Genomic DNA, 45,194 nt, shown 5'->3' with positions numbered 1-45,194 from the left:
CCGAAAGCTCCTCCACCAGGGAACACCGCCCCGGGAGGTCGCCGACACCCTAGGAGTCTCCGTGCCCACCCTCTACCGATGGGTCCCGGCAACAGGCGCGACCGAGGCACCAAAGAAGTAGTTCCTGCAGGTTGGTGCGGACGACTTCTCAAAAATGACTGTTGGTGCAGAGGACTATTGAGCAGAATGCACTTCCGTGCAGGGCACTTCTGACATTTCAATGTCCATACTCGTCTGCACTACCCCGGGATTCCGCGGGCGCCTGTGCAGTCGACTCCTGAAAACGACACTTCAGGGCAGTCTCACGAACGACCGTTTTTGAAATGCCATCCTCCTGACCTTTCCAGCTGACAGCACGCGCCCATATTGCGGGCAAATGTCAATCAATCAGGAGCACGCGTCGGGCTCCGTCATGCCCTAGCCTGACAAACTGCCAGTTCCCCAGCGAGGGGGCGAAGGCCATAGTTGAAGGTACAGAGCGCTGCGATTTGAATCGGAGGCTGCCATGATCCAGGCCCTGCTGTGCAAGCTGAACATCCGGCACGATTGGCACATCGAACATGCCGAAGACGGCGGCGTGTATAAACGCTGTCGCCTATGTGGCAAGGATGACGATAGCGGCGGCGGAGGAACAGGAGGCAACTACAGTGCCTGGATAGGGCCGACGGCAGGAGGGTGAGTCCAGCCGCCCCCGCAAGTACATGAATGCCCCGGGCGGTTGAAGGTGACGGCGTGAAGTACTTCTACATCCAGGACGTGGCCGTGCTTCCTGACTACCAGGGCCAAGAAGTGGGTAAAGCGATCCTTGTACGGACACTGCGGCAACACGCCTGCCTCCGGGTGCACCCTCGGTTATGCAGTCGTTCGCGAACTGGTTACGAGCGCGCCGGTAGCAGTGCTTGGCCCTACTGATTCCCCCTTCTATTGCGGTGGTGTGAAGGCCATCATTGGAGTCATCGAGCGCTGCGGTTCAGATCGGAGTTGGCCATGATCCAGGCCCTGCTGTGCAAATTTGGTATCCACCACCATTGGCACATTGAACATACTGAAGATGGAGGCCTGTATAAGCGTTGCCTGCGCTGCGGTAAGGATGAGAGTGGTCGTGGCGCCACTAACGGCTGGGCGCTGAAGAAATGGTGGACGTGATCAATCCTCTTCAACTGAGGCGGACTTCCATCGATGAAGACCTCCGAGGGGCATCCGAAATGGTCCGCAACTACATCACCTTGCGAGGCGAACGCCTCGACGTCACGCAGGCTGAAGTCGATATGGGAGCACCATTCGGTGGTGCCGTCTCAACCATGTCCGACGTCAACACCTTTTTCGGGGCCCTCTTCCGCGGAGACCTGGTGTCCGACGCATCCGTAAACGAGATGAAGAAAATTGGCAGCAGCTTCCCCGATTACGGTCTCGGGATTCGCAGAGATGAGCGTAGTTAACGGGCTCATTCTCGCCTTGGCTGTATTCGCAGTGCGCTGGCTGTATCGCACGCGGAGGCGCGCCCCTATTGCCCTGGCGGCCGGAACGCTGTTTGGGCTGCTGGGTGCTGCAGTCACGCACGGCTGAGGACTGCGTTTACGGCGGTGCCGCCGTTGCCTTGACGCCACGGGAGGGGTTGACGAACATGGGCGGTATCGGCGCAGCCTGCCCGTCCGTGCTCCCTGCGCCTCCCGACCCACAAGGGACGTGCTGACATGTCGGAGCCCACGAGACCCCATTCACGGAAATTCCTCCCGCCGCTCCTGCGCTTCCTGGTTCCGGCTGCCATCATGGCTATAGTGCTGACCGGATGCACCGCGGCCCCGGAGGCGCCTGTGCAGACCACCCAGTCCGCCGAGAAGTACAGGGCCGGCCTTGAGGATTTCAGCAGGCGGATGCTGGACCTCGGGGCTCCGGCCGTCCTGATCGAGACGCGGATCAACGGCGACGTCTGGTCACATGCCGGTGGGGTCCGCAGTCTGGGCAGCCCGGCGCCGGCTGAAGCCTCGAATTCCACGCACATCGCCAGCGTCACCAAGTCCATGGTGGCCGTCTCGGTCCTCAAACTGGTGGAGGAAGGCCACGTTCAGCTGCAGGATCCGGTAACGAAGCACCTCCCCGAATTCGACAGCCTGGTGAATCCCCGGGGCGCCGTCACGGTGGCTCATCTCCTGCGGCACGAAAGTGGAATCCCCAGCTACGAGGAGGAACTGTTCAGCTCCCGGCCCATCCGCCAGGCGTTGACGCAGAAGTTGTCGCTGGGTGAGAGCCTGGCCTTGTCAAAAGCAATGCCATGGGTGCGGACGCCCGGCAGCGGCGCGGACTACTCAAACTCGAACTACCTCGTGCTCGGCCTCATGCTGGAGCGCCTTCACGGCCGGCCAGTGGCCGAGATCCTGCGAAACGATGTCTTTGACCCACTGGGAATGAAGGACACGCATCTGACAGGCACCGGTCCGCCTCCGTCGACCATGATCCACGGCCAAGTCGAGGTTGACGGCGAACGGCTGGACTCAGCCTATTTAGGTGCAATCGTAGGCAACCCCGCGGGCGGCGTAGTCTCGACTGTCGGCGACCTGAACACGTTCTTCGCCTCGCTCATGGAGGGGCGGCTCCTGAAACCGGCCACCATCCAGCAGATGCAGCTGGCTCCTTTCGGCTTCTACGGAATGGGCCTGCTGCGATGGAAGGACGTCTGCGGTGGCTTTTACTATGGGCACGACGGCGACTGGGCCGGGTACCGGACCACGGTGGTCACCAGCGCGGACGGCAAGCGGCAGGTGGCCATTGCCATCACGTACCCGCCGGAATCGTGGGACCCCTCGGCATACAATCCCGATAATCCTCTCGGACCGGACGCGCTGTACAGGGCCGCGCGGACGGCACTCGACCTCAGCTGCTAATGCGGTGACGCAGGCATTAGCTATGGGCTGATACGGCGGATGAACGGCCCTCGGCAATGCCCGCAATCGTGAGTACGGTTGCGTAATGCAAGAGATGTCGATTGAGGCTTTGGCCCGTCAGCAGATCGCTGCCGCTGTTGTGGCACCCAGCGGGCGGGCAGCCGATACGGCTTTCGGCGGGCATGAGAAGAAGCTGCGCCAGACTGTTATGGCTTTCCGTGCCGGCACGGAGCTCAGCGAGCACCAGAACCCGGGCGAGGCCGGGGATCTCCTGATCGTGCCGGACGGGCTGCACAGCCTGGAAGCGGAAGAGGACTCGACGGCGCTGTTCACGGTGGTCAAGACCGACCGCTAAAGATCGCGGCGCCAGACGTCGCAATTACAATCACTCAGCCGACTCGTGGACTGGCCTTAAGGTGCTTAGCCAAGGACAGGCCTGCCAAAGGCAATCCGTACGCCGGCCCTGGAGAGATCCTTCTGTTTCGCCTAAGCCCCAGCTTGACTGTTTCCTGTAGAAGGTTCGGCTAACGGGCGGCCGGGGTGACATTTATCGCAGCGAAAACGCCGCCATTTATCGCTGCGATTCACAGATAACACCCTCAAAACCCGGTTTTGAGGGTGTTATCTGCTCGTCCGCGCGTCTCTCTGGCGCGGTAAGTTGTGCACAATTGAATTGTGGACTACCGTCTTAGGTATGACTGAAGCCCCCCGCCTCGACCGCCAGGTGTGTTTTGCGCTGTACTCCGCGTCCCGCGCGGCAACAGCGGTTTACCGCCCCGTCTTGGAAGACCTCGGCCTGACGTACCCGCAGTATCTGGTGATGCTGGTCCTCTGGGAATCGGAGCCGAAGGGCGTCAAGGAGCTCGGCGAGGAACTGGGCCTTGACTCCGGCACGCTGTCGCCGCTGCTCAAGCGGCTTGAGGCTATGGGGCTCGTGGAGCGCCGCCGGTCCGGGGAAGATGAGCGCCGTGTTGCAGTCCACCTGACGCCGGCCGGACGCTCGCTCAGCAGCAAGGCCAGCGGGATTCCACGGCACCTTGCGGACGCGGCCGGGTTGTCAGCCGATGAGCTGGAACAGCTTCGCACCACCCTTGAAAGGCTCACAGAAGCCCTTCACCGCGCGCACTGAGCGCCCAAGATTTCCGTTATCCACATCCAACAGGACGGACCACATATGAAGACTCTCTACACTGCCGAGGCCCTGGCTTCCGGCGAAGGCCGCGACGGCAACGCACGCACCAATGACGGCAAGCTGGATGTCAGCCTTGCCAGCCCCGTGGAGCTGGGCGGTGACGGCCAGGGAACCAACCCGGAGCAGCTTTTTGCCGTCGGTTACGCGGCATGCTTCCACTCGGCGCTCCGCCTCGTGGGGCGCAAGGAGCGCGCAGACCTGACCGATTCAGCCGTGGCGGCCAAGATCCACTTTGGCGCACTGAACGACGGCGTGGGCTACGGTCTCGCTGCTGAACTGGAGATCGCGGTTCCGGCCCTGGATCTCGCCACGGCCGAGTCCCTGGTAGCCAAAGCCCACCAGATCTGCCCCTATTCCAACGCCACCCGCGGAAACATGACCGTGGACATCAAGATCCTGGAGTTCGCAGCATGAGCACACTAACGGCACTGCCCACGTCCACCCGTGAAATCCGCCTGGCGTCGCGCCCCACGGGACGCCCCGTCCCGGAAAACTTCCGGCTGGCCGAATCACCGCTGCCGGAGCTTCAGGACGGCCAGATCCTGGTCCGCAACCTCTTTGTCTCCGTGGACCCCTACATGCGCGGCCGGATGAACGACGTCAAGTCCTACTCAGCGCCCTTCGCGCTGGATGCAGCGCTCGACGGCGGGGCCGTGGGTGAGGTTATCGCGTCCAGGGCCGAGGGACGCACGGTGGGGGACGCCGTCGTACATCAACTTGGGTGGCGGGAATACGCTGTGCTGGACGCATCGGCGACCTCGGTTGCCCGCACGGACCTCGCGCCGGCGTCGGCGTTCCTTGGAGTCCTGGGCATGACCGGTCTCACCGCATACGCCGGCCTGCTGAAAGTGGCCGAATTCAAACCCGGCGACGCCGTATTTGTGTCCGGCGCGGCGGGCGCGGTTGGTTCGCTCGTGGGCCAGATCGCCAAGGCGATGGGCGCCTCCCGGGTCATCGGGAGCGCGGGCACGCCCGATAAGGTCGCACGGCTCCTGGAACTGGGCTTCGACGCCGCCTTCAACTACAACGACGGGCCCGTTCGCGAGCAGCTTGCCACCGCCGCAGGACCTGCCGGCATTGACGTCTACTTTGACAATGTGGGCGGCGAGCACCTGGAAGCAGCCCTGGCGGTCCTCAACGTGGGAGGCCGCGTGGCCATGTGCGGCGCCATCGCCCAATACAACTCCACCGAGCCCACCCCGGCGCCGCGGAACCTCATGCTGGCCATTGGCAAGCGGCTCACCCTGCGCGGGTTCCTGGTGGGCAGCTACTGGCACCTCATGGGCGAATTTGCCGAAAAGGCCGCAGGCTGGCTCGCTGACGGAAGCCTCCAGTATGACGAAACGGTGGTTGACGGCCTGGAGAACGCCCCGCGGGCATTTATGGACCTGCTCGACGGCGCCAACACCGGCAAGATGCTGGTCCGCCTCTAAGCGGACCCCCAAAAATAGACAGCGCGAACGAACACTTGAGGCCCTTTTTCGCCGGGCCCCAAGTGTTCGTTCGCGCTTAACCCGCGGGCTTGGGGCCGCTGGGACACTGCTCCCTACTGCTTGGTAACAAAATCTCAACAATCTTCAGAATCGGGCCGGAATGTGCTAACCGATGTGGCGCAGGACACTAAAGTGGCTTGTATCAGAGCGCTTCGGCGCAGTGCTGCGGACCGTCAGTGAAAACAGAATTTCAGGGTTGAAACAGACACTCATTGAATTCACGTCGTAGCGCCTCTCTCTTCATCCTGGAGGAATCTTGAAGACATCACTGCGTGCACACCTCAAGCGCGGTTCAGTTGCAGGCGTGGCCACCATGGGTGCTACCGCACTCCTGCTGGCCGGTTGCGGTGCACCGCCCGAAGCCGGCAGCCCGAGCGCGACGGCCAGTGACTACACCGGCTGCATCGTCTCGGACTCCGGCGGATTCGACGACCAGTCGTTCAACCAGTCATCGTACGAGGGCCTGAAGAAAGCAGAGGCCGACCTGGGAATCAAAGTCAACCAGGTCGAGTCCAAGACGAATAATGACTTCGAGCCGAACCTGCGGGCCATGGTTGCCGCCAACTGCGACCTCACCCTGACGGTCGGCTTCCTGCTCGGTGACGCCACCAAGGCTCAGGCCGCGGCCAACCCGAACAGCCACTTCGCCATCATCGACTTCGGCTACGACCCGCCCATCAGCAACGTCAAGCCGATCATCTACGACACCGCCCAGGCCGCGTTCCTGTCCGGATACCTGGCGGCAGGCACCACCAAGACCGGAAGCGTGGCCACGTTCGGCGGCAGGAAAATCCCCACCGTGACCATCTTCATGGACGGCTTTGCCGACGGCGTCAAGTACTACAACGAAAAGAAAGGCACGGACGTCAAGGTCCTTGGCTGGGACAAAGCCACCCAGGACGGCAGCTTCACCAACGATTTCGAAAAGCAGGACAAAGGCAAGCAGCTGACGCAGAACTTCCTCGACCAGGGAGCGGACATCGTGTTGCCCGTCGCCGGCCCGGTGGGCAAGGGCGCCGGCGCAGCCCTCATGGAGGCGAAGGCTGCGGGCAAGGACGTCAAGCTCATCTGGGTTGACTCCGACGGCTTCCTGACCGCACCGGAGTACAAGGACATCATGCTTTCCTCGGTGATGAAGCTGATGGGCGAAGCTGTTGAAACCGTGGTTAAGGATGACAAAGACGGCAAGTTCACCAACACGCCCTACGTCGGCACGCTGGCGAACGACGGCGTCCAGTTGGCACCGTTCCACAATTTCGAAGCCGATGTCCCGGCCGGGCTGAAGTCCGAGCTGGAGCAGCTCAAAAAGGACATCATCGACGGCAAGCTGAAGGTCGAGTCTGCGGCGAGCCCCAAGGCTTAGTCATCCCCACAAAAGCGCCACCCCCGGATGGTCATCGACTGGCCGGGCGGTGGCGTTTTTTGTTGGAGTTCGCCCATCGGCGAGACCGCCCATGCAGGACTGCACGCACTAGGCTGGTGCTGCAGCCACATATCCCGTCCGGTGGGATTCACCGGACGCTTCGAGATTGGTCAGAGTTTTGAAACTTGAACTCAGAGGGATCACCAAACGCTTCGGCTCCCTGCTCGCCAACGATCACATCGACGTGGTGGTTGAACCCGGACAGATCCACTGTCTGCTGGGCGAGAACGGGGCCGGCAAGTCCACCCTGATGAATGTGCTGTACGGGCTATACGAGCCCACCGAGGGTGAGATCCTCATTGACGATAAACCAGTCTCCTTCCGGGGCCCCGGCGACGCCATGGCTGCCGGGATCGGCATGGTGCACCAGCACTTTATGCTCGTTCCTGTTTTCACGGTTGCCGAGAATGTGGCCCTTGGAGCCGAGTCCACAAAAACCGGCGGCTTCCTGAACCTGGATGACACCCGGCGCAAGATCAAGGAGATTTCGGACCGCTACGGGTTCGATGTCGACCCCGACGCCCTGGTGGAGGACCTCCCGGTGGGCGTACAGCAGCGGGTGGAAATCATCAAGGCGCTGGTCCGCGACGCCCGGGTCCTGATCCTTGATGAGCCGACGGCGGTGCTGACGCCCCAGGACACCGATGAGCTGCTGGACATCATGCGCCAGCTGAAAAGCAGCGGAACGTCCATCGTCTTCATCTCTCACAAACTCCGTGAGGTCAAAGCGGTGTCCGACACCATCACGGTGATCCGGCGCGGCAAGGTGGTAGGCAGCGCCGACCCTGCGGCGTCCACGGCGGAACTCGCATCCATGATGGTGGGCCGCGCCGTCAGCCTCACCCTGGACAAGGCTCCTGCCAAGCCGCGGGAGAGGACGTTCCAGGTCAAGGACCTCACCGTCATTGCCCCGAGCGGACAACACGTCGTGGACGGCATCAGCTTCGACATTGCGCGGGGCGAGATTCTGGCGCTTGCGGGAGTCCAGGGAAACGGGCAGACGGAACTGACCGAGGCCATCCTTGGCCTGCAGGAACGCGTACACGGCTCGATTATGCTCGACGGCGAAGAGCTCCTGGGCCGAAGCGTCAAGGACGTCCTCAACTCCGGTGTCGGGTTTGTTCCGGAAGACCGCTCAGTGGACGGTTTGATCGGCACGTTCTCCATCGCCGAGAACCTCATCCTGGACCGTTACGACCAGCCCCCTTTCGCCAAGGGGATCAGCATGAGCCCGGCGAAAGTCCTCGAGAACGCGAAAACGCGGATTGGCGAGTTCGACGTCCGCACCCAGTCAGGGTCCCTGGCTGCGGGGACGCTGTCCGGAGGCAACCAGCAGAAGGTGGTCATGGCCAGGGAACTGTCCCGGCCGTTACGGCTGTTCATCGCCTCCCAACCCACACGCGGTGTTGACGTTGGTTCCATCGAATTCCTGCACAAGCGGATCGTTGCTGAACGCGACCACGGAACGCCTGTCCTGATTGTGTCCACGGAACTGGACGAGGTCATGGAACTCGCCGACAGGATTGCTGTCGTTTATAAAGGCAAGCTGGTGGGCATCGTGCCGGCGGGTACCGGCCGGGACGTCCTGGGCCTGATGATGGCCGGGATATCGCCGGAGGACGCTGCACCAACGGACACGTCGCACGCCGACAAGCTGCCCGCAGAAAACGGGCACCCGGGAACGGACACTCCCGAGACCCCACGGACCTCCACTGCCAGCGCCGAAGGAGGCGACCATGTCTGACAAACATCCCCGCAAACACTCGGCTGGCCAGCATGCCAAACCCGTTGGGGCCAGTCCCGCTGCCGAGGAGACGGCCGCAGCGGTCGCCTTGGATACAGCCGGCGGAGCCATGGAACCGTCCGCGGTTCCGGCTACGGCCCAGAGCGGAAAGCTGCCCGGCGGTTCCGAAACGCTGGCCCGGAGGATCTTCACCGGCAGCGGCATGGTTTCCGTACTGGCCGTGCTGCTTGCCCTCATCATCGGAGGCCTGCTGATTGCCAGCACGGATGAGCGGGTCGGCGCCACCTCCACCTATTTGTTCGCCCGGCCCTCTGATTTCCTCTCCGCTGTTTGGACCGCCGCAACTGGCTCCTACGTCGCCCTGTTCCAGGGGGCGATCTTCAACCCGCTGGCTTCAAGCGTCGGGGTCCAGTTCGCCCCGCTGATGGAAACCCTGACGATCGCGACACCCCTGATCACGGCTGGCCTTGGCGTGGCCCTGGCATTCCGCGCCGGCCTCTTCAACATCGGCGCCCAGGGCCAGATCATCATGGCGGGCATCCTCGCCGCCTGGGTGGGCTTCGCACTGCACCTGCCCGTCGGACTGCACCTGCTGCTGGTCCTCGTAGCCGGCATCGTCGGCGGTGCACTCTGGGGCGGGCTGGTGGGGCTCCTGAAGGCGCGGACAGGCGCCCACGAGGTCATCCTGACCATCATGTTCAACTATGTGGCACTGTACTTCCTGGGGTATCTGCTAAACACGCCGGCCTTCCAGCGACCGGGCGAATCCAACCCGATTTCGCCCATCCTGGATCCCACGGCCGTCTACCCCCAGATCCTTGGCTCACAGTACCGGCTGCACCTGGGCTTCATTCTCGCCATCGCCGCAACCGTCCTGGTGTGGTGGCTCCTCAACAGGTCCACGGTCGGCTTTGAGTTCCGGGCCGTAGGTGCCAATCCCAAGGCGGCCCAGACGGCGGGCATCAACGTGTCCCGCTCCACCATCCTGGTGATGGCCATCGCCGGAGCCCTCGCCGGCATGTCAGGGGTGGCCCAGGTGGCGGGCACGGAAAAGGTCCTCACCGACGGCGTCGCAGCCACGTACGGCTTTGACGCCATCACCGTTGCGTTGCTGGGCCGTTCGACGCCGTGGGGCACTTTCGCCGCCGGCCTGCTGTTCGGCGCCTTCCGCGCCGGAGCCGTCCAGATGCAGATCCAGACCGGCACCCCCATCGACATCGTCCTGGTGGTCCAGTCCCTGATCGTCCTGTTCATCGCGGCTCCGCCGCTGGTGCGGGCGGTCTTCGGGCTGAATCCGCGGCGCAGGAAGCCGGCGAAAGCCGGTAGGTCCCAGAAGGCAGCAACCACAGGAGGCGCAGCATGAGCGCAACAGCAACGTCGCCCCTGCCCGGAAAGCGGGGGCCCGGAACCGCACAAGCCACAGACCAGTCAGTGGCAGTCTCGGCCAAGCCGGTGACGTGGAAGACCCCCGTCATGCTGGCGCTGCTGGCGCTCGTCGCCTTTGTCTTTTTTGGCCTGATGGGACCCAACCAGACCGCCGAGTTTGGCATTTCCACGGGCGGTGATTTCTTCCAGCTCCCGGCCGTTGAAGTGCCCGCCTTTCTCGGCGGCATCGTGCTTTCCGTGATCCTGCTGGGGCTCGCAGCGTATGCAGTCTTCCTCAAAACAAAGGGCCAGGCCGCCCCGGCTTGGCTGCCGATCACCTTCACCGTGTTGTTCGTGACGGCCTTCCTGATCTGGGTTGTAGGCGGAGCGCGTACGCCCAGCATTTCGCTCGCGGGCCTCATCGCCGGATCCGTCACGCTGGCCGTTCCGCTGGTCTTCGGTTCCTTGTCAGGCGTCCTGTGCGAGCGCGTCGGCGTCGTGAACATCGCCATCGAAGGACAGCTCCTGGGCGGTGCCTTCACCGCCGCCATGGTAGCGACCATGACCAGGAACCCGTTCCTGGGACTGCTGGCCGCGGCGGTGGCAGGCGCCGTCGTCTCCATGGTCCTGGCGGTCTTCAGCATCAAGTACCTGGTCAACCAGATCATCGTGGGAGTTGTCCTCAACGTCCTGGTGTCCGGCCTCACCGGCTTCCTGTTCAGTACCGTCATGCAGGCCAACAAGGCCCAGTTCAATTCGCCGGTGGGCCTGGACAACATCGAAATTCCGGTACTGTCGGGGATTCCGATCATCGGGCCCATCCTGTTCAAGCAGACCCTGGTGGGCTACCTGATGTACGTCGCCGTCATCGTGGTCTGGCTGGGCCTGTTCAAAACCAAATGGGGGCTCCGGGTACGTGCCGTGGGCGAACACCCGCAGGCCGCCGACACCCTGGGCATCAACGTGAACGCCACCCGCTTCTGGAACGTCACAATCGGCGGCGCCATCGCAGGGATCGGCGGATCGTTCTTTACCCTGGTGGCGATCGACAGCTTCACCAAGGAAATCTCCGGAGGCCGCGGATTCATTGCCCTCGCCGCGCTGATCTTCGGCCGGTGGAACCCCATTGGCGCTTTCTTTGCGGCCCTGCTTTTCGGCTTTGCAGACAACCTGCAGAGCATTGTGACCATCATCGGAACCCCGGTGCCGAGCCAGTTCATGGCTATGCTGCCCTACCTGGTGACCGTGCTGGCCGTGGCCGGGCTGGTGGGCAGGTCCCGGCCACCGGCAGCCAGCGGCATCCCGTACGTCAAGGGTTGACGGCCGTGGAACAGAACGCCGTCGACTGGCAGGCCCTGGAGGCGGCGGCCGTGGACGCCATGAAAAACGCCTACGCCCCGTATTCGAAGTTCCCGGTGGGGGCCGCGGCCTTCACCGAGGACGGGCGGCTGGTCAGCGGCTGCAACGTGGAGAACGCCAGCTACGGGCTCTCCCTCTGCGCCGAATGCGCCCTGGTGGGAAACCTGCACATGACCGGCGGCGGGTTGCTGCGCGCCTTCTACTGCGTGGACTCCGCGGGCAATGTGCTCATGCCGTGCGGCCGCTGCCGCCAGCTGCTCTACGAATTCCGCGCTCCCGGCATGGAGCTGATGACCACCCAAGGCATCAAGACAATGGACCAGGTGCTGCCCGACGCATTTGGTCCCCAAAACCTGGAGGATCCAAGGTGACACAGGCAACTGAGGCATTCGACGCCGTCGACATCATCCGCACCAAGCGGGACCGGGGCGCCCTGAGCCCGGAGCAGATCGACTGGACCATTGACGCGTACACCCGCGGGGTCATCGCCGACGAACAGATGGCCGCGTTGAACATGGCCATCCTGCTCAACGGCATGGACCGCGCCGAAATTTCGCGCTGGACGGCGGCGATGATCGCCTCGGGCGAACGGATGGACTTCGGCGGCCTCCGGCGGCCCGACGGCGGCGTGAAGGCTACCAGCGACAAGCATTCCACCGGGGGAGTGGGGGACAAGATCACGCTGCCGCTGGCACCGCTGGTGGCAGTGTTCGGCGTGGCGGTGCCGCAGCTATCCGGCCGCGGGCTGGGCCACACCGGCGGCACCCTGGACAAGCTGGAATCGATCCCCGGCTGGCGGGCGGCCCTGAGCAACGACGAAATGATGGCGCAGCTCCAGGACGTCGGCGCCGTGATCTGCGCTGCCGGGGCGGGGCTGGCGCCGGCGGACAAGAAGCTCTACGCACTGCGCGACGTCACCGGCACGGTCGAGGCGATCCCGCTGATCGCCTCCTCGATCATGAGCAAGAAGATCGCCGAAGGCACGGGGTCCCTGGTCCTGGACGTGAAGGTGGGCAGTGGAGCCTTTATGAAGGACGAGGCCCGGGCACGTGAACTGGCCGAAACCATGGTGGCCCTCGGCAAGGACGCGGGCGTCAACACTGTGGCGCTGCTGACCAACATGAGCACGCCGCTCGGCCTCACCGCTGGCAACGCGATCGAAGTGGAGGAATCCGTGGAGGTCCTGGCCGGCGGCGGCCCGGAGGACGTCGTTGAACTCACTGTCCGGCTGGCTGAAGAGATGCTGGCATGCGCGGGCGTCCACGACGCCGATCCCCGGGCCGCGCTGAAGGACGGCCGGGCCATGGACGTCTGGAACCGGATGATCGAAGCGCAGGGCGGAGATCCGCGCGCCAAGCTGCCGGTCGCCAAGGAATCCGAGGTCATTTACGCCCCGGCCGACGGTGTCCTGGTTGGGCTTGATGCCCTGGCGGTGGGCGTTGCGGCGTGGCGTCTCGGGGCGGGCCGTGCCCGCAAGGAAGACGCCGTCCAGGCAGGTGCCGGCATCCGCATGCACGCAAAGCCCGGTGCCTTGGTCCGTGCGGGGGAGCCGCTGATGACGCTGCTCACGGACACGCCGGAAAAGTTCGCGCGCGCCAAGGAATCCCTTGAACACGCCGTCACGGTTGCCCCGGAAGGGTCGCGCCCGGCCCAGCAGCTCATCATCGACCGAATAGCATAGGGACAATGCAGGCCATCAATGAATTCATCCTTGCCGCCGCCGGGCAGCCGTGGGTGCTCCTCCTTGTGCTGGCCTGCTGCCTGATCGACGGTTTTTTCCCGCCTATCCCCAGCGAATCCGTGGTGGTGGGCCTGTCCGCCGTTGCCGCCACCGCGGACGTCCCCAATCCTTGGCTTCTGATGGCTGTCGCGGGCCTGGGCGCTTTCTCAGGCGACAACATCGCGTACCTCATTGGACGCCGGGTGGGTACCCGGCGCTGGCACTGGATGCGCGGACCGCGGATGCAAAGTGCCTTCCGCTGGGCAGGAGACGAGCTGAGGAAGCGGCCGGCGTCCCTCATCCTGGTGGCGCGGTTCATCCCTATCGGAAGGGTCGCCGTCAACCTCACCGCGGGCGTGACCCACTATCCGCACTTGCGCTTCGTCGGCCTGACGGTCCTTTCCGCCACGCTCTGGGCCTCCTACTCGGTGGGTATCGGGCTGTTCTTCGGCCAGTGGTTCGAAAACAACCATCTGCTCGGCGCGGCCATCGCAATCGTCTGCGCAGTGGGCCTTGGAATCGTGGTGGATCTGATCATTAACCGCGTCCGGGGAAAGGTTCCTGTGGTGGAGCGGCTGAAGGATCCGGAAGCCTAAGGTTTGCGGCGTCCGCGCGTAGCGGGCAGGGTCCGGGGCGTGGGACACTGAATAGCGACTTACGTCACTTCCGGCTGCATCATTTCGTCTAGGAGCAAGACCCGCGTGGAGTTTATTAATGAGGCCGTGCTCCATGCAGCGGGCCAATGGTGGATCTACCCGGTCCTTCTCGTGTTCTTCTTCATCGACGGCTTTGCCATGGTGGTTCCCAGCGAGACGCTGATTGTGGCGTTGGCCGCGTTTTCCCGGCACAGCGGTGAACCGAATCTCTGGATCCTGGGCGCGACTGCCCTGGTCGGTGCCATCGCCGGTGACAACATGGCCTTTATGCTCGGCCGCAGGATCGGCCTCAACCGCTGGAAATGGATGCGGCGTCCCAAAGTGCAGAAGGCCTTCGGCTGGGCACGGTATGAACTCGAAAAACGCGGCGCCGTCCTGATCTTCACGGCGCGCTATATTCCCTGGGGCCGCGTGGCGGTCAACTATGTGGCCGGCAGTACCGGCTTCGCGCACCGCCGGTTCTTCCTGCTGGATGCCTTCGCCTGCATCACGTGGGTGGGGTACTCCATCGGCATCGGGATCCTGGCCAGCTCGTTCCCCTGGCTGCACCACAACCCGCTGCTCAGCGCAGGCATTGCCGTGGTGTTCGCGATCGTGCTGGGCATCCTGATCGACCACCTCCTGCGCTGGTGGCACAAGCACCTGGCCCGCAATGACGCCGAAACTGTGGATGAATGGCTCGACGGCGGCACTGAAGGTTCCGTGCCCGTGCATTCTGCGGCTTCGCCGCTGCTGGCGCCCTCCCCGGCTGAGGCGGAGCAGCGCGGAAAGTAGCGGCTGGCATAAGCCGCCTGCCGACCCTAAGGTTGGAAGGTGACTGAGCCTATTGTTGACGCTGCCCCTGCCATTGATTTCGACCTGAAGAGCCTGCCTAAGGTTTCGCTGCACGACCACCTGGACGGTGGTCTGCGTCCAGCCACCATCATCGAACTGGCCGCGGCCGTTGGCCACACGCTGCCCTCCACGGACCCGGTGGCCCTGGGCGAGTGGTTCCGCGAGTCCGCGGATTCCGGCTCACTGGTCCGCTACCTGGAGACGTTCGACCACACAGTCGCAGTTATGCAGACCAAGGAAGGCCTCATCCGTGTAGCCAAGGAATTCGTCGAGGACCTCGCGGACGACGGCGTGGTATACGGCGAAGTGCGCTGGGCGCCGGAGCAGCACCTCCAGAAGGGCCTGTCCCTGGACGAGGTTGTTGAAGCAGTCCAGGAAGGCCTCGAAGCCGGTGTAGACGCCGTGACCGAAAGCGGCCGCGAAATCCAGGTGGGTCAGCTGATCACCGCCATGCGGCACGCGGACCGCGGCCAGGAAATCGCGGAACTGGCTGTCCGCCACCGCAACAAGGGCGCTGTGGGCTTTGACATCGCCGGAGCAGAAGACGGCTTCCTCCCGTCCCGGTTCAAGGACGCCTTCACGTACCTCGCCCAGCACAACTTTCCCGCGACGGTGCACGCCGGCGAGGCCGCCGGACTCGAAAGCATCCAGTCCGCCCTCGTTGACGGCCGGGCACTGCGCCTGGGCCACGGCGTCCGGATCGCCGAGGACATTATGGTGGAGTTCGACGACGAAGACGACGACGCCGCGGGCGACGACGACAGCATCGGCCTGGTCACCCTGGGCGATCTGTCCAGCTGGGTCCGCGACCGGGGCATCGCCCTGGAGATCTGCCCGTCATCGAACCTCCAGACCGGAGCGATCGCCGGATTCGGCGAGGGCATCGAGAGCCACCCGCTGGACATGCTGTACCAGCTTGGCTTCAACGTGACCATCAACACCGACAACCGGCTGATGAGCGGCGTCACCCTGACGGACGAGTTCGAGCTCCTCGTGGAAACCTTCGACTACGACCTCGACGATCTGTTGGAGCTCACGCTGAACGCTGCCGAGGCCTCCTTCCTGCCGCTTGAAGAGAAGGAAGCGTTGGTGGAGTACATCAACGACGCCTACGACAACCTTGGCTGAGCAGGCTCCCATCGACAGGCTGGTCGCTGTCGTAGCCCAGCTGCGGGAGCACTGCCCGTGGATGGGCGCCCTCACCCATGCCTCGCTGGTGGAGTACCTCCTCGAGGAGGCCTTCGAGGTTGCCGAAACCATCGAGACCGGCGCGGATGACGCCGAGCTTCGCGGCGAACTGGGCGATGTGCTGCTTCAGGTAGTGCTGCACGCCCGGCTCGCCGAGGAGCGCGGCACGTTCACGTTCGACGACGTCGCCCGCGGGTTGAGCGCCAAAATGGTCCGCCGCAATCCCCATGTCTTCCGGCCCGACGGCACGCTGCAGGACACCTTCCCTGCCTCGGTGGCGGAGATTGTCCGTAAATGGGACGCCGTGAAGACTGCGGAACGTCCGGAGCGAACGGGGCCCTTTGAAGGCATCCCGGACGCACTGCCGGCCCTGGCGAAGGCGCAGAAGTTCCTTGACCGGGCCGAGCGAGCCGGGTCGGTCCCCAACCGCTCCCTAACCTCGCAAGCTCGGCCAGGGAACCCTGCGGTCGTGGGCCCAGGCTCCGAGGAGGAGCTCGGCGACCTGCTGCTCGCCGTCGTCGGCTCCGCACGTGCCAGCGGATTCGACGCCGAACGTGCCCTGCGGGGTGCCATCCGGCGGCAGTTCGCGGCACCATCATGACGTCCGGGTGATGGATAGGGTTCCGTAACCTGCACCACTCTCGACTAGGCTTGGTCCTGACGAGGACGTCCCAGATTTAACGCTTTTTTCCAGCTGTTCGTTCCCCCAAAATCGCCCATAAGGAGCACATCCATGGCGCTTATCGATGCCATCCACGCCCGCGAAATCCTCGATTCCCGCGGAAACCCGACCGTAGAAGTTGAAGTTCTGCTCTCCGACGGCCAGATCGGCCGCGCAGCAGTTCCCTCCGGTGCCTCCACCGGCGAGCACGAGGCTGTTGAGCTCCGTGACGGCGACAAGGGCCGTTACCTCGGCAAGGGTGTCCAGAAGGCCGTTGACGCCGTCATCGACCAGATCGCTCCGGCCCTGACCGGCTTCGACGCCACCGACCAGCGCAGCATCGACCAGGCCATGATCGACCTGGACGGCACCCCCAACAAAGCCAAGCTGGGCGCCAACGCCATCCTCGGCGTCTCCCTGGCCGTGGCCAACGCAGCCGCCGCTTCCGCTGACCTGCCGCTGTACAAGTACCTGGGCGGCCCCAACGCGCACGTCCTGCCGGTTCCGCTGATGAACATCCTCAACGGTGGCTCGCACGCCGACTCCGACGTGGACATCCAGGAGTTCATGATCGTCCCGATCGGCGCCGAGACCTTCTCCGAGGGCCTCCGCTGGGGCGTCGAGGTCTACCACAACCTCAAGTCCGTCCTGCAGGCCAAGGGCCTGTCCACCGGTCTGGGTGACGAAGGTGGCTTCGCGCCTAACCTGCCGTCCAACCGTGCTGCGCTGGACCTGATCCAGGAAGCCATCACGAACGCCGGCTACACCCCGGGCAAGGACATCGCCCTGGCGCTGGACGTCGCCTCCTCCGAGTTCTTCAAGGACGGCGCCTACCAGTTCGAGGGCAAGGCACTGTCCGCCACCGAGATGAGCGCCTACTACGCCGAGCTCGTGGCGGACTACCCGCTGGTTTCCATCGAGGATCCCCTGGATGAGAACGACTGGGACGGCTGGAAGACCCTCACCGACAGCATCGGTGACAAGGTCCAGCTCGTCGGCGATGACCTCTTCGTCACCAACCCGGCCATCCTGCAGCGCGGCATCGACACCAAGACCGCCAACTCGCTGCTGGTCAAGGTCAACCAGATCGGTTCACTGACCGAAACGCTGGACGCTGTCAGCCTGGCCCAGCGCGCCGGTTACACCACCATCACCTCGCACCGCTCCGGCGAGACCGAGGACACCACCATCGCCGACATCTCGGTGGCCACCAACGCCGGCCAGATCAAGACCGGTGCCCCGGCACGCTCGGAGCGCGTTGCCAAGTACAACCAGCTCCTGCGCATCGAAGAAGAACTCGACGACGCCGCACGCTACGCCGGACGCAGCGCTTTCCCGCGTTTCAAGGGCTAGTAGCCGCGTAAACCTCTGACCGGTGGCTATGGTTGAAAGACCATAGCCACCGGTTTTTGTTTAGCCGGCATTGATTGAGCCGGCATCAAGCGCAGAGTTGCGGCCAGAGGCAGGCCGCACGTTTCAGGAGTGTCATGGCCACCCGCCGTCCCAAAGTTCCCAAAGCCGCTTCGAGGCGTCAGGCCACCACGGACCCAGCCACTGAAGACGCCGGCGTCATCCGCGCCGATTTTGGCGGTACAGCCAGCAGCGCAAAGGGCGGGAACAAGGGCAAAACCGGCCCGGCGTTCAGCGCCGGAACATCCGCATCGGACACCAGGCTCCCGGCAAGCAAAGGGCAGGGAAGCGGCCACAGCGGTAACGCCGCGGGTAAGACACCGAAGCCTGACACCATGCAGGATGACAGTCAGCCGGTGCCCGCCAAGGCGTTCTCCGGCCGCATGCTGGCACTGGCGGTGGTCATGATTGCCATCACCATCATGCTGGCACCCACCGTGAAGGTCTTCTTCGACAAACGGGCCGAGCTCGCCGCCCTCAGCGCCGATATCGCCGCCCGCCAGGCCGAGCAGGACGGCCTGCGGCAGCAGATATCACGGTGGCAGGATCCGAACTACGTGAAACAGCAGGCCCGCGACCGCATTAACATGGTTATGCCGGGTGAATCCGGCTACTGGGTCTTCGGTGGCGATCTGCCGGCCGGAACAAGCAGTAGCCTGACCGCCACAGCAGCACAAGACCCCGCCGATCTGCCGTGGGTGGATTCCCTGTGGGAGTCCATCAGGCGTGCGGCCACAGACTGAACAGCTAGAGGAAGGATGGCCCGCGCCAGTGGAAGAAAACACGGCGACTGCGCCGGAGAAGTCCCGCCAGCCATCAGCACACGATCTTGAAGTACTCAGCAGGCAGTTGGGACGGCCGGTGCGCGATGTGGTGGAAATCCCGGCGCGCTGCGTCTGTGGCAACCCCCTCGTCGCCGCCACCGCACCGCGGCTGAGCAACGGGACGCCGTTTCCCACCACGTTTTATCTGACGCACCCCGTCATCACTTCGGCGGTTTCCCGGCTGGAAGCTGCCGGGCTGATGAACGACATGAATGAACGCCTGAGCGCTGATGAGCCCCTCGCGGCCGCCTACCGTGCGGCGCACGTGGACTATCTCGCAGCCCGCGCGGCCATCGGCGAGCGTTCCGGCATCGGCGCCGTCCCGGAGATTGACGGCATCTCCGCCGGTGGCATGCCCACCCGGGTCAAATGCCTCCACGTTCTGGTGGGCCATTCCCTCGCGGCAGGTCCGGGCGTGAACCCGCTGGGGGATGAGGCCATTGCCGGCATCAGTGAATGGTGGACAACGGACCGCTGCTACTGCGACGGCGCCTGGGACACCGCAGGGGAGGCCCCGTCAAAGGATCTCAGCCGCCACGGCCCCCAGGGCCTGCCGGAGATCGTGGGCCGGCCCGCTCCGGTCCGCAAGACAGCAAGCGCTGACGGGGCAGGGGCATGACCCGCGTCGCCGCCATCGACTGCGGCACGAACTCGCTCCGCCTGCTCATCGCCGACATCGACCGCAGCAACGGGGCAGCGAAGCTCACCGACGTTGTCCGCGAGATGCGGGTTGTCCGGCTGGGCCAGGGCGTGGATGCCACCGGCGAACTCGCCCCTGAGGCGCTGGAGCGCACCTTCGCGGCCACCGCCGATTACGCTGCAATGATCCGCGAGCACGGTGCGGAGTCCATCCGGTTTGTGGCAACGTCGGCCAGCCGGGACGCGCGCAACCGCCAGGTCTTTGTCGACGGGATCCGGGACCTCCTGGGCGTTGAGCCGGAGGTTATCTCGGGCGATGAAGAAGCTGCCCTGTCCTTCGCCGGGGCCAGCAGCGTCCTGCCCATCCTTGACGGGGAGCAGGTTCTGGTGGTTGACCTCGGCGGCGGAAGCACGGAGTTTGTCCTCGGTACCTCCGGCGGTGTCACGGCCGCCAAGTCCGTCGATGTCGGCTGCGTCCGGCTGACCGAACGGCACCTGCAGGACGATCCGCCCACTGCGGAGCAGATCGCCGCCGCGGAAGCCGACGTCGACGCCGCGATCACGCTGGCGGGGCTCGACGTTCCACTGGAACGCGCCACCGCCGTCGTCGGGGTGGCCGGCTCGATCACCACTATCACCGCCCATGCCCTGCGGCTTCCGGAGTATTCGCCGGCGGCGATCCACGGGACGGAATTGTCCGTCGGGACCATCACCGAAGCCGCTGCTGACCTCCTCCACATGACCAGGCGAGAACGTGCGGAACTCGCGTACATGCACCCCGGCCGCGTCGACGTAATAGGTGCCGGCGGGCTGGTGTGGCGGCGCATCCTGGAGCGGCTGAATGAACTCACCGCGGGCCGGATCGTCACGGCCACGGCCAGTGAACACGATATTCTTGACGGAATTGCCCTGAGCATCCACTAACCAGGCCTTCAGCCAACCAAGCATGGGAACCCACATGACCAGAGCAACAGCACGGTTCCGCCGGGCCGCGTCAGCTCTCCTGGCGATGACCCTTGCAGGCGTCAGCCTGGCCGCAGGACTGACCCTGGCGCCCGCTGCCATGGCCGACGCTGACCGGGACAAGCAGTACTGGCTTGGCGAATCCGGAATCACCAAGGCCTGGGAGGTTTCCAAGGGCGCCGGTGTCAGGATCGCGGTTATCGACAGCGGCGTGGATGCCCAGCACCCTGACCTGAAGGGCGCCGTCACCGGAGGCTTCGACGTGTCCGGGGCCGGCAGCCCCAACGGGCAGAAAAGCCTTGGCGTCAAACCGGAACACGGGACCCTGGTGGCCACCATACTCGCCGGTCGCGGACACCAGCCCGCCGGCGCCACCGCCTCGCCCAGTCCCGGCAAGGCTGCCACCGCCGGACCGGACGGCATGATTGGCGTGGCTCCTGAAGCTGAGATCCTGTCCGTGTCAACGTGGCTGGGATCGGCCAACCCCGCGGGCAAGAGCGATCAGGACCAGATCCCCGAAGCGGTCCGTTGGGCCGTGGACAACGGGGCCAAAGTCATTAACATTTCGCTGGGCAGCGCCACGCCGCAGTGGCCCCAGAGCTGGGACGCTGCCTTCCTCTATGCCGAGCAGAAGGACGTGGTGATCGTGGCCGCCGCCGGAAACCGGATAGGCGGCAACCTCCAGGTGGGAGCGCCCGCCACCATCCCCGGCGTCCTCACGGTCGCCGGCCTGGACCGCAAGGGCACAGCGAGCGTCGACTCGTCCTCCCAGGGGATCAGCATCGGTGTGGCGGCCCCGGCTGAAAACCTGCTGGGCGGGCTGCCGGGCGGCGGCTACGCAGAATGGGCGGGAACGTCCGGAGCTGCCCCGATCGTTGCCGGTGTGGCCGCACTCATCCGTTCCAAGTGGCCGGAGATGACCGCCAAGCAGGTCATCAACCGGATCGTCAGCACGGCCAAGGATGCCGGTCCTGCCGGAAAAGACCCGCTGTACGGCTTTGGCGTGCTTAACGCCGAGGCCGCCCTGAAGGACTCCGTCCCGGAAGCCGCCGCCAACCCCCTCGGCTCCATCTCGGACTGGATCCGCGTGCACCGCCGCGGCAACCTTGGTGCGCCGGCACCGGTGCCCACCGACGAAGTGGCCAGTGCCGTTCCCACCCTGCCCGAGCCCACTGTGCCCGCGGCGGAGGCGCCCTCACAGCGCGACAGTGCCTTTGGCGCCGCCGTCGTGATCGGTTCAGTGATCCTCTTTGTGGTGATCATCGGGGCAGCAGTCCTCCAGCTGCGGCGGGCTGCCCGAAACCCCGGAGCGGCGCGCGAGGAACCCGATACCGGCGCGTTCCAAACCGTTGATTCAGGCGGCAAAACGTAGTTAGTGAAGATTTTCACAAACTGTTGTATCCTTAAATCATGGCAACCACCCCAGAGCTCCAGGACCGTCCCAGGGTACTCGTCGTCGGCGGCGGGTACGTCGGCCTGTACGTAGCACTCAAACTGCAGAAGAAGATCGCGAATGCCGGTGGCATCGTCACCCTCGTGGATCCACTGCCCTACATGACTTACCAGCCCTTCCTGCCCGAAGTGGCCGGCGGCAACATCGAGGCCCGCCATGCAGTGGTCTCGCACCGCCAGCACCTGAAGCAGACTGAACTCATCCAGGGCAGCGTCACCTCGATCGACCACGCCAACCGCACCGCCGTCGTGGCGCCCGCGGACGGCGGAGAGCACATCGAGATCCCCTACTTCGACATCGTGGTGGCCGCAGGCGCCATCACCCGCACGTTCCCCATCAAGGGCCTGGCGGACAAGGGCATCGGCCTGAAGACCATCGAAGAGGCTGTGGCCCTTCGCAACAAGGTGCTGGAGCGCATCGAGGCCGCGTCCACCATCGCGGACCCCGCTGCCCGCGCCAAGGCACTGACATTCGTGGTTGTCGGTGGCGGCTTCGCCGGCATCGAGTGCATCACCGAAATGGAAGACCTGGCCCGCGCCGCGGTCAAGAACAACCCCCGCATCCGCCAGGAAGAAGTTCGCTTCGTCCTGGTTGAAGCCATGGGCCGCATTATGCCGGAGGTCACGGCACCGCAGGCCGAATGGGTTGTGGAGCACCTCCGCAGCCGCGGCATCGAGGTCCTGCTGAACACCTCCCTGGACAGCGCTGAGGGCTCCCTGAAGCTCATCAACCTCCCGGACAAGTCCCTCGCCCAGGAATTCGAAGCCGACACGCTCGTTTGGACTGCCGGCGTGCAGGCCAACCCGATGATCCGCTCCTCCGACTTCCCGCTGGAACCCCGCGGCCGCGTCCGCGTTCTGCCGGACCTCCGCATCGCCGGCGATGAAGGCATCATTGACAACGCCTGGGCCGCCGGCGACATCGCGGCCGTGCCGGACCTTACGGGCAGCGGCCTGCCGGACGGCACCTGCGTCCCGAACGCCCAGCACGCACTTCGCCAGGCCAAGCGCCTCGCCAAGAACCTGTGGGCTTCGCGCTGGGACAAGCCGCTGAAGGACTACAAGCACAAAAATCTGGGTGCTGTGGCCGGCTTCGGCGAGTGGAAGGGTGTTGCGAACATCAACCTCGTGGGCCGCATCGGCCTCAAGGGCCCCCTCGCGTGGCTGGCCCACCGCGGCTACCACGGCATGGCCATGCCTACCATGGAGCGCAAGGTCCGCGTCATCATGGGCTGGATCCTCGCATTCTTTATGGGCCGCGACACCACCCAGCTGATCGATCTCGATAACCCGCGTGGTGCCTTCGTGGCCGCTGCCACACCGGCTCCCAAGCCGGCTGCGGCTGCTCCTGCCCCGGTGCCCAGCGCGCCGGAGGCATCCGCCGGAGCGGCAAAGCCCGGCTCTGCGGAGGCCGCCAGCGTGGACCCCAAGCAGTCGGTCACCGCGGACGCCAAGTAACACCGGCATCCTGAAACAGCATTTGTAACGCCCGACGGCGGCTGTCCCCTTGAGGGATAGCCGCCGTTTTGGCGTTTCCCGCCTGGTGTCCCTTCTAGACTGGCAGCATGACTGGCGAAAAGAACCTCCAGACCCTGCTGGCAACACTGAAACCGGTACTGCGGGAGGGGGAGTACGTCTACGTCCTGTGGCCGCATGGCAGGCCGCTCGAGCCCGGCATCGAAGCTGCCGTCCGTGAGGCCGAGGGCCTGACGGTCGTCCTGCCGCGGGAAAGGGCAGACAGCCTGGGGCTGCACTACGACTTTGTGGCGGCCTGGATCACCCTGGAAGTGCACTCTGCGCTGGAGGCTGTTGGCCTGACCGCCGCCGTCGGGAAGGCCCTGACCGACGCCAGGATCAGCTGCAACGTGCTGGCTGGCTTCCACCACGACCACCTGCTGGTGCCGGTGGCTGACGCACCACGCGCCGTCGAAGCCCTAGCTGAGCTGTCGGCGGCCAGCCGGCACGTGCCGCGGCCCGAACTGCTGCTCAGGAACGAGACAGCTGCGGACAGGGACAAGATCCTCGCGTTGACGGGCGAGGCGTTCGCGGTCTCCCCGGTCACCGGCCTGCCGGTGGACGGGGAGCCCGAAGAGGTGGACGTGCTCCGCCGGCTCTTCGAGTGCGAGGACTACCTGCCCGAGTTCAGCGTGGTGGCGGTGCTCGACGACGAGATAGTCGGCCATGTGATCAGCACACGGGGCTGGGTGGGCGACTACGGGTTGCTGGGGCTCGGGCCCATCGGTGTGACACCAAGGCTGCAGCGCCATGGGATCGGCGCTGCCCTCATGAACGATACCATTGCCCGGGCCAACGCGGCGGGGGAGGGCGGGATTGCGTTGCTGGGCAGCACCGAATACTACCCGCGCTTCGGCTTTGTCCCTGCTGCGTCCTTCGGCGTCCTCCCTCCCGACGCGGCCTGGGGGGACCACTTCCAGCTGCTCCCGCTGGCGGTCTGGCCCGGCGGGGTCCACGGGACGTTCCGGTACGCCGGACCGCTTGCGGGCGAATGACGGGATAGCATATAGACCGGGCGCCCCAGTAGCCCAATTGGCAGAGGCAGCGGACTTAAAATCCGCGTGTTGTGGGTTCGAGTCCCACCTGGGGTACACATTCTCCCTAGGGAGCTCCTCCTGACGCGCCCTTCCGCGCCTCCTGCGTGACCTCAACAGACATCTCCCGGTCATAGATTTCGCATATGCAACGACTGTTATAAGGATGTGACCTCAGTCACTTATATCCGCCGAAGATATGCATTAGCTTGAAGTTAAATCAGGAACACCTGATCATCCGCGTCAAAGGCCGTTCGCACCTTTCGATCCAGGAGATTGTCAATGATTTCACTTTCCCCGGCGGCACCCCGTCTTGCTAAGCTCACAGCGCTTAGCGTCGGCGTCGCCTTTCTGGTTACAGCCTGTGGTGGTACCTCCACCCCGAGCTCGACAGAAACCACCACTTCAGCAACTGGGATCTCCTGCCCCGCTCCCGGCGCGGCTCCCGGAAGCACAGCAAAGGCAGGCGCTGGAGGCGCTGTTCCGCCTGCAACCACCGTCACGGAAACGCCGCTCAAGCTGGGTTCCCTGCTCCCCACCACCGGCTCCCTGGCCTTCCTCGGGCCGCCCGAAATCGCGGGTGTGAATCTTGGTATCAAGGAAGTTAATGATGCCGGGGGTGTCCTGGGCAAGCCTGTGGAAGTGATCCACCGTGACTCCGGCGACACTAAGACAGACATCGCCACGCAGTCCACCAGTGCGCTCCTCGGCCAGGGCGTCAGCGCCATCATCGGTGCCGCGTCTTCCGGTGTCTCCAAGACGGTCATCAACCAGATCACCGGTGCCGGTGTTATCCAGTTCTCGCCCGCCAATACCTCCCCGGATTTCACTACGTGGGATGACAAGGGCCTCTACTGGCGTACTGCGCCTTCAGATGTGCTGCAGGGTAAGGTCCTGGGCAACTACATGGCCACGTGTGGTGCACAGACCGTGGGCATGATCGTACTCAACGACGCCTACGGAACCGGCCTTGCCAGCAACGTCAAGTCCTCCTTCGAAGCAGCTGGTGGCAAAGTGGTTGCGGAAGAGCTGTTCAACGAGGGTGACTCCCAGTTCAGCAGCCAGGTGGACAAGGTCATAGCGGCCAAGCCTGACGCGATTGCCCTGATCACCTTTGACCAGGCCAAGAGTATCGTGCCGCTGATGACGGGCAAGGGTGTCAAGCCCACCCAGATGTTCCTCGTGGACGGCAACACCTCCGATTACAGCAAGGACTTCCAGGCCGGGACCCTGAAGGGCGCCCAGGGAACCATCCCTGGCACGTTCGCCAAGGAGGCGTTCAAGCAGAAGCTGCTCGCCATTGATCCGGCCCTGAAGGACTACAGTTACGCAGGTGAATCCTACGATGCTGTGAACCTGATCGCCCTTGCCACTGAAGCCGCCAAGAGCACCAGCGGCGTTGAGATTGCCAAGCAGCTCAAGGCAGTCTCGGAGTCGGGTGAGAAGTGCACCGACTTCGCCTCCTGCGTCACGCTGCTCCGCAACGGCAAGGACATCGACTACGACGGCCAGTCAGGTCCGGTGACGTTCTCTGACGCCGGCGACCCGACGGAAGCTTACATCGGCATCTACGAGTACCAGGACGATAACAAGTACGCACCGTCCAAGGAAGAATTCGGCAAGCTGTAAAGCCGCCTCAACCTAGACACGAAAGCCCCCGTCCAGCCGGACGGGGGCTTTCTGCTGCCTTGGCAGCGGGCTATGCCTCGGCTCCGGGCGCCTGCGGAGGCGTCCGGAGCGGGCACATGGCCCAGGCCGCCAACCAAAAGGGCCGCCACCAAACCGGTGACGGCCCTTCTGCAGCTCCTGGACGGGTGGGCTGGACGGAGGCGGCTTAGACCTCGTCCGCCAAGGTGCCGAGATACAGCTGGATCACCTTGGGGTCCTTCATCAGTTCCCGCCCGGTGCCCGTGTAAGCGTCCCTTCCTTGGTCCAGCACATAGGCGCGGTCGCAGATCTGCAGGCAACGGCGGGCGTTCTGCTCCACCATGATCACCGACACCCCGGCCCGGTTGATCTCGTGTACCCGCAGGAACGTCTCGTCCTGCTTAACGGGGGAGAGGCCTGCGGAGGGCTCATCAAGGAGCAGGACGTCCGGTTCCATCATCAGGGCGCGCCCCATGGCCACCATCTGACGTTCGCCGCCGGAGAGCGACCCGGCCCGCTGGGCCCGGCGCTTGCCGAGCTCGGGAAACAGGCTGGTGACAAAATCAAACCGCTCGGCGAAGTCCTTGGGGCGCTGGAACATGCCCATCTGCATGTTCTCTTCGATAGTCAACGCGGCGAACACATTGTTGTTCTGCGGGACGAATCCCACGCCCTTGGTCACCAACTTGTTGGCCTTCAACCCGGTGATGTCCTGGCCACGAACCACAACGGTGCCCGAATGGACTTTCACCAGACCGAACATGGCCTTGAGGAGCGTCGATTTGCCGGCGCCGTTAGGACCAATAATGCCGATCAGTTCACCCTTGCGGGCTTCGATGCTGCAGCCGTTCAGGATGTTTACGCCCGGAAGGTAGCCAGCGACGAGGTCCGTCACCTTCACCACGGAGTCCTGGGAGCCTGCGGTGCTTGCGGTCGGAGCCGCGCTTGTGGCACTCATTCGCTGTCCTTCCTCTTATGGCGGGCTTCGTCTGATTCGGAGGCGACGACATCGATGGCGATGATGCCCGCGTTCTCAGTACCGACAATCGATTCCTCGTCGGCCACCAGTTCGGCTGCAAGTTCCTTGATGCCCTCAGCGTCGCCAAGGTCCACGTCGTGATGGGCTCCCAGATAGGCATCGATGACTGCCGGATTTTTCATGACTTCGCCAGGAGGGCCCTCGGCAACGATCTTTCCTTCCGCCATCACCACCACCCAATCGGCAATATGGCGCACCATGTTCATGTCGTGCTCTACGAAAAGCACGGTCATGCCTTCAGCCTTGAGGTTCTTGATGTGGTCCAGGAGGGACTGGGTCAGCGCCGGGTTCACGCCTGCCATGGGCTCGTCCAGCATGACCAGCTTGGGCCTGACCATCAGCGAACGTGCCATTTCCAGGAGCTTCCGCTGGCCTCCGGAAAGCGAGGCAGCGTAGTCGTCCTTCTTGGCGTCCAGCTTGAACTTCTCAAGCAGGACGTTCGCCTGGGCCGTGATCTCCTTTTCCCGGCCGCCCCAGAGGCCCTTGAACAGGGCCTTGGAGAGGCGCTCACCGGGCTGTTCCGAGCCGCCGAGCCGCATGTTCTCCATGACGGTGAGCTTTCCCATGACCTTGGTCAGCTGGAAGGTCCTCACCATCCCCATTCGTGCCACTTTGTAGGGTGAAACCCCGGCAAGGCTGTTGCCTTCGAACTCCCATTTGCCGGAGTTCGGCATATCGAATCCGGTCAGCAAATTGAAGAGGGTAGTCTTACCTGCACCGTTCGGGCCGATCAGCGCTGTGATCTTGTGCCGCGGAATCTCCAGGTATTCGACGTCGACGGCGTTGATGCCGCCGAAGCTGCGGGTGACGTTTTCCGCCACCACGATCGGATCGCGCTTCTTGCAGCCGGGAGCAGTGTCCCCGGCGGCAATCGGACGCGTGTCCGTCATGTAGTCAATTTCCCCCGACGGACGGGGTTCTTCGCTATGCGTGCTCATGCGAACGCCAGCTCCTTCTTGTTACCGAAGACGCCCTGGGGCCTGAAGATCATCAGCAGCATCAGTGCGACACCCACAAGGATGTAACGCAGCTGGCCGGCCTGGACAGTGTTCAGCCAGGTGACGGCGCCGGATTCGATCAGGCCGTACAGGATGCCCTGTGTGAGGGACAGCACTACCCAGAAGATCATCGCACCGATGACGGGTCCTAGCACCGTGCCGAGCCCGCCGAGCAGCAGGCAGGTGTAGAGGAAGAACGTCAGTTCGGTGCCGTAGTTGGCCGGTTGGACCGCGCCGCGGGGGAGCGTAAAGATCATGCCCGCCAGGGCGCCGAGCACGCCACCGATGATGAGGGCCTGCATCTTGTAGGCGTACACGTTCTTGCCGAGGGACCGGACCGCGTTTTCGTCCTCGCGGATGCCCTTGAGCACGCGGCCCCACGGGCTCCTCATCAGCAACCACACCAGGGTGCAGCAGATGATGACGAGGCCCCAGCCGACGATCCGGATGAAGAAGTCCCGGTTATTCATGCCCATGTACGAACCCGCCGGGAACGGGTTCATTGCGTAGAACCCGCCTTCGAAGGCGGCCAGGCCGTTGGCCGAACCGGTCACGGCGGTCAGCTGGTTGGTGGTGACAATATAGCGGACGATTTCCGCGGCTGCGATCGTGACGATTGCCAGGTAGTCCGCGCGCAGCCGCAGGGTCGGTATGCCCAGGAGCATCGCGAAGATGGCCGAGCAGATCACGGCGATGACCAGTCCCACAAAGAAGGGCACGCCAAAGGTGAGTGTCGAGATGGCGAAGCCGTAGGCGCCCACCGCCATAAAGCCGGCCTGGCCAAAGTTCAGCAGGCCGGAGTAGCCGAAGTGGACTGCCAGTCCGAGGGCCGCAAGGGCATAGGCCGCGGTGGTCGGGCTGAAGAGTTCGCTGGCAGCGCTGGAGAAAATGAATCCGAAATCCATGGCTGTCTCCTAACCCACGCGCTCGCGACGGCCCAGGATGCCCTGGGGCCGGAACAAGAGGACAACAATCATGATGAACAGTGCTCCCACATACTTGAGGTCGGCAGCGAGGCCGAAAACGGTGGTCAGCTCTACGAAGATGCCGACGATGATGGACCCGATGAGGGCGCCGAAGACGGTGCCGAGGCCGCCCAGAGTCACGCCGGCGAAGATGAGCAGCAGGATCTGCGAACCCATATCGAAGGTCACTCCCGGCCGGTAATAGGCCCATAGGATTCCGCCGAGGGAGGCGAGCATGCCGCCGGTAACCCAGACGATCCGGATGACCGAGTCGACGTCGATGCCGGACGCGGCCGCCAACGCCGGGTTGTCGGCCACCGCGCGGGTGGCCTTGCCCAGTCGGGTCTTGAGCAGGATGATACCGATCAGCGCGATCACGATAGCGCTGATGATGAGCGACCAGAGGTTATTGGGAGAGATGGAGACGGGGCCGAGCTGGATTTCCGCACTCTGTGCATAGGGCAGTTGCTGCGTGGCGCCGCCAAAGTAGAACTGGATGACGTACCGGACGGCGAGGGCGAGTCCGATGCTGACGATCATCATGGGCACCAGGCCCGTTCCGCGGCGGCGAAGTGGCTTCCAGAGTCCGGCGTCCTGGAAGTAGCCGAAGAGGCCGCCGCCGAGGAGCGAAAGGATCAAGGCAAGCCAGAAGGGGAGGCCTATGGCGTTAAATGCGAAGACCAGTACAGCGCCCAGGGTGACCATTTCCCCATGGGCGAAGTTGGTCAGCCCCGTGGTTCCGAAGATCAGGGAAAGTCCCACGGAGGCCAGTGCCAGCAGGAGACCAAAGCTCAGCCCGGCAACGAGCCGGTTGAGGAGATTCTGGCCGAAGTCCTGCTGTTGCACCACGATGCCCTCACCGAAGGCGAAGATGACCGAGAGGTTGGAGGTCTGGCTGAACGTGACACTGCGGGGGTTTTCCTGACCGTCCGCTAACTTGATGCCCTCTGGCAGGGTCGATTCGTCCAGCTCAATCTCGTAGGTGCCCTGGACAGGGACGCCGATGCTCCAGGACCCGTTGGCCGCGGATTTGGCGGTCCCTTCGAAGTCCCCGCTCCTGGCGGTTATGGTCACATCCGGAATGGGGGCGCGCGCGTCATCCCGAAGGAAGCCGCTGATGTTGTTCTGGAAGGTCGTAATCGACGGGGATGGTGTCGGAGACGGCGAAGTGGCCTGTGATGCCGGGGCGACGACGAGCAGTATCGCCACGACAGAGGCAAAGACGGCCCCTATCACTTTCAGCAATCTGCCCGGCCGTCTGTGCGGCGAGCCTTTGGGTGTACTTCTCAAAATGAAAATCCTCCACTTGGGGGGTGGCCAGGGGTGCGCCATTGCAACCACTGCAAACGTCACGGGACGGATGATGATGCTCTCGCGCAGGTTGGGGGCCTGGTTGTGATATCCGTCACCGTGTGTGGCCTATGTTACAGCTCGTCAGGGTCAAATCTTAGGCTGCGGGGAGGCGCTCTGGTAGCGATCGCATAACAACTGCGCTGCAGCCACGGCGCATCGGCAAAGTGTTCGCAAAGAAACTTCTGTTGATCAGCGGTATTCCATTGGGGTCGGCGTGGCTCTCTTGCGGCCCTCGGCGGGGGCGGCCGGCCACTCGGATGCATCACGGTTGCGTTTCGGCGCCATGGGCGGGGAACTTTTTGGGGCGTGAGCGCGTAGATATTGGTAGCGTGGTTCGTAAGTCACGACTCAACCTTTACTTGGAGGACACCAGCAATGGCACTTGGCGGAAACCCGATCTTCAACGGAAAGAATTTCCGTGGAGCAACGCAGGCACCCCGTGTCCCGCAGGCGCCCTACGGACAGCCCCAGTACGGCCAGCAGCCTTACGGCCAGCGGGCTCCCGGCCAGGTCATGGATCCCCAGAACGGCTGGGGCCAACAGCAGAACATGACCGATGAGCAGTTGCGCCAGATGTACAACCAGCCGGCTGCAGGTCCCGCGGACACCGGCCGGATGACGTACGACGACGTCATCGTCAAGACTGCTGCCTGCCTCGGAGTTCTGCTGGCCGGTGCCGCGGTGACCCTGTTCGTCAGCATGGGGCTGGCCAGCATCCTGATGATCGTCGGTGCGCTGGGCGGATTCGTCCTGGCACTGGTCAACACGTTCAAGAAGCAGCCTTCGCCGGCCCTGATCCTGGCCTATGCCGGGCTCGAAGGCCTGTTCCTCGGCGGCCTCACCCGCGTGCTCGACCTCATGTACCCGGGCGTCGGGCTGCAGGCTGTCATCGGTACGCTGTCCGTGTTCACCGTGACGCTGCTGCTGTTCAAGAGCGGCAAGGTGCGTGCCTCGCCCAAGGCCATGAAGTTCTTCATGATCGCCCTGGTGGGTTACGGCCTGTTCTCCGTGATCAACCTGGTCATGATGATGACGGGTATGACGACGGAACCCTTCGGCCTGCGCAGCGGCATCATTGGTGTTGTCATCGGCATCCTGGCTATCGGCCTCGCCGCGTTCTCCCTGGTGATGGACTTCACCAGCATCGAAGCAGGCGTGCAGAGCGGCGCACCGCAGCGCTTCTCGTGGACCGCTGCCTTCGGCCTGACGGTCACGCTCGTCTGGCTCTACGTGGAGATCATCCGTGTCCTGGCGATCCTCCGCGGCGAGGACTGACGACAAAACCCGGCATCCGCCGTCGTAATCCCAAACGCATAAGAAGAGGGCCCCACCGATGCATTTCGCATCGGGTGGGGCCCTCTTTTTGCGGGTATCCGCGCTACGAAATGCGCATGGCTCCCGCTGCCGGGGTCACCGTGAAGATGTCAGGAGCCGCATAGCCGGCTTCTTCGAAGGCACGTACGACGGCGGCGCGCACCTGCTGCTCCGACGTCACTGGAGTGAGCGCGATGGCGGCCCCGCCGAAGCCGCCGCCGGTCATCCGGGCGCCGATGGCCCCGTTGGCACGGGAGGTGGCCACCGCCAGATCCAGCTCCGGGCAGGAGATTTCAAAGTCGTCCCGCATGGAAACGTGGCTGGCGTCCAGCAGGGCGCCGATGGAACCGGGGCCGGCACTGGCCAGCAGCTCCACGGTCTGCAGCACGCGGTCGTTTTCGGTCACGATATGGCGCACGCGCCGGTAGGTGACCTCGTCCAGGAGGCCAGCGGCTTCTTCCAGGTCCTCCAGCCGGACATCACGCAGGGCCTTGACGCCCAGGACCTCGGCGCCCAGTTCGCAGGACGCGCGGCGGGAAGCGTAGCCTCCGTCGGCATGGGAGTGGGAGACGTTGGTATCGATCACCAGCATCACCAGCCCTGCAGGTTCTGCCTCGAAGGGAACCAGCTGAACGCTCTGGTCGCGGCAGTCCAGGAAGACCGCGTGCCCCTTGGATCCGCGCAGCGACGCTGACTGGTCCATGATGCCGGTGGGGGCGCCGACAAAGACGTTCTCGGCGCGCTGGGTGGCGAGGACCATCTCCTCGGGTTCAAGCCCAGCTCCCGTCAGGTCATTCAGGGCTGAGATGACCGCGCATTCGATGGCGTGCGATGAGGAGAGGCCGGCGCCCAGGGGAACGTTCGAATCGAGCAGCAGGTCCACCCCCGGAACGGTGATGCCCTGCTGCTGCAACGCCCACATCACACCGAGCGGATACTTCGTCCAGCCCTTGGCGGAAGCCGCGTCCAAAGAGCCGAGGTCGGCGGTGACCATGCCGTGGTCACCATAAGTGGACAGGAGCCGGACCGTAGAGTCCGCACGGACTGCGACAGCCACCCGGGCGGTCTTATCGATCGCGAACGGGAGCACATAACCCTCGTTGTAGTCGGTGTGCTCGCCGATGAGGTTAACGCGTCCCGGTGCCTGCCAGACGCCGTCGGGAAGCCTGCCGAACTCCTGCCCAAAGCGGGCCGCCAGGTCCGCCGTGCCCGGCTGCGCTGTGTCCAGGGCCTCAGTGCCCGGTTCCGCCGGGTTGGTCAGAGGGGTCCGGGCAGTCAACGGGTCAGGGGAGGCGCTCACGCGTGTACTCCTTCAGGCAGGGCCCCCAGAGCAGCAGGGGCGGTTGCTGCAGGGACGGGGCTGGACTCCGGAACCACCACGGCCCGGAGCCGTTCCGCCACGCTCTCCGGAGTGGTGTCATTGATAAACGCGCCCATGGCGGCTTCGGAACCGGCCAGGAACTTGAGCTTGTCCGCTGCCCGGCGGGGCGACGTCAGCTGGAGGTGCAGGTAGCTGGCGGGGCGCAGGAGGTCGTCAAGAGGGGCCTGGTGCCAGGCGGAAATGTAGGGCGTCGGGGTCGGATACAGGGCATCGAGCCGTTTGAGCAGGTCAAGGTAGACATGGGCCAGTTCATCCTTTTCCTCACCGCTCAAGGCGGCCAGGTCGGCAACCTGCCGGTGCGGCACCAGGTGGATTTCCAGCGGCCAGCGGGCAGCGAACGGCACGTAGGCGCTGAAATTCTCGCCCTCCATCACCATTCGGCTCCCGTCCTCGCGTTCCGCCCGCAGCAGCGAGCCTGTGAGCGTCTGCCGCCCGTCGGACCCATCATAGAACTTGCGTGCGGCCGCTCCGATGACCCCTGCCCGGGGCGTGACGTAGGGGTACGCATAGATCTGGCCGTGCGGGTGGTGGAGGGTGACGCCGATGTCGGCCCCGCGGTTTTCGAACGGGAACACCTGCTTGATCCCCGGCAGTTTGCTGAGGACTTCGGTGCGGTGCGCCCACGCCTCAACTACAGTCCGGGCGCGGGCCTCACCCAGGCCACTGAACGATCCCGTGTGCTCGGGAGTGAACGCCACTACTTCGCAGCGTCCGTACGCGGGTCCGGTGGTGCCCCAGGCCGGAGTGGACGGCACTGGGCCCACAGCCGGGCCCAGTGACGGGAAGCGGTTTTCAAATACCACAACGTCGTAATCGGGTGCTGGGATCTCGGAGGGGTTGTTCGGTGTGGTGGGGCAGATGGGGCACTGGTCGGCAGGCGGGAGGTGGGTGCGGGACTGCCGGTGCGCCGCGACGGCCACCCATTCGTCGGTGAGGGCATCGAAGCGTACTTCGCCAGGCTCGCCGCGCTCGGGCAAGGGCCGGTGATCGGTGGTGGTGGCCCCCGTGCGGGGCTGGGCAGTGGCGCCGTCGTCGAAATAGATCAGCTCCCGGCCATCGGCGAGCGTGGTGGTGGTGATACCTGTCATGGCGGGGGTCCTTTGCGTGCTGGTGCCGGCAGGTGCCGGACGTCCGTTGCCTCGATCATCCCATATTTCGCTCAAAAAAGAATAGTTTCACACAAAAGAGAACATTTTGCGGTGATGGCAGGCTGTCCTTTCCCCCTGTTACGGTGGTGCTCATGACTTCGAGTGCAACCCCGGACGCGAGCATTCCCGCCGGATTCCAGACCTACGCCACCGGCCGGCAGTACGAACTCCGCAGGGGTGACGCGTTCGCAGTTGTGACTGAGCTGGCGGCCGGCCTGCGGCTCTACAGCCGTGCCGGTGTCCAGCTCACCGAGACCTATGGGGACGCCGAGATTTCCCCCGGCGCCGCCGGGATCACCCTCGCCCCCTGGGCAAACAGGGTGGAGGACGGGCTCTGGTATCTGGACGGCAAGAAGCAGCAACTGGACATCACGGAGGTTTCCCGGAACAACGCCAGTCATGGACTGCTCCGCAACTCCGCCTACAGCCTGGTTGATGAATCGCAATATTCGGTGACCCTCGAGGCGACGGTGTTCCCGCAGCATGGCTACCCCTTCCTGGTGCGCCACCGGGTCCAGTACCTTCTCGCTGAGGACCTTGGCCTGGAAGTCCGCCAGACGCTGATCAACGATTCCAGCGCGCCAGCGCCGTTCGTCCTGGGCGCCCACCCATACCTGCGGCTGGGCGACGCGGACGTGGACCAGCTCACCCTGACCGTCGCCGCCGGCACCCGCCTGGTGGCGGACCAGCGCCTGATCCCGCGGAGCTCGGAGCCCGTCAGCGGGGACAGTGACTTCCGCAGCGGCCAACGAGTGGGGGACCTTGAGATCGATGTAGCCCTCACTGACCTGACGTTCGACGGCGGTGCGGCCCGCCATGTGCTCAGCGCACCTGACGGCCGCAGTGTCACTTTGTGGCAGGACGAATCCTGCGGCTACGTCCACATCTTTGTGACAACTGAGCTGCCCGGCAGGCCCAGGGCGGTGGCCATCGAACCCATGACCGGTCCGGCCAACGCCTTCAACTCGGGTCACGGGCTGCGGTGGCTTTCGGCCGGGGAAACGTTCACGATGGCCTGGGGGATCGATGCTGTCCTGGGCGGGGCCGGGTAGCCGTTTCGCATAAGGGGCGGTGCTGAGGAAGTATTAGGCTATGACGCCAGCCGAGGACGCCACCCCATCCGATTCAAAGCCCACAGGCACGGCGCCGGATACGGTCCGGCCGGTGGAAACTGTCCGCCCGGCCCGGGTGCGCGCGGACCGGGAGCTTGAGCAGGACATTCCCTACGGTATCCGGATTGCAGCGTCGTGGGCCTGGCGGCTCGGTCTTATCCTTCTGGTGGGCGGCGCCCTGGTCTGGCTGCTCAGCCGGATCAGCTTCCTGATGATCCCCGTTATGGTGGCCGCGCTCCTGGCCGGACTGCTGAGCCCGGTGGTGCGCTGGCTGCGGAGCGGGCGCCTGCCAAACGGCGCCGCGGTGGCCATCACGGTGCTGGGATTCATCGGTGTGCTTGCTGGCGCCCTTGCCCTGGTGGGACGCCAGCTGGCTTCAGGTTTCGGCGAATTGTGGTCCCAGGCGCTGACGGGCGTGAAGCAGGTCCAGGACTGGCTGGCCGACGGACCCCTGCACCTCACTGCCGACCAGATCGACCAGTACCTCAAGGACGCATCCGCCGCACTCCAAAACAACAGCAGCAGCATCCTCAGCGGTGCGTTGTCCTTCGGCAGCACCGCGGGCCACTTCGCCGCGGGAATGGTGCTGGCCCTGTTCATCCTGATCTTCTTCCTGCTCGAAGGCGACAGGATCTGGGCCTTCCTGGTCCGCCTCCTCCCCAAGAAAGCGCGTGCGGCAACGTTCGGTGCCGGACGCAAGGGCTGGGCTTCCATGGTCAGCTACGCACGGATCCAGATGTTTGTTGCGTTTGTTGACGCGGTAGGCATCGGCGCCGGCGCGGCCATCATCGGGGTGCCGCTGGCCCTGCCCCTGAGCGTGCTCGTGTTCATCGGTTCCTTTATCCCGGTTGTCGGTGCCCTGGTGACCGGGGCCATCGCCGTACTCCTGGCCCTGGTGGCCAACGGGCCGGTCAACGCCCTGATCATGCTGGCTATCGTCCTGCTGGTCCAGCAGCTGGAGAGCCACATCCTGCAACCCCTCGTGATGGGCAAGGCCGTGGCCCTGCACCCGGTGGCGGTCATCCTCTCTGTGGCAGCGGGTTCGTACCTTGCGGGCATCCCCGGCGCGCTGTTCTCAGTCCCCATCCTCGCCGTAGCAAACTCCGCAATTCGCTACATCGCGGCCAGAACGTGGGAACATGAACAGGTGCTGGCAACCCCCGGAGGGCCGGTGACGCCAGGCCCGGACCATGATGACTCCATCAGGGATGTCCGGTTGCCAGGCTTCAAGCCCAAGCGCGGCAAGGACGCCGCAGCCAGCACAGAAGCAGCCAATCCGGACGCCCAGGCCTGAGCCAAGGCGCCGGAGCCGTACCCACCCAAGGAGAATAAGTCCGTGAACACCCTTGAAACCCTTCCCGTCACGCTGGACGATGTCCTGGAGGCGCAGAAGCTGCTCGAGGGGATTATTATGCGGACCCCGGTGGAATCGTCACGGGCCCTGGGCGGGATGGTGGGCGGCGACGTCTTCTTCAAGTGCGAAAACCTGCAGCGGGCCGGATCGTTCAAGGTCCGCGGCGCCTACGTCCGCATGGCCAAGCTCTCGGCCGAGGAGAAAAAACGCGGTGTTGTGGCCGCATCAGCCGGAAACCACGCCCAGGGCGTGGCCGTGGCAGCCAAAAGCCTGGGCATCAAAGCCCGCATCTACATGCCGCTGGGCGTAGCCCTTCCGAAACTGGCGGCCACCCGCAGCCATGGCGCAGAAGTCATCCTCCACGGCCACAACGTGGATGAGGCCCTCGCCGAGGCGCAGCGCTACGCTGACGAATCCGGCATGGTGTTTGTGCACCCCTTCGACAACGTGGACGTGGTGTCCGGCCAGGGAACTATCGGCCTGGAAATTCTCGAGCAGATCCCCAACGTGGACACCATCCTGATGGGAGTGGGCGGCGGCGGGCTGCTGGCCGGAGTAGCTGTGGCCGTCAAGGCCCGGGCCAGGGAACTTGGGCGGGAAATCCGCATCATCGGTGTCCAGGCCGAAAACGCTGCGGCTTATCCGCCGTCGCTCGCCGCCGACGCACTGGTTCCGCTGAAGAAAGTGTCCACCATGGCTGACGGCATCGCCGTGGGCCGGCCCGGACAGCTGCCCTTCAGCATCATCCGCGAGCTGGTGGATGATGTTGTCACGGTCAGCGAGGATTCCCTGGCGCGGGCCCTGATCTTCCTGCTGGAACGGGCCAAGATGGTGGTGGAACCCGCCGGGGCGGTTGGAGTTGCGGCCTTGATGGACGGCAAAATCGAAAACCCCGGGACCACCGCGGTGATCCTGTCCGGCGGCAACATCGATCCGATGCTGATGCTCAAAGTCATCCAGCGGGGCCTGTCCGCCGCCGGGCGCTACATGACCGTCCGGATGATGCTCGATGACCGGCCGGGCTCGCTGGCCACCATCGCCCGCATCATCGCCGAAAACGATGCGAACGTCACGGGCCTGGACCACACCCGTGTTGGCGGCTCCATCAGCATGGGCGACGTCTCCATCACCGTGAACCTCGAAACCAAGGGCCACGAACACTGCGAGCAGGTCCTCGGCGCCCTTCGTGCCGAGGGTTTCCAGCCCATTGTGGTGCATTAGGAGCAGCCATGCTTGACGCGACGGGCGACGGAAAGCCGCGGAACCGGGAAACCACAGCCTCGCGGGCGAAAGGCGGACTGTTGGTGGCCGGCGGCTTTGTGGCCGTGCTCATTGTGATCGAACTGATCAACATGCTGACCCTGCATGCCCTGAACCGGACTTTCGGGCTCCGGCCCCGGTCCGCGGACGGGCTTCTGGACATCCTGACGTTCCCGCTGCTGCACGCCAATCTGAACCACCTGATGTCCAATGCCCTGCCCCTGATCGTTTTCGGCTTCCTGGTGTTTCTCTCCGGCGTGAGGGTGTTCCTGACGGCCCTCGGGTTCAGCTGGCTGGGCTCCGGACTGACAGTGTGGCTGATTGGCGACGGCGGCATCACCGTTGGCGCCTCCGGCCTGGTTTTCGGATTGTTTGCCTTCCTCCTGGTGCGGGGTTTCTTCAACCACAGCTGGCGCCAGATTCTGCTCGCCGTGGTGCTGTTTATGGTCTACGGCGGCATCCTGCTGGGGGTGCTGCCCATCATGGGCAGCTACATCTCCTGGCAGGCGCACCTCGGCGGAGCGGCAGGCGGAGTTGTCGCTGCCCTGTTGCTGCGCCCCAAGCACGCAAGAACGCCGGCCCCCTGACGGGGACCGGCGTGGCCAGGCCTGGTTGGCCTGAAACGATCAGTGTGAAGCGTCAGCCTGCGTAAGGCTTGGCGGAGAGGATTTCCACCGTGATGTCCTTGCCGTTCGGAGCCGTGTAGCTGAGCTTCGCGCCCTCTTTGTGGCCGACGATTGCCGCGCCGAGGGGTGACTTCTCACTGAACACGTCCAGGTCTGAATCGCCGGCGATTTCGCGGGACCCCAGCAGGAATGTCTCTTCGTCGCCTGCGATCCGGGCAACAACGAGCATGCCGGGCTCCACAATGCCGTCGTCAGCGGGGGACTCGCCCACATGGGCATCGCGCAGAAGGGCCGTCAGCTGGCGGATCCGGGCTTCGATCTTGCCCTGCTCTTCTTTGGCCGCATGGTAGCCGCCGTTTTCCTTCAGGTCGCCCTCCTGCCGGGCAGCTTCAATCTTCTGGACAATCTCCGCACGGCCAGGGCCGGAAAGGTGGTCCAGCTCTGCCTTCAGGCGGTCAAAAGCTTCCTGGGTGAGCCAGGCTGCAGGCGCGCTGTTGGTGGTAGACACGGACTTCTCCTAATGGTCGTACATGCAAAAGACCCCGCAACAGTGGCCACTTATGGAACTCAGCAACCAGCTCAGCGGGGTAAAGGTATTGACCCATTGTAGTCAAAACTCTGGACATACCCAACCCGGGATGGGGCATAGATCACACGGCGCTACGTCCCGGCACCCGGAATCCAGCAGTCGTCCACCACGCCGGAAACGGACAGGGACTCCGTCCGGAGTGTCACCCGCTGCGAAACTGTCCTGCCGCCGTCGGCCGTTCCGTCAGCTTCCCCGGGCGGGATGTCCACTACTTTCCAGCCCACCACGGCGAACTTGGAGTCGAGGGCCTTGACGGCGCACTTGACGGCCGTCCCCGGTTCCCTGGTGACCTGGAAATCAACCTCGGCCGCCGTGGCATCGATGGTGCTGAAACCGATGTCCTTGAACGTCACGTCAGAGACGGCTGAGGACGTGGAGACCCAGGCCATAAACCCCACTCCGGCCGCCAGTGCCGCTACGGCAATGCCACGTTTGACCGCACGCGGGAGGGGCTGCTTTTTACTGCCATAACGATTGGCTAGGCTAGTGTCTGCAGGCGGGGACACGGCGGGCTGATCCTGGGTAGTCACCAGTCCAGTTTAGTTCGGTTCCAGGCGGTGGCCGTCCGGTCCGGATCAGCACCCCGGTGCAGCTATCCCGTCCGTCCAGTCATGCAGTCCCTTCAGTCCAGCGGCCGTCACAGCAGCCGCAGAATAATAAGGAGCCGTCCTCGATGACAGCGTCCACTAATACCCCGGCAACGCTGAGGCTGCTAGCCGTTCATGCACACCCGGACGACGAGTCCAGCAAGGGCGCCGCGACCATGGCCATGTACGCCGCCGCCGGAGTGGAAGTCATGGTGGCCACCTGCACCGACGGTTCCCGCGGAGACATCCAGAACCCTGCCGTGGAAGGCGAGCCGCATCCCAAGCGGGACATGGCCGGGGCGCGCCGGCTGGAAATGGACCAGGCGGCCAAGGTACTTGGCATCCAGCAGCGTTGGCTGGGATTCACGGACTCCGGGCTGCCCGAGGGCGATCCGCTGCCGCCGCTGCCGGCCGGATCCTTCGCCGTCCAGCCGCTGGAGCGCGCCGCGGCGCCGCTGGTGCGGCTGGTCCGGGACTTCAAACCGCAGGTGATCGTCAGCTATGACGAAAACGGGGGATACCCGCACCCGGACCACATCATGGCGCACCGTGTGGCGGTGGAGGCATTTGCGGCTGCGGGTGACCCCAGCAGGTATCCCGACGCCGGAGCGGCCTGGGAACCCAGCAAGCTCTATTACGACAGGGCCTTCAGCCCGGACCGGTTCCGCGCACTGCATTTTGCCCTGGAAGAAGCAGGCCTGCAGTCCCCGTACGCCCAGCGGCTGGCCGCGTGGCTGGAAACGGACGCAGAAGGCCACACCCCGCCGCAGGGTTCCCATGCCACCACCACGCAGATCGACTGCGGGGACTTTTTTGAAGCCCGCGACGACGCACTCCGCGCGCATCGCACGCAGGTGGATCCGCTGGGGTTCTTCTTTGCCGTATCAGCCGAGATGCAGCGCCGCGTGTGGCCGTGGGAAGACTACTCCCTGATCGAGTCCAGGGTCCCCGCGGAATTGCCCGAAAAGGACCTTTTTGCCGGGCTAAGATAGAGCGGCAGCATATTCTATGCCGTGTAGAAAAGCTGTGGGCTGGTCCGGGTCCCGCGGACCCCGCGTCAGGAATCCCCGGCCGGCTGCCCATCATTTTCCACAGAAGGTTTGAACCGTGCACCACTTGCTCCTCGCCCTGACCACCACCCCCTCACCGTTGCCGACGCCCGGCCTGCGTGAGGGCATCTCCGAGGACCAGATCACCCCGGGCCTGTGGGGCTTCATCATGACCGCTTTCTTTGTGCTGGCCACCACGCTGCTGATTGTGGACATGGTCCGCCGTATCCGCCGCGTCCGCTACCGGGCGCAGGTGGAAGAGGAACGCCAGGCAGCGGCCGAGGCCGCGGACATTGAAGCTGCGGACGGCCACGACGGCCTCGGTGTTGCCGACGACGCGGATGCGTCCGGCGACAAGGCAGGCCTCGAAGACAACGGTCACGGCCACGCCGCCGACCGGCCCCAGCCCCGCGACTGAAGCGGGCCGGACCCCCGCTTTCCTACCGGCCTCTACAGTTCAGCTGAGGACTGCGATGGCGATCGCCGTGAAATGTGCTGCGAAGGCCAGGACCGTCAGGGCATGGAAGAGTTCGTGGAAGCCAAAGTGTTCGTAGCTGAAGTTGGGTTTCTTCAGCGCGTAGAACACGGCGCCGGTGATGTAAAGTACGCCGCCCACACAGATGAGGACGGCGGCGGGGACGCTGGCCGCGAAGAACTCAGGCAGGTAGAACAGCGACCCGCAGCCCAGTGCGATGTAGATGGGCACGTATAGCCAGCGCGGCGCGTCCGTCCACAGCAGCCGGAACAGCACGCCGAGAATGGCCCCGGACCAGATGACCCAGAGCAGCAGGACCGCCTTGGGCTGTTCCAGCAGGGACCAGGCCAGGGGAGTATAGCTGCCGGCGATGACCAGCATGATGTTGGTGTGGTCCAGGCGCTTGAGGACAATCTTCACGCCCGGAGACCAGTTGCCGCGGTGGTAGATGGCACTGATGCCAAAAAGCAGGACGCCGGTGGCAGCGTAGATGGCCGAGGTGATCTTGCGGTCCGGAGTGGGGGCGAGGACCACGAGGACGAGGCCCGCCGCCAGGGCCAACGGAGCCGTGACGGTGTGGATCCAGCCGCGCCACTTGGGCTTGATCATCAGGAGCTCGGCCAGCCGGACGGCGGCGCCGTTCAAGGGGCTGTGGCCGTGGTCCGCCGAGGGCGCGCGGGGGCCGTCAGGAGTCTGGCTGTTCATGGCTTCAGAATATCCTCACTTTGGATAAGTTACTCATGGGTAACAATTATGGCAGGTCATCCGGGAACGTCCCGTCACGCCGGTCCCGGTCCCGGACGGTAGCCTAGGATGTGCAATGCCGTCGAACAGCAACGGAAGTCAGGTGAGTCTCCTCGTGGAATTGCGCGGGTTCCTTTATGGCTTCTACGAGAGGCGGCTGCTCAGCGAGTTGGCCGGCGGCCGCATTCCCAATCACATCGGCGTGATGGTGGATGGCAACCGCCGCTGGGCTAAACAGTTCAACGCACCCACCAGCCAGGGCCACCAGGCCGGCGCGGATAAGATCCATGAATTCCTCGGATGGTGCCAGGAGCTTGGGGTCAAGGTGGTCACGCTCTACATGCTGTCCACGGACAACATGAGCCGGTCCAGCGAGGAGCTGGACCTTCTGATGGGGATCATTGCCAACACCCTGGACCGCCTGGACGATGACGCCAACATCTCGGTCAACGCCATGGGCGCCCCCGAGCTCCTGCCCGACTACCTGGCGGAACGGCTCAACAAGCTCACTGCCCGCACTCCGGTACGCGAAAAGATCCATGTCAACGTTGCCGTGGGCTACGGCGGACGCCGCGAAATCGTTGACGCCGTGCGGGAGCTGCTTCACGACGCCGTCGCCAAGGGCTCTGACATTTCGGCGCTCGCTGACTCCCTGTCCGTGGACGATATTTCCCGTTTCCTCTACACGCGCGGCCAGCCGGATCCGGACCTGGTGATTAGAACCTCCGGGGAGCAGCGGCTGTCCGGGTTCCTGATGTGGCAGAGCGCGTACAGCGAGTTCTACTTCTGCGAGGCCTTGTGGCCCGCCTTCCGAAAAGTGGACTTCCTCCGCGCCCTTCGGGACTACGCCGGCAGGCAGCGGCGCTTCGGGACCTGATCCGGCCGGTCCGTTCATCCGGAATTCACAAGCCGGTAACAGGAATCGCCGACGGATGGCACCGGAAATTACTGGGCAGGGATTTACGTTATATCCATCAGCAGGCAAATACGCCGGCTGATCGGGGAGGCCAGTACATGGAGCGAATTTCGCACCGGTTGTATGGGAGGCCGGACCCGGCCTCCAGGCCGAGCCGCCTCACCAATAACAATTCCGGGCGTGCCCGGGGCTGGAGTCGATGTGGCTAATTCTGAACAACTGCCCGAAGCCGTTTTTGACCAGGGACAGAAAGCTACCTCTCGCGCCACGCGAGCCACCTCACAAGCCGGTGCAGCAGACGAAACATCTGCGGCCGGTTTTGCTGTCTCCGGAAGGGACGCCACCATTAGCACGTTCGTCATTGACACCTCCGTCCTGCTCTCGGATCCACGGGCGCTGCTGCGCTTCGCCGAGCACGAAGTCATTGTTCCGATCGTTGTCATCACGGAACTTGAGGGGAAACGGCACGACCCCGAACTGGGCTACTTTGCCCGCAAGGCGCTCCGGCTGCTCGATGATCTCCGGGTGAAACACGGTGGCTTGAGCAAACCCATCCCCATCGGAAACGAGGGCGGCACCCTCTTGGTGGAGCTGAACCACATTTCCGCCGAGGTGCTTCCCTTGGGTTTCCGCAGTGGCGACAACGACAGCCGCATCCTGGCTGTGGCCAAGAACCTGGCCAATGAAGGCCGGAACGTCACCGTGGTTTCGAAGGATCTCCCCATGCGGGTCAAGGCCTCCGCCATGGGACTCACTGCCGACGAATACCGCAACGAACTGGTCAAGGATTCGGGCTGGACCGGCGTCGCGGAGGTCGAGGCCAGTGAGGACGAAATTTCCACCCTGTACGGCCACGAGCCCGTCTTCATTCCCGCAGCCGCGGAAATGCCGGTCAACACCGGGCTGGTGATCCTCTCCAACCGGGGCTCAGCCCTGGGCCGGGTGGGCGCTGACAAGCAGGTGCGGCTGGTCAAGGGGGACCGGGACGTATTCGGGCTCCACGGACGATCGGCGGAACAGCGGCTCGCCATCGACATGCTGATGGACCCCGCCGTCGGAATCGTTTCGATCGGGGGGCGGGCCGGCACCGGCAAATCCGCGCTGGCACTGTGTGCAGGCCTGGAAGCCGTGCTGGAACGCCGCGAGCACCGCAAGGTGATCGTCTTCCGCCCGCTCTACGCCGTGGGGGGCCAGGAACTTGGCTACCTGCCCGGCTCCGAGTCGGAAAAGATGAACCCCTGGGCCCAGGCGGTCTTTGACACCCTCGGCGCCCTGGTCAGCCAGGAAGTCGTGGAAGAAGTCATGGACCGCGGCATGCTCGAGGTCATGCCGCTGACCCACATCCGCGGCCGCTCCCTGCACGACGCCTTCGTGATCGTCGACGAGGCCCAGTCACTCGAGAAGAACGTCCTCCTCACCGTGATGAGCCGCATCGGCCAGAACTCCAAGATCGTCCTCACCCACGACGTCGCCCAGCGTGACAACCTGCGCGTCGGCCGGCACGACGGAATCGCCGCCGTCGTCGAAACCCTGAAAGGACACCCGCTCTTCGGCCACATCACCCTGACCCGCTCGGAGCGCTCCCCGATCGCAGCCCTGGTAACAGAGCTCCTCGAAGGCGCCGAAATCTAAGGTTCCGTTAGGTGAGGGGCCGTGGTTCCGTTCGTCGGGCCACGGCCCTTCTCCGTCGCTTAGACACCTCCCGCCGCTTTGCTACGGTCGCTGGGCGACCTGCGCGCCGCTTTGGTCGGCGATGCGCTCCTACGAGAAGGCCCGTGGCCCTCCTTGAACGGCGGTTCTGGTGGCCAGCGCACACGTCTGGCTCCTCCCCTGGCTCACCTACGTTGCCCGGAGGTGACCGGCGCACTTGCGGAGCCGTGGTCCTTCTCAAAGGAGCGCATCGCGACGCAGCGGGCCTTGGAGGTCGCCCCGCGACCGAAGAGGCCCTTTTGCGTCGTGTCTAAGCGACGGAGAAGGGCCGGGGCGCCGCAAACCCAGACACGACTCAGCCGACGCCGAGGAACTTAGCCGCTGCTTTGTGGCCGTTGACTTGGAGCGTCCAGTCGGGGCGTTTGAAGGTTGCGGGGGTGAGGCGCACTTTTTGGACTTCGACGGCTTTGCCGCCCCAGGATTGCCTGTTGGTGCCGTTGAGTTCGTAGCCGAGGGAGCGGGACACGCCTAGGAGGCTGCTGAATTAATCGTGGGTTGGGCGCGTCGGCTGGACTCGTGGGCCTGGTGATTAAGACTGGTCTTATGCAGGGACGCGAGGACGCGCAACGCGGG

The 45,194-nt window shown here is 64.4% G+C and carries 45 protein-coding genes, 1 tRNA gene and 1 pseudogene; 37 read left to right on the top strand and 10 right to left on the bottom strand.

The annotated features are described in order from the left end of the window. From ASG77_RS22840 to ASG77_RS07875, 27 genes are all read left to right on the top strand, one after another. Nucleotides 1-121: helix-turn-helix domain-containing protein (locus ASG77_RS22840; protein ID WP_200950702.1), on the top strand; the 121-nt coding region annotated here is incomplete at its 5' end. 866 nt (nucleotides 122-987) lie between these two features. Next, nucleotides 988-1,146, top strand: coding sequence for a hypothetical protein (locus ASG77_RS22215; protein ID WP_200950700.1), 159 nt, complete (start codon nucleotides 988-990; stop codon nucleotides 1,144-1,146). A 59-nt stretch (nucleotides 1,147-1,205) separates the two neighbouring features. Next, nucleotides 1,206-1,439 carry a hypothetical protein gene (locus ASG77_RS07995; protein WP_156380227.1) on the top strand — a complete coding sequence of 78 codons (234 nt, stop codon included), beginning with the start codon at nucleotides 1,206-1,208 and terminating at the stop codon, nucleotides 1,437-1,439. Nucleotides 1,440-1,769: 330 nt separating this feature from the next. Then, nucleotides 1,770-2,882 (top strand): serine hydrolase domain-containing protein, encoded by a 1,113-nt coding sequence (locus ASG77_RS07990; RefSeq protein ID WP_162254923.1) that lies wholly within the window; start codon nucleotides 1,770-1,772, stop codon nucleotides 2,880-2,882. Between the two features lie 85 nt (nucleotides 2,883-2,967). Next, a complete protein-coding gene (locus ASG77_RS07985) occupies nucleotides 2,968-3,237 on the top strand; it encodes a hypothetical protein (protein ID WP_056343582.1) in 270 nt (89 codons plus the stop codon). A gap of 339 nt (nucleotides 3,238-3,576) precedes the next feature. Continuing rightward, nucleotides 3,577-4,011: a MarR family winged helix-turn-helix transcriptional regulator gene (locus ASG77_RS07980; RefSeq protein WP_056343580.1), complete on the top strand. Its 435-nt coding sequence runs from the start codon at nucleotides 3,577-3,579 to the stop codon at nucleotides 4,009-4,011. A 45-nt stretch (nucleotides 4,012-4,056) separates the two neighbouring features. Next, nucleotides 4,057-4,488: an organic hydroperoxide resistance protein gene (locus ASG77_RS07975; RefSeq protein ID WP_056343578.1), complete on the top strand. Its 432-nt coding sequence runs from the start codon at nucleotides 4,057-4,059 to the stop codon at nucleotides 4,486-4,488. Then, nucleotides 4,485-5,507 carry an NADP-dependent oxidoreductase gene (locus ASG77_RS07970; RefSeq protein WP_056343576.1) on the top strand — a complete coding sequence of 341 codons (1,023 nt, stop codon included), beginning with the start codon at nucleotides 4,485-4,487 and terminating at the stop codon, nucleotides 5,505-5,507. The genes ASG77_RS07975 and ASG77_RS07970 overlap by 4 nt, the downstream gene beginning before the upstream one ends. Nucleotides 5,508-5,823: 316 nt before the next feature. Continuing rightward, the gene (locus ASG77_RS07965; protein ID WP_056343573.1) at nucleotides 5,824-6,930 is read left to right on the top strand and encodes a BMP family lipoprotein; all 1,107 of its coding nucleotides are present in this window, start codon (nucleotides 5,824-5,826) and stop codon (nucleotides 6,928-6,930) included. Between the two features lie 178 nt (nucleotides 6,931-7,108). Further along, a complete protein-coding gene (locus ASG77_RS07960; protein ID WP_056343570.1) occupies nucleotides 7,109-8,734 on the top strand; it encodes an ABC transporter ATP-binding protein in 1,626 nt (541 codons plus the stop codon). Next, nucleotides 8,727-10,097: an ABC transporter permease gene (locus ASG77_RS07955; RefSeq protein ID WP_056343567.1), complete on the top strand. Its 1,371-nt coding sequence runs from the start codon at nucleotides 8,727-8,729 to the stop codon at nucleotides 10,095-10,097. The genes ASG77_RS07960 and ASG77_RS07955 overlap by 8 nt, the downstream gene beginning before the upstream one ends. After that, nucleotides 10,094-11,419: an ABC transporter permease gene (locus tag ASG77_RS07950; RefSeq protein WP_082575899.1), complete on the top strand. Its 1,326-nt coding sequence runs from the start codon at nucleotides 10,094-10,096 to the stop codon at nucleotides 11,417-11,419. Before ASG77_RS07955 ends, ASG77_RS07950 begins: the two co-directional genes overlap by 4 nt. 5 nt (nucleotides 11,420-11,424) lie before the next feature. Next, nucleotides 11,425-11,829, top strand: a complete 405-nt coding sequence (locus ASG77_RS07945) for a cytidine deaminase (protein WP_082575902.1) — start codon at nucleotides 11,425-11,427, stop codon at nucleotides 11,827-11,829. Beyond that, nucleotides 11,826-13,139, top strand: a complete 1,314-nt coding sequence (locus ASG77_RS07940) for a thymidine phosphorylase (protein WP_056343563.1) — start codon at nucleotides 11,826-11,828, stop codon at nucleotides 13,137-13,139. The genes ASG77_RS07945 and ASG77_RS07940 overlap by 4 nt, the downstream gene beginning before the upstream one ends. A 5-nt stretch (nucleotides 13,140-13,144) precedes the next feature. After that, on the top strand, nucleotides 13,145-13,774 hold the full coding sequence (locus tag ASG77_RS07935; protein WP_056343561.1) for a DedA family protein: 630 nt from the start codon (nucleotides 13,145-13,147) through the stop codon (nucleotides 13,772-13,774). Nucleotides 13,775-13,879: 105 nt separating this feature from the next. After that, the gene (locus tag ASG77_RS07930; RefSeq protein WP_056343558.1) at nucleotides 13,880-14,608 is read left to right on the top strand and encodes a DedA family protein; all 729 of its coding nucleotides are present in this window, start codon (nucleotides 13,880-13,882) and stop codon (nucleotides 14,606-14,608) included. 39 nt (nucleotides 14,609-14,647) lie between these two features. Continuing rightward, nucleotides 14,648-15,796 carry an adenosine deaminase gene (locus ASG77_RS07925; RefSeq protein WP_056343556.1) on the top strand — a complete coding sequence of 383 codons (1,149 nt, stop codon included), beginning with the start codon at nucleotides 14,648-14,650 and terminating at the stop codon, nucleotides 15,794-15,796. 61 nt (nucleotides 15,797-15,857) lie between these two features. Further along, nucleotides 15,858-16,457, top strand: a complete 600-nt coding sequence (locus tag ASG77_RS07920; protein ID WP_082575901.1) for a MazG nucleotide pyrophosphohydrolase domain-containing protein — start codon at nucleotides 15,858-15,860, stop codon at nucleotides 16,455-16,457. A 132-nt stretch (nucleotides 16,458-16,589) separates the two neighbouring features. Then, on the top strand, nucleotides 16,590-17,870 hold the full coding sequence (gene eno, locus ASG77_RS07915; protein WP_056343550.1) for a phosphopyruvate hydratase: 1,281 nt from the start codon (nucleotides 16,590-16,592) through the stop codon (nucleotides 17,868-17,870). A 134-nt stretch (nucleotides 17,871-18,004) separates the two neighbouring features. Next, nucleotides 18,005-18,670: an FtsB family cell division protein gene (locus tag ASG77_RS07910; protein WP_056343547.1), complete on the top strand. Its 666-nt coding sequence runs from the start codon at nucleotides 18,005-18,007 to the stop codon at nucleotides 18,668-18,670. A gap of 28 nt (nucleotides 18,671-18,698) precedes the next feature. Further along, complete coding sequence (locus ASG77_RS07905; protein WP_082575898.1) at nucleotides 18,699-19,370, top strand: DUF501 domain-containing protein; 672 nt, start codon at nucleotides 18,699-18,701, stop codon at nucleotides 19,368-19,370. After that, nucleotides 19,367-20,314 (top strand): Ppx/GppA phosphatase family protein, encoded by a 948-nt coding sequence (locus ASG77_RS07900; protein WP_056343540.1) that lies wholly within the window; start codon nucleotides 19,367-19,369, stop codon nucleotides 20,312-20,314. The genes ASG77_RS07905 and ASG77_RS07900 overlap by 4 nt, the downstream gene beginning before the upstream one ends. A gap of 34 nt (nucleotides 20,315-20,348) precedes the next feature. Then, nucleotides 20,349-21,725 carry a S8 family serine peptidase gene (locus tag ASG77_RS07895; RefSeq protein ID WP_056343536.1) on the top strand — a complete coding sequence of 459 codons (1,377 nt, stop codon included), beginning with the start codon at nucleotides 20,349-20,351 and terminating at the stop codon, nucleotides 21,723-21,725. 38 nt (nucleotides 21,726-21,763) lie between these two features. Beyond that, entirely contained in the window at nucleotides 21,764-23,263 is a 1,500-nt protein-coding gene (locus ASG77_RS07890) for an NAD(P)/FAD-dependent oxidoreductase (protein ID WP_056343533.1), read from the top strand. 107 nt (nucleotides 23,264-23,370) lie between these two features. Then, a complete protein-coding gene (locus ASG77_RS07885; RefSeq protein WP_056343530.1) occupies nucleotides 23,371-24,315 on the top strand; it encodes an N-acetyltransferase in 945 nt (314 codons plus the stop codon). 22 nt (nucleotides 24,316-24,337) lie between these two features. Next, nucleotides 24,338-24,411: transfer RNA gene (locus ASG77_RS07880), tRNA-Leu, on the top strand. Nucleotides 24,412-24,636: 225 nt separating this feature from the next. Then, nucleotides 24,637-25,983: an ABC transporter substrate-binding protein gene (locus tag ASG77_RS07875; protein WP_056343527.1), complete on the top strand. Its 1,347-nt coding sequence runs from the start codon at nucleotides 24,637-24,639 to the stop codon at nucleotides 25,981-25,983. Nucleotides 25,984-26,188: 205 nt separating this feature from the next. Here the strand turns inward: ASG77_RS07875 and ASG77_RS07870 are convergent, their stop codons facing one another. The 4 genes from ASG77_RS07870 to ASG77_RS07855 are packed head-to-tail and all read right to left on the bottom strand — an operon-like array spanning nucleotide 26,189 to nucleotide 30,236. After that, on the bottom strand, nucleotides 26,189-26,959 hold the full coding sequence (locus ASG77_RS07870) for an ABC transporter ATP-binding protein (protein ID WP_056343524.1): 771 nt from the start codon (nucleotides 26,957-26,959) through the stop codon (nucleotides 26,189-26,191). Next, a complete protein-coding gene (locus tag ASG77_RS07865; RefSeq protein WP_056343521.1) occupies nucleotides 26,956-27,978 on the bottom strand; it encodes an ABC transporter ATP-binding protein in 1,023 nt (340 codons plus the stop codon). The genes ASG77_RS07870 and ASG77_RS07865 overlap by 4 nt, the downstream gene beginning before the upstream one ends. Beyond that, nucleotides 27,975-28,943: a branched-chain amino acid ABC transporter permease gene (locus ASG77_RS07860; RefSeq protein WP_056343518.1), complete on the bottom strand. Its 969-nt coding sequence runs from the start codon at nucleotides 28,941-28,943 to the stop codon at nucleotides 27,975-27,977. Before ASG77_RS07860 ends, ASG77_RS07865 begins: the two co-directional genes overlap by 4 nt. Before the next feature lie 9 nt (nucleotides 28,944-28,952). Then, a complete protein-coding gene (locus tag ASG77_RS07855; RefSeq protein WP_235564391.1) occupies nucleotides 28,953-30,236 on the bottom strand; it encodes a branched-chain amino acid ABC transporter permease in 1,284 nt (427 codons plus the stop codon). On the opposite strand from ASG77_RS07855, the gene ASG77_RS22490 reads away from it, so the two are divergent. Then, nucleotides 30,121-30,402, top strand: a complete 282-nt coding sequence (locus tag ASG77_RS22490; RefSeq protein WP_235564393.1) for a hypothetical protein — start codon at nucleotides 30,121-30,123, stop codon at nucleotides 30,400-30,402. The genes ASG77_RS07855 and ASG77_RS22490 overlap by 116 nt on opposite strands. Nucleotides 30,403-30,731: 329 nt before the next feature. Further along, nucleotides 30,732-31,631, top strand: coding sequence for a Bax inhibitor-1/YccA family protein (locus ASG77_RS07850; protein WP_056343512.1), 900 nt, complete (start codon nucleotides 30,732-30,734; stop codon nucleotides 31,629-31,631). Nucleotides 31,632-31,734: 103 nt separating this feature from the next. On the opposite strand, the gene galK is transcribed toward ASG77_RS07850, so the two are convergent. Next, the gene (gene galK / locus ASG77_RS07845) at nucleotides 31,735-32,898 is read right to left on the bottom strand and encodes a galactokinase (RefSeq protein ID WP_056343599.1); all 1,164 of its coding nucleotides are present in this window, start codon (nucleotides 32,896-32,898) and stop codon (nucleotides 31,735-31,737) included. A 68-nt stretch (nucleotides 32,899-32,966) separates the two neighbouring features. Further along, a complete protein-coding gene (galT, locus tag ASG77_RS07840; protein WP_056343509.1) occupies nucleotides 32,967-34,139 on the bottom strand; it encodes a galactose-1-phosphate uridylyltransferase in 1,173 nt (390 codons plus the stop codon). Between the two features lie 152 nt (nucleotides 34,140-34,291). Here galT and ASG77_RS07835 point away from each other — a divergent pair, with 152 nt between their 5' ends. The 4 genes from ASG77_RS07835 to ASG77_RS07820 are packed head-to-tail and all read left to right on the top strand — an operon-like array spanning nucleotide 34,292 to nucleotide 38,512. After that, nucleotides 34,292-35,251 (top strand): aldose 1-epimerase family protein, encoded by a 960-nt coding sequence (locus ASG77_RS07835; RefSeq protein WP_056343506.1) that lies wholly within the window; start codon nucleotides 34,292-34,294, stop codon nucleotides 35,249-35,251. A 40-nt stretch (nucleotides 35,252-35,291) separates the two neighbouring features. Beyond that, nucleotides 35,292-36,605, top strand: a complete 1,314-nt coding sequence (locus ASG77_RS07830) for an AI-2E family transporter (RefSeq protein WP_082575896.1) — start codon at nucleotides 35,292-35,294, stop codon at nucleotides 36,603-36,605. Nucleotides 36,606-36,647: 42 nt separating this feature from the next. Then, the gene (ilvA, locus tag ASG77_RS07825; RefSeq protein ID WP_056343503.1) at nucleotides 36,648-37,886 is read left to right on the top strand and encodes a threonine ammonia-lyase; all 1,239 of its coding nucleotides are present in this window, start codon (nucleotides 36,648-36,650) and stop codon (nucleotides 37,884-37,886) included. Nucleotides 37,887-37,894: 8 nt separating this feature from the next. Then, entirely contained in the window at nucleotides 37,895-38,512 is a 618-nt protein-coding gene (locus ASG77_RS07820) for a rhomboid family intramembrane serine protease (RefSeq protein WP_056343500.1), read from the top strand. Nucleotides 38,513-38,564: 52 nt separating this feature from the next. On the opposite strand, the gene greA is transcribed toward ASG77_RS07820, so the two are convergent. After that, on the bottom strand, nucleotides 38,565-39,059 hold the full coding sequence (greA, locus tag ASG77_RS07815; RefSeq protein ID WP_056343498.1) for a transcription elongation factor GreA: 495 nt from the start codon (nucleotides 39,057-39,059) through the stop codon (nucleotides 38,565-38,567). Between the two features lie 152 nt (nucleotides 39,060-39,211). After that, nucleotides 39,212-39,670: a DUF4307 domain-containing protein gene (locus ASG77_RS07810; RefSeq protein WP_056343495.1), complete on the bottom strand. Its 459-nt coding sequence runs from the start codon at nucleotides 39,668-39,670 to the stop codon at nucleotides 39,212-39,214. A gap of 143 nt (nucleotides 39,671-39,813) precedes the next feature. Here ASG77_RS07810 and mca point away from each other — a divergent pair, with 143 nt between their 5' ends. Then, complete coding sequence (gene mca / locus ASG77_RS07805; protein WP_056343492.1) at nucleotides 39,814-40,719, top strand: mycothiol conjugate amidase Mca; 906 nt, start codon at nucleotides 39,814-39,816, stop codon at nucleotides 40,717-40,719. 115 nt (nucleotides 40,720-40,834) lie between these two features. Then, nucleotides 40,835-41,194 carry a hypothetical protein gene (locus tag ASG77_RS07800; protein WP_056343489.1) on the top strand — a complete coding sequence of 120 codons (360 nt, stop codon included), beginning with the start codon at nucleotides 40,835-40,837 and terminating at the stop codon, nucleotides 41,192-41,194. A gap of 39 nt (nucleotides 41,195-41,233) precedes the next feature. On the opposite strand, the gene trhA is transcribed toward ASG77_RS07800, so the two are convergent. Then, entirely contained in the window at nucleotides 41,234-41,956 is a 723-nt protein-coding gene (trhA, locus tag ASG77_RS07795) for a PAQR family membrane homeostasis protein TrhA (protein WP_235564389.1), read from the bottom strand. Nucleotides 41,957-42,110: 154 nt separating this feature from the next. Here trhA and ASG77_RS07790 point away from each other — a divergent pair, with 154 nt between their 5' ends. Both ASG77_RS07790 and ASG77_RS07785 read left to right on the top strand, forming a co-directional pair. Continuing rightward, entirely contained in the window at nucleotides 42,111-42,872 is a 762-nt protein-coding gene (locus ASG77_RS07790) for an isoprenyl transferase (RefSeq protein WP_056343590.1), read from the top strand. A gap of 240 nt (nucleotides 42,873-43,112) precedes the next feature. Next, nucleotides 43,113-44,543 (top strand): PhoH family protein, encoded by a 1,431-nt coding sequence (locus tag ASG77_RS07785; RefSeq protein WP_056343485.1) that lies wholly within the window; start codon nucleotides 43,113-43,115, stop codon nucleotides 44,541-44,543. Nucleotides 44,544-44,916: 373 nt separating this feature from the next. On the opposite strand, the pseudogene ASG77_RS21185 reads toward ASG77_RS07785, so the two are convergent. Next, nucleotides 44,917-45,093: pseudogene (locus ASG77_RS21185) on the bottom strand (GNAT family N-acetyltransferase); the annotation flags it as partial. Between the last annotated feature and the right edge of the window lie 101 nt (nucleotides 45,094-45,194).

The sequence above is a fragment of the Arthrobacter sp. Soil762 genome (genome assembly GCF_001428335.1).
GTDB lineage: Bacteria > Actinomycetota > Actinomycetes > Actinomycetales > Micrococcaceae > Arthrobacter.
The sequence above is the reverse complement of the archived record's forward strand: the minus strand, read 5'-3'. Positions and strand labels throughout refer to the sequence as shown.

Excerpts from the sequence above, each read along its gene's own strand:
- ASG77_RS07955 (WP_056343567.1), top strand. The coding sequence starts at position 8,727 with ATGTCTGACAAACATCCCCGCAAACACTCGGCTGGCCAGCATGCCAAA.
- ASG77_RS07975 (WP_056343578.1), top strand. The coding sequence starts at position 4,057 with ATGAAGACTCTCTACACTGCCGAGGCCCTGGCTTCCGGCGAAGGCCGC.
- ASG77_RS22490 (WP_235564393.1), top strand. The coding sequence starts at position 30,121 with ATGTTGTTCTGGAAGGTCGTAATCGACGGGGATGGTGTCGGAGACGGC.
- ASG77_RS07890 (WP_056343533.1), top strand. The coding sequence starts at position 21,764 with ATGGCAACCACCCCAGAGCTCCAGGACCGTCCCAGGGTACTCGTCGTC.
- ASG77_RS07865 (WP_056343521.1), bottom strand. The coding sequence starts at position 27,978 with ATGAGCACGCATAGCGAAGAACCCCGTCCGTCGGGGGAAATTGACTAC.
- ASG77_RS22215 (WP_200950700.1), top strand. The coding sequence starts at position 988 with ATGATCCAGGCCCTGCTGTGCAAATTTGGTATCCACCACCATTGGCAC.
- galT (WP_056343509.1), bottom strand. The coding sequence starts at position 34,139 with ATGACAGGTATCACCACCACCACGCTCGCCGATGGCCGGGAGCTGATC.
- ASG77_RS07885 (WP_056343530.1), top strand. The coding sequence starts at position 23,371 with ATGACTGGCGAAAAGAACCTCCAGACCCTGCTGGCAACACTGAAACCG.
- ASG77_RS07900 (WP_056343540.1), top strand. The coding sequence starts at position 19,367 with ATGACCCGCGTCGCCGCCATCGACTGCGGCACGAACTCGCTCCGCCTG.
- ASG77_RS07995 (WP_156380227.1), top strand. The coding sequence starts at position 1,206 with ATGGTCCGCAACTACATCACCTTGCGAGGCGAACGCCTCGACGTCACG.
- ASG77_RS07850 (WP_056343512.1), top strand. The coding sequence starts at position 30,732 with ATGGCACTTGGCGGAAACCCGATCTTCAACGGAAAGAATTTCCGTGGA.
- ASG77_RS07870 (WP_056343524.1), bottom strand. The coding sequence starts at position 26,959 with ATGAGTGCCACAAGCGCGGCTCCGACCGCAAGCACCGCAGGCTCCCAG.
- eno (WP_056343550.1), top strand. The coding sequence starts at position 16,590 with ATGGCGCTTATCGATGCCATCCACGCCCGCGAAATCCTCGATTCCCGC.
- ASG77_RS07970 (WP_056343576.1), top strand. The coding sequence starts at position 4,485 with ATGAGCACACTAACGGCACTGCCCACGTCCACCCGTGAAATCCGCCTG.
- trhA (WP_235564389.1), bottom strand. The coding sequence starts at position 41,956 with ATGAACAGCCAGACTCCTGACGGCCCCCGCGCGCCCTCGGCGGACCAC.
- ASG77_RS07910 (WP_056343547.1), top strand. The coding sequence starts at position 18,005 with ATGGCCACCCGCCGTCCCAAAGTTCCCAAAGCCGCTTCGAGGCGTCAG.
- mca (WP_056343492.1), top strand. The coding sequence starts at position 39,814 with ATGACAGCGTCCACTAATACCCCGGCAACGCTGAGGCTGCTAGCCGTT.
- ASG77_RS07985 (WP_056343582.1), top strand. The coding sequence starts at position 2,968 with ATGCAAGAGATGTCGATTGAGGCTTTGGCCCGTCAGCAGATCGCTGCC.
- ASG77_RS07895 (WP_056343536.1), top strand. The coding sequence starts at position 20,349 with ATGACCAGAGCAACAGCACGGTTCCGCCGGGCCGCGTCAGCTCTCCTG.
- ASG77_RS07875 (WP_056343527.1), top strand. The coding sequence starts at position 24,637 with ATGATTTCACTTTCCCCGGCGGCACCCCGTCTTGCTAAGCTCACAGCG.
- ASG77_RS07820 (WP_056343500.1), top strand. The coding sequence starts at position 37,895 with ATGCTTGACGCGACGGGCGACGGAAAGCCGCGGAACCGGGAAACCACA.
- ASG77_RS07980 (WP_056343580.1), top strand. The coding sequence starts at position 3,577 with ATGACTGAAGCCCCCCGCCTCGACCGCCAGGTGTGTTTTGCGCTGTAC.
- ASG77_RS07835 (WP_056343506.1), top strand. The coding sequence starts at position 34,292 with ATGACTTCGAGTGCAACCCCGGACGCGAGCATTCCCGCCGGATTCCAG.
- ASG77_RS07935 (WP_056343561.1), top strand. The coding sequence starts at position 13,145 with ATGCAGGCCATCAATGAATTCATCCTTGCCGCCGCCGGGCAGCCGTGG.
- ASG77_RS07830 (WP_082575896.1), top strand. The coding sequence starts at position 35,292 with ATGACGCCAGCCGAGGACGCCACCCCATCCGATTCAAAGCCCACAGGC.
- ASG77_RS07920 (WP_082575901.1), top strand. The coding sequence starts at position 15,858 with ATGGGCGCCCTCACCCATGCCTCGCTGGTGGAGTACCTCCTCGAGGAG.
- ASG77_RS07950 (WP_082575899.1), top strand. The coding sequence starts at position 10,094 with ATGAGCGCAACAGCAACGTCGCCCCTGCCCGGAAAGCGGGGGCCCGGA.
- ASG77_RS07860 (WP_056343518.1), bottom strand. The coding sequence starts at position 28,943 with ATGGATTTCGGATTCATTTTCTCCAGCGCTGCCAGCGAACTCTTCAGC.
- ASG77_RS07990 (WP_162254923.1), top strand. The coding sequence starts at position 1,770 with ATGGCTATAGTGCTGACCGGATGCACCGCGGCCCCGGAGGCGCCTGTG.